Annotated in this window: 39 protein-coding genes and 5 tRNA genes (1 of these 44 running past the window's edge); 7 read left to right on the top strand and 37 right to left on the bottom strand. The window is 29.4% G+C overall.

Going from position 1 to position 57671, the window contains the following annotated elements; translation table 11 throughout:
* Positions 1-98: 98 nt before the first annotated feature.
* Both L1S49_RS15965 and L1S49_RS15970 read right to left on the bottom strand, forming a co-directional pair.
* Entirely contained in the window at positions 99-2999 is a 2901-nt protein-coding gene (locus L1S49_RS15965; RefSeq protein ID WP_238906292.1) for a YhgE/Pip domain-containing protein, read from the bottom strand.
* 235 nt (positions 3000-3234) lie between these two features.
* Positions 3235-3801, bottom strand: coding sequence for a TetR/AcrR family transcriptional regulator (locus L1S49_RS15970; protein ID WP_238906293.1), 567 nt, complete (start codon positions 3799-3801; stop codon positions 3235-3237).
* 304 nt (positions 3802-4105) lie between these two features.
* Here L1S49_RS15970 and L1S49_RS15975 point away from each other — a divergent pair, with 304 nt between their 5' ends.
* Positions 4106-4993, top strand: a complete 888-nt coding sequence (locus L1S49_RS15975; protein ID WP_238906295.1) for a phosphatidylserine decarboxylase — start codon at positions 4106-4108, stop codon at positions 4991-4993.
* 30 nt (positions 4994-5023) lie between these two features.
* On the opposite strand, the gene L1S49_RS15980 is transcribed toward L1S49_RS15975, so the two are convergent.
* Together L1S49_RS15980 and L1S49_RS15985 are read right to left on the bottom strand one after the other, a co-directional pair.
* Positions 5024-5389, bottom strand: a complete 366-nt coding sequence (locus tag L1S49_RS15980; protein ID WP_238906297.1) for a zinc ribbon domain-containing protein — start codon at positions 5387-5389, stop codon at positions 5024-5026.
* A gap of 30 nt (positions 5390-5419) precedes the next feature.
* Positions 5420-6580, bottom strand: coding sequence for a DUF1887 family CARF protein (locus L1S49_RS15985; protein ID WP_238906308.1), 1161 nt, complete (start codon positions 6578-6580; stop codon positions 5420-5422).
* 209 nt (positions 6581-6789) lie between these two features.
* Here L1S49_RS15985 and L1S49_RS15990 point away from each other — a divergent pair, with 209 nt between their 5' ends.
* Positions 6790-7518: a GntR family transcriptional regulator gene (locus tag L1S49_RS15990; protein ID WP_238906310.1), complete on the top strand. Its 729-nt coding sequence runs from the start codon at positions 6790-6792 to the stop codon at positions 7516-7518.
* A 61-nt stretch (positions 7519-7579) separates the two neighbouring features.
* Here L1S49_RS15990 and L1S49_RS15995 read toward each other — a convergent pair whose 3' ends face one another.
* The 8 genes from L1S49_RS15995 to L1S49_RS16030 all read right to left on the bottom strand — a co-directional run bounded on the left by L1S49_RS15995 (position 7580) and on the right by L1S49_RS16030 (position 17837).
* Positions 7580-8638, bottom strand: coding sequence for a glycosyl hydrolase family 8 (locus L1S49_RS15995; RefSeq protein ID WP_238906312.1), 1059 nt, complete (start codon positions 8636-8638; stop codon positions 7580-7582).
* A 30-nt stretch (positions 8639-8668) separates the two neighbouring features.
* Positions 8669-9874 carry a hypothetical protein gene (locus L1S49_RS16000; RefSeq protein ID WP_238906314.1) on the bottom strand — a complete coding sequence of 402 codons (1206 nt, stop codon included), beginning with the start codon at positions 9872-9874 and terminating at the stop codon, positions 8669-8671.
* Between the two features lie 12 nt (positions 9875-9886).
* Positions 9887-11305: an MBOAT family protein gene (locus L1S49_RS16005; RefSeq protein ID WP_238906316.1), complete on the bottom strand. Its 1419-nt coding sequence runs from the start codon at positions 11303-11305 to the stop codon at positions 9887-9889.
* A 27-nt stretch (positions 11306-11332) separates the two neighbouring features.
* A complete protein-coding gene (locus L1S49_RS16010; protein ID WP_238906318.1) occupies positions 11333-12433 on the bottom strand; it encodes a hypothetical protein in 1101 nt (366 codons plus the stop codon).
* Positions 12405-14672 carry a glycosyltransferase gene (locus L1S49_RS16015; RefSeq protein ID WP_238906319.1) on the bottom strand — a complete coding sequence of 756 codons (2268 nt, stop codon included), beginning with the start codon at positions 14670-14672 and terminating at the stop codon, positions 12405-12407. Before L1S49_RS16015 ends, L1S49_RS16010 begins: the two co-directional genes overlap by 29 nt.
* Before the next feature lie 226 nt (positions 14673-14898).
* Complete coding sequence (locus tag L1S49_RS16020) at positions 14899-16677, bottom strand: aminopeptidase P family protein (RefSeq protein WP_238906321.1); 1779 nt, start codon at positions 16675-16677, stop codon at positions 14899-14901.
* 120 nt (positions 16678-16797) lie between these two features.
* Positions 16798-16874: transfer RNA gene (locus L1S49_RS16025), tRNA-Arg, on the bottom strand.
* 63 nt (positions 16875-16937) lie between these two features.
* On the bottom strand, positions 16938-17837 hold the full coding sequence (locus tag L1S49_RS16030; RefSeq protein WP_238906323.1) for a HAMP domain-containing sensor histidine kinase: 900 nt from the start codon (positions 17835-17837) through the stop codon (positions 16938-16940).
* 181 nt (positions 17838-18018) lie between these two features.
* Between L1S49_RS16030 and L1S49_RS16035 the strand changes: the two genes are divergently transcribed.
* Positions 18019-18894, top strand: a complete 876-nt coding sequence (locus L1S49_RS16035) for a DegV family protein (protein ID WP_238906325.1) — start codon at positions 18019-18021, stop codon at positions 18892-18894.
* 99 nt (positions 18895-18993) lie between these two features.
* On the opposite strand, the gene ugpC is transcribed toward L1S49_RS16035, so the two are convergent.
* Positions 18994-20100, bottom strand: coding sequence for a sn-glycerol-3-phosphate ABC transporter ATP-binding protein UgpC (ugpC, locus tag L1S49_RS16040; protein WP_238906326.1), 1107 nt, complete (start codon positions 20098-20100; stop codon positions 18994-18996).
* 323 nt (positions 20101-20423) lie between these two features.
* Here ugpC and L1S49_RS23425 point away from each other — a divergent pair, with 323 nt between their 5' ends.
* Complete coding sequence (locus L1S49_RS23425; protein ID WP_238906328.1) at positions 20424-21359, top strand: helix-turn-helix domain-containing protein; 936 nt, start codon at positions 20424-20426, stop codon at positions 21357-21359.
* Between the two features lie 28 nt (positions 21360-21387).
* Here L1S49_RS23425 and L1S49_RS16050 read toward each other — a convergent pair whose 3' ends face one another.
* From L1S49_RS16050 to L1S49_RS16100, 11 genes are all read right to left on the bottom strand, one after another.
* On the bottom strand, positions 21388-24525 hold the full coding sequence (locus L1S49_RS16050) for an AAA family ATPase (RefSeq protein ID WP_238906330.1): 3138 nt from the start codon (positions 24523-24525) through the stop codon (positions 21388-21390).
* A complete protein-coding gene (locus L1S49_RS16055) occupies positions 24526-25731 on the bottom strand; it encodes an exonuclease SbcCD subunit D (protein ID WP_238906332.1) in 1206 nt (401 codons plus the stop codon).
* Positions 25732-25829: 98 nt separating this feature from the next.
* Positions 25830-28193: a glycogen/starch/alpha-glucan phosphorylase gene (locus L1S49_RS16060; RefSeq protein ID WP_238906334.1), complete on the bottom strand. Its 2364-nt coding sequence runs from the start codon at positions 28191-28193 to the stop codon at positions 25830-25832.
* A gap of 4 nt (positions 28194-28197) precedes the next feature.
* Positions 28198-29676 (bottom strand): 4-alpha-glucanotransferase, encoded by a 1479-nt coding sequence (malQ, locus tag L1S49_RS16065; protein WP_238906336.1) that lies wholly within the window; start codon positions 29674-29676, stop codon positions 28198-28200.
* A gap of 12 nt (positions 29677-29688) precedes the next feature.
* Positions 29689-30513 carry a carbohydrate ABC transporter permease gene (locus L1S49_RS16070; protein ID WP_238906338.1) on the bottom strand — a complete coding sequence of 275 codons (825 nt, stop codon included), beginning with the start codon at positions 30511-30513 and terminating at the stop codon, positions 29689-29691.
* The gene (locus L1S49_RS16075) at positions 30513-31430 is read right to left on the bottom strand and encodes a sugar ABC transporter permease (protein WP_238906340.1); all 918 of its coding nucleotides are present in this window, start codon (positions 31428-31430) and stop codon (positions 30513-30515) included. Before L1S49_RS16075 ends, L1S49_RS16070 begins: the two co-directional genes overlap by 1 nt.
* A gap of 58 nt (positions 31431-31488) precedes the next feature.
* Positions 31489-32805 carry an ABC transporter substrate-binding protein gene (locus tag L1S49_RS16080; protein WP_238906347.1) on the bottom strand — a complete coding sequence of 439 codons (1317 nt, stop codon included), beginning with the start codon at positions 32803-32805 and terminating at the stop codon, positions 31489-31491.
* A gap of 71 nt (positions 32806-32876) precedes the next feature.
* Positions 32877-33896 (bottom strand): LacI family DNA-binding transcriptional regulator, encoded by a 1020-nt coding sequence (locus L1S49_RS16085; RefSeq protein WP_238906349.1) that lies wholly within the window; start codon positions 33894-33896, stop codon positions 32877-32879.
* A 364-nt stretch (positions 33897-34260) separates the two neighbouring features.
* A complete protein-coding gene (gene pepT / locus L1S49_RS16090) occupies positions 34261-35481 on the bottom strand; it encodes a peptidase T (RefSeq protein WP_238906351.1) in 1221 nt (406 codons plus the stop codon).
* A 15-nt stretch (positions 35482-35496) separates the two neighbouring features.
* Positions 35497-36303 carry a DUF1189 domain-containing protein gene (locus tag L1S49_RS16095; RefSeq protein ID WP_238906353.1) on the bottom strand — a complete coding sequence of 269 codons (807 nt, stop codon included), beginning with the start codon at positions 36301-36303 and terminating at the stop codon, positions 35497-35499.
* A 53-nt stretch (positions 36304-36356) separates the two neighbouring features.
* Complete coding sequence (locus L1S49_RS16100) at positions 36357-37130, bottom strand: DUF1189 domain-containing protein (protein WP_238906355.1); 774 nt, start codon at positions 37128-37130, stop codon at positions 36357-36359.
* Positions 37131-37274: 144 nt separating this feature from the next.
* Between L1S49_RS16100 and L1S49_RS16105 the strand changes: the two genes are divergently transcribed.
* From L1S49_RS16105 to L1S49_RS16115, 3 genes are all read left to right on the top strand, one after another.
* A complete protein-coding gene (locus tag L1S49_RS16105; protein WP_238906357.1) occupies positions 37275-38453 on the top strand; it encodes a L,D-transpeptidase in 1179 nt (392 codons plus the stop codon).
* A gap of 350 nt (positions 38454-38803) precedes the next feature.
* On the top strand, positions 38804-40018 hold the full coding sequence (locus tag L1S49_RS16110) for an FAD-dependent oxidoreductase (RefSeq protein WP_238906359.1): 1215 nt from the start codon (positions 38804-38806) through the stop codon (positions 40016-40018).
* Positions 40019-40105: 87 nt separating this feature from the next.
* Complete coding sequence (locus L1S49_RS16115; RefSeq protein ID WP_238906367.1) at positions 40106-41455, top strand: CCA tRNA nucleotidyltransferase; 1350 nt, start codon at positions 40106-40108, stop codon at positions 41453-41455.
* A 29-nt stretch (positions 41456-41484) separates the two neighbouring features.
* On the opposite strand, the gene addA is transcribed toward L1S49_RS16115, so the two are convergent.
* The 13 genes from addA to L1S49_RS16180 all read right to left on the bottom strand — a co-directional run.
* Positions 41485-45222: a helicase-exonuclease AddAB subunit AddA gene (gene addA / locus L1S49_RS16120; RefSeq protein WP_238906375.1), complete on the bottom strand. Its 3738-nt coding sequence runs from the start codon at positions 45220-45222 to the stop codon at positions 41485-41487.
* Positions 45222-48686 carry a helicase-exonuclease AddAB subunit AddB gene (gene addB, locus L1S49_RS16125; protein WP_238906377.1) on the bottom strand — a complete coding sequence of 1155 codons (3465 nt, stop codon included), beginning with the start codon at positions 48684-48686 and terminating at the stop codon, positions 45222-45224. Before addB ends, addA begins: the two co-directional genes overlap by 1 nt.
* Positions 48687-48980: 294 nt before the next feature.
* Positions 48981-49694: a trehalose operon repressor gene (treR, locus tag L1S49_RS16130; RefSeq protein ID WP_238906381.1), complete on the bottom strand. Its 714-nt coding sequence runs from the start codon at positions 49692-49694 to the stop codon at positions 48981-48983.
* 64 nt (positions 49695-49758) lie between these two features.
* Positions 49759-51411, bottom strand: a complete 1653-nt coding sequence (treC, locus tag L1S49_RS16135) for an alpha,alpha-phosphotrehalase (protein ID WP_238906383.1) — start codon at positions 51409-51411, stop codon at positions 49759-49761.
* 75 nt (positions 51412-51486) lie between these two features.
* On the bottom strand, positions 51487-52902 hold the full coding sequence (gene treP, locus L1S49_RS16140; RefSeq protein ID WP_073021814.1) for a PTS system trehalose-specific EIIBC component: 1416 nt from the start codon (positions 52900-52902) through the stop codon (positions 51487-51489).
* Between the two features lie 197 nt (positions 52903-53099).
* Complete coding sequence (locus L1S49_RS16145) at positions 53100-53618, bottom strand: GNAT family protein (protein WP_073021817.1); 519 nt, start codon at positions 53616-53618, stop codon at positions 53100-53102.
* 241 nt (positions 53619-53859) lie between these two features.
* Positions 53860-53950, bottom strand: a tRNA-Ser gene (locus tag L1S49_RS16150).
* A 26-nt stretch (positions 53951-53976) separates the two neighbouring features.
* Positions 53977-54067: transfer RNA gene (locus tag L1S49_RS16155), tRNA-Ser, on the bottom strand.
* A 37-nt stretch (positions 54068-54104) separates the two neighbouring features.
* Positions 54105-55043, bottom strand: coding sequence for an alpha/beta fold hydrolase (locus L1S49_RS16160; protein WP_238906385.1), 939 nt, complete (start codon positions 55041-55043; stop codon positions 54105-54107).
* A 103-nt stretch (positions 55044-55146) separates the two neighbouring features.
* Positions 55147-55237, bottom strand: a tRNA-Ser gene (locus tag L1S49_RS16165).
* 26 nt (positions 55238-55263) lie between these two features.
* Positions 55264-55354, bottom strand: a tRNA-Ser gene (locus L1S49_RS16170).
* Between the two features lie 106 nt (positions 55355-55460).
* The gene (locus tag L1S49_RS16175; protein ID WP_238906388.1) at positions 55461-56552 is read right to left on the bottom strand and encodes an ABC transporter permease; all 1092 of its coding nucleotides are present in this window, start codon (positions 56550-56552) and stop codon (positions 55461-55463) included.
* Between the two features lie 3 nt (positions 56553-56555).
* On the bottom strand, positions 56556-57671 hold the 3' portion of the coding sequence (locus L1S49_RS16180) for an ABC transporter permease (RefSeq protein WP_238906390.1). Its footprint extends 30 nt past the window's final position; the window shows 1116 of its 1146 coding nt (coding positions 31-1146); its start codon lies off the right edge, out of view; the stop codon is at positions 56556-56558.

Raw genomic sequence — 57671 nt, forward strand, 5'->3', positions numbered from 1 at the left:
GTATCTTATATTCCGGTAGATATCCTCTGCATAAATTATCAAATATGTTCAATGACTAACTTAATGACATTGCATTTTAATTGAGTGCTCTTTTTTTATTACATTGCTTGGCTTTTTATTTCTTCCAATCTACTTTGTATGATATTACCTTTTCTTCTCAATATTACTGATAAACCTACAAACACCACTAATATTGCTCCAAAAATAGCTGAACATTGTACAATTACTGAAGTATCAGTTCCTGATATGGCTTCCCTTAATGCTTTTACTGCATAAGTAAATGGCATATATGGATTTAATACTTTAAATAAATTTGGAACTACCTCAAGTGGGAATGTTCCTGCACAAGCTGTTAATTGTAGTATTAGTAAAACTATAGCTATCAGCCTTCCTGCATCTCCTAATGTACTTATAAAGAACTGCATCATAGCTACAAATGTTAATGACATAAGTATATTAAAGAAGAAATACATAGGTAAATTTGAAGGATTTAATCCTAAACCTAAAACAACTAAACTTGCTAAAACAGCCTGGATTACTCCTACAACACCATAAATTACAAACTTTCCTAAAACTACAGATGTTGAACTTACATCTTTGCCTTCTCTCTCTTCCTTAGACTTAGGTGATATTACAAAGAACATCATAAGAGCTCCAACCCATAATGATAATGGGATAAAGTAAGGTGCAAATCCTGTTCCATAATTTTTAACTTCATCTATAATCTTATTATCCATAACTACTGGCTCTGAAATAAATGTTCCCATTTCTTCTGGAGTATTAACTAAGTTATCATCTAGCTTATCAGCGCCATCTTTTAAACTTGTTGAAAGTTCATTAGAACCATCTGAAAGCTTAAGCACTCCATCTTTTAACTCTGGAATATTTCCTTGAAGTTGTCCAAGTCCATTTGTTAACTGTGAAGAACCTTCATATAACTGCTTAACTCCACCTGTTAAGGTTGGAACACTATTTATTAGTTCTTTTGCTTTATTAACATTTCCAGAAGTTAAAGCATTGTTAGCCTTGTTTAATAACTCTTGATTATTTTTTACATCATTTTGAACTGTCTTTATCATAGCTACATATTTAGGACTATCGTTGAGTAGACTAGTCATTTTGTCTGTATTCAAGCCATTTAATAATGGTTTTGCAGTGTTTAAATCATTTTGAATTGACTGCAATTGTGGTATTAAAGCTTGAACATCTTTATTGCTCATAGTTTTTGATAATCCGTTAGCTAAAGTAGTAAGTTCATTTATAGTTTGCTCATTATTATTTAAATCAACTTTTAGTTTATTAACTGTTGCCATAACTCCTTGTAAGTTCTTCATATTCTCTGGAGTTATTAGCTTATCTATAGAATTTAATAATGGTTTTTCATTATTTATTAACGCCATAGTACTATCATAATTTGTAAGTAAACTCTTTAATGCCTCAACACTCTGTGGGTTTGCTTGCATTAAAGCTAGTCTTCCATTTATAACTTTTGAATATTTAGCTACATCTGTATTTAGTTTATCAAAAGTTGGTTTATAACCTTTTAACGCTTCAGTTAACTGATTCATGTTATTGATATATGTTAATACTAAACCAGTTTCTTGAGGAGTTAATTCAACATTTTTTCCACTTTGAGCTGCGGTTTTCATTTTTAAAACTACAGCACCAAAACCTTGTTGGAATTGTTGTTGTTTTGCTTGCGCATCTGGATCAGTTGGAGATAAACTCTCATAAAGTTTGTTTATACCTTGAAGTTTTGTATTTACATCTCCAAGTGTATTAACTATTGAAGATGGGTCATTAAGTATTCCTAGAAGCATTTGAGTATCCTCTTTGCTTATAAGTTTACTAGCTTCACTTAAAGTATTTACTGATGCTATAGCCTGCTTTAAATTCACTATTTGAGCTTGCAAATCTTGATTTAATAGTTCCTTTGGAACTTGGCTTTCTAAAGCTGCTATCTGCGCTTTTAGAACATTCGCATCATCAACTAGAACATTTAACCCTTGCATTTTTTGTTGTAAAGATATTATACCTTGAGGATTGCTTGGATTAAGTTGCTCAGCTAAGTTTTGTATAGAAGGCTCTGACATTATTAAATTTAATCCCTTTGAGCTACCTAAAGATTGTATGTCAGTATAGCTTTTTTCTATAAGAGTAACTGTTTCAGGATTAATTTTATCTAAATCAGATAAATCCATGTTTTGAAACTTATTAGCTACACTTATAGCTCCTTTTAACTTAGCTACAGTATCATCATTTAAATATCTAGATACCTTTACAAGTTCTGCTGGATTTATTGTTGAAACTTTAGAGTTAAGCACCCCTATTCCGTCATTTAACTGTTTAGATCCGTCATAAAGTTTACCAACACCATCCTCTAATGTTGGTATGTTCTCTTTTAATGTACTCATTCCATCAGCTATTTGTTTACTTCCATCAGCCGCTTTATTCATGCCGTCTTTTACTGTATCAAACTGTTCAAAAGTAACTTTGGCATATTCTTTTGATATGGTTTGAGTAATTTGTTCTTTAAGTTTATCTTCTACCTTTCCTCCTATTTGTGATGCCAAGAAGTTTTTCTTGTTATTAGAAGTGTAGATAATATCAGCTTTTACAGGAGTATCAGCTTTTGCACTGGTGACATTCTCTGAAAAGTTTTCAGGAATTACAAACATTGAGTAATATTTGTCTCCATTTACACCATCAACTGCATCCTCATAACCTACAAATCTCCACCCCATATCCTTATTATCTTTTAGCTCATCACAAACATTTTGTCCGTAGTTTACTTCATCTCCGTCCATTGTTGCACCTTTGTCAAGATTAACAATCGCAACAGGAAGCTTATCCATTCTTGAATAAGGGTCCCAAAAGGCAGCTAAGTAAAGTAAGCTATAGAGTAATGGTACGATTACTATTCCCGCTACTGCAAATCTCAAGAATCTGTTTTTATATATTGATGATAGATCCTCTTTAACTATTTTTAAGAAATTCATAACTTCACCTCTTACTGCTTTTTTATACTGACTAGTCAGTTATATTTTGCATCTAAACTTTTTTCTTGTAAAGTATAATTTCTTTTATTTTTAGTTTAAGTAATCGTATATTTTCTGTATTTAATCTATCTTTCTTTAATTTTCTTTGATTATCTTTACTTACTAAAACAAAAAACACATAAAGCTACTGATAACTTTCAGCAAGCTTTATGTGTAAAATTTAATACTCATATTTTTATCTTTTTTCTAATCCTTTAAGATTGTATAATACAAGATTATCTACAATCTCATCTAAATTAATATGATCTATATTTATAACTTCATATACAGCAACAGATAATAGACTCCCAAAAAAAGCATAGGCCATGAAATTGGCATTTCCTTCTCTTATATATCCCATCTTAATTGCATCTTTTATATAGAGTTCTATCCTGTCTACATATTTTCTTAATTGTTGTCTAAGTTCTAGTTGTCTTATTTCCTGTCCCCATAGTTGACTTAATAAAACCTTAAAAAAGTCTTTATTCTCATATAGCGCTGCTAATTGAGCTCTGCAAATATTTTTAAGATTCTCTATAGGATTTTCATTTTTATCAACATAGTTAACCTTATCTGCTAATATTCCTAAACCTTCGTTTATAATAAATCTAAAGATTTCCTCTTTACTTTTAAAATGATAATATAAGGTTCCCTTTGCTACCCCTGCCTCTAAAGCTATTTCATCCATGGTAGCACCATTATATCCGCTTTTAGAAAAAATTTTAATAGCCGCATCAAAGATCGACTTTTTTGTTTTATTCATTCCGCATCCTCTCCATATGTTTTGTCTTATATCTAGCTACGGCACCACAAAATAGTAAGTAAAATTGGTACAACCCTAGATAGTTCAACTTGATAACTAGTCAGTATATTTAAACATATAAGTATATTAATTATATCACTTTAAATTATGAATAACTATTAAATTCTCACAGAGTAAGTCTTTGAAAACTAAATCAAAGATTTAGACCCTATCTTTTATTATACATGATTATTATTGAGTATTAATATTTTATATATATTATGTTAAAATTAAGTCTATAATATTTAAAAAGTGAGGGCAAATTATGATAAAAGTATATAATAGAGAAACTAAAGAATATGAAGAAGAAAAGGTGGCTGGTAGAAAATACATCGAATGGTCTTACTCTTCTCCTGTAGGGAAAAATATAACTGAGCTTTTGATAAAGAAAAAGCTATTTTCTAAAATATATGGCTCTTACTGTGATACAAGAGGAAGTATAAAAAAGATAAACTCGTTTATAAATGATTTTGATATAGATATGACTAAAAGCAGAAAAAAAACATCTGATTTTAATAGTTTTAATGACTTTTTTATCAGAGAATTAACCGAGGAAGCTAGACCTATCGATAAAAACCCTAATATATTGGTATCTCCTGGCGATGGAAGATTAAGTGCTTTTGAAAACATAGATATGCATAAATTAGTTCAAATTAAAGGATTAACATATTCTTTAAAAGAACTTCTTCAAGATGATGAAGTAGCTAAAGAATATGACGGTGGGGTATGTTTAATATTAAGATTATGCCCTACTGATTATCATAGATTTCATTTTGTAGATAATGGTGTATGCGGTGAAAGTAGATTTATTAATGGAGGCTATTACTCAGTAAATCCTATAGCCCTAGAGAGAATACCTAAACTTTTCTGTCAAAACAAAAGAGAATGGAGTATATTTAAATCTGAAAACTTTGATAACATCATACATGTAGAAGTAGGTGCTACCTGTGTTGGAACAATAATTCAAACCTATAAACCTGGTTCTCAAGTAAAAAAAGGAGATGAAAAAGGTTACTTTAAATTTGGAGGTTCTACCACAATTTTATTCTTTAAAAAGGATACCTTAAAAATAGATGGAGATATCCTAGCTCAAACTGCTTTAGGATATGAAACTAAGGTACTAATGGGCGAAACAATAGGTAAAAAAATATAGAAATTAAGCAGTACTCCCACTGAGTACTGCTTAAATCTTTTCTCCACAATATGGACAAAACTCATAATCTTCATTAAGTTCTTTATGACAGTTATTGCAATAAGTTTTTATTACGCCTCTTTTTAGAACTTTCAAATCCCAATAATTGATCTCTTCTATGCCTTTTTCTACATTTTTACCCTTATCTTTATTAAGTTCATATGTAGTTCCACATTTACTACAGAATATAAAATACTCTTCTCCCCACTTAATTAAAGGTAAAAAGAAAAAGTGAAATAAAGAATACTCTTTGTATAACTTTAAAGTTCCATCCTTACACTCTTTGCATGAAACATCTTTAATTTCTTTTATCTCTTTATGCCTTCTATCTATTCCAAAGATCCCTATAAAAAACATGCTAATCCCACCTTCTATATATTAACTCTATTATAAGTGTACTAGCTCTCCTTTTACAACCGCTTCCAAAGACTTTTTAAACTTCTCTCTATTTCCATCAAATATTACTATATTAATATCCATCTCTTTAGCTCTTGAAAACATGGAGGTCTTTAATGGCTCCTTTGTAGCAACAAGAATCTTTTTTATATTATCTCCTCCAACTTTTTCACTATATACATTAAGCTCATTTAGGGCTACATCATCGTATTTAGCACTATCTTTACAGGATATACATATAAGCGTTGAATCTTTAATTGCCATAACATCTATTTCATTTTTAATTCTTGCCCTTTCATCATTCCATAAAAAAACCACACCGCTTTTTACTTCATCTATTTGTTTAATTTCAGATATTACATCTTTCACATATGCCTCTAACCAGCTTCCACTCTTAAATATAAAACTTCTTATATAATCATTTTTAAACTCTACAGTTATATTTTCTGATTTTTCACTATAACTAAGCTGCTCATATTCTCTTAAGAACTTAAGAGTAGAAGTGCATATACTTTTTTCTTCATTAGTCAGAAACTCTAAATTAATTCTCATAATTCTAGAATCTATCTCATCTACCATAAAAATTCTTTTATCGTAAAGCCTATATTTTAAACTTTCCCATTTATCTAAATTATTAGCTATGGTGTGACTTATTTTTCTAATAACTTCACTATTATCAATATCCGTAGACTCTACTAATATGCTTCCTCCAAAGCTTTCTATTATCTCATCTATATCTAAATCCATATCACTGTGTTTATTCATAAATATCTGACCATTTATAACTTCTAGCACCCTACCCTTTTCTATATCAAGGCAAATACCTTCAAGATTATAAACCTCACATATATGCATTAGTATAATATTCAATATTTTGTCTGAAGCGCTTAAATTTACGATACATTTCTTTTTTAAGTATTTCTCTAATTCCCCTATGATCTCTTTTAAATTAATATTTTTAATTATTATGCTATTAAAAATAATCTTCGGAAACTTTTCCTTATAAAACTCTTTTAAAGCCTCTAATCTATTTATACTTTTTTCTTCATTTTCACAAATATATATAACTTCTTTAGGTTTTATTTTTTCAGATAATAAAATACTTTCTTGATTATGGTCATCTAAAGAACTAATAAAAAAATCATAATTCATATTATTTTTACCTTTCTAGTTTTTTATTAGTTTATCCAAATAATGAAGCAAATATTTCATAAACTTGACTAGTCAATCGCCTGACCGATTGACTGCTTAACAGGTTGACCGGTCAACTAGTCATCCGGTCATCCGTTCATTTAATTTTGGTACCAATCTAAAAGCTTAATAATATTTTATAATTAAATAACTTAAAGGAGTTTAAAGAAATGAACTTAGATAGAAATAAAAAGGCATCTCCAATATATTATCAAATAAAAGAATATATAAAAGAAAAAATTGAGAATGGAGAATATAAAGTGGGCGATTTTCTTCCTTCAGAAATAAATTTTAAAAATGAATTTAATGTAAGTAGAGCTACTGTTACAAAAGCATTGGATGAATTACTCAAAGAGGGATATATTTCTAGAGAAAGAGGGAGGGGAACTATGGTTATTAATAGTATTCCTCAAACTACTTTTAGAAATGTTTTAGTTCAATCAGAAAATTTTCTAATTAAAAGCTTAGATGATTATGATAAAGATGTACATCTACTTTCTGTTGATAAGTCTAGTGATTATGCAGAAATATTAAAATTAAATCCAAGTGTTGAGCTAATTTCCATTGAGATTGAAGTATCTTATGATAATGAAAAAATTGGATTCTTTCAATCTTTAATATCTAAAAGTTTGAATTTACCTAAAAATAAATATGAGATTGGCTTAGACTTATGTGATACTTTAGAAAAATATAATGACATTAATATAATAAAGAAAAAAGATTCGATTGAACTTGTTGGATGCCCTAAATATCTATGTGATATGTTCTCTGTTAAAGAAACTTATTATTTCGTAAAGACTAGGAGAATTTATTATGATGATAAAGATAACATAGTTTCATACACTATTTCTTATATTAAACCTCTTCATTATAAATACTTTATAGAGCTATTGCGCTAATCATATCACAAAGCTAATGCTACAATATTTTATAATTTTAAAATATTGTAGCATTTACAACTTAGAATCTTCCTTCTTCAATAAGAAGTATCCAAAGCTTTAAAGAGCTTCCATAATAACTATTGTCGTCATCCTCTTTAAGTTTATTTATAAGCTCTTTACTTAATGAAGATTTAGGTTTTATAAGTGCAGAGGAAGTGTATGAAGCTAAATAAGTAGTATTTATATAGCTTTGTAGCCCTTCTCCTCTTGTGCTGTATCCCGCTACTAGGTTATTTGCACCTATTTTATTTAAAAAGCATTCTTGTTTTAATAATATATTTTTTGCTCTTGAATCCTCGCTTTTCTTGTAAAAGCTTAACAATCTTATAGGAACTCTTACTGAATCGTAACCTACTATATTGTCCTGATCATCTATACTCCCATCCTCTTTAATCCAATCTGGTAGAAAACCAGTATCTTTATCAGCATACTTTTCAAGTAAACTCATGTTTATTTCACTAACTTTTTTCCAATAATTTTTATCCTGACCCTCTATATTCTGAAAATCTAAATAATATAATGGTGCTATATATGAAGGATTAAGTTTTATATTATCTCTCCACTTATCTCCAGGCAGCAATATATATTCAGAAGATATGTCATATTTTTTTATGGAATTTATCATCTCACTGGCTGCTTTAGAATAATCAGCATTTTTCCACTTTTTAGCTGCAAGATGTAGGGCATAAGCTATGTCTTCATCTGCATCTGATGCTGAACCTTCTCCTATTACTTTTCCACTTTCATCTATCTGCCAGTTCATAAGTCCATATTCATCTAAATAATTCTTAGTAAAGTTCCAAAGTTTATCAAACTCCACCGAATCATTTAATGCTACTGCAAATAACATACCATAGCCCATTCCTTCACTCACTGTTATGTTATTTCTTTGTGGATCTATTACCCTACTTTTATTTGAATCTACATCTACTACAAAGTTTTGTTTCCATTTTTCATAATAGTCTTTACTATACATATCTTTATCTTCACTAATATTACTATTTACAAATTTAAATATAAGTAAGGCCGTTAAAATAATTGTAATAAATATTCCTATAAACTTATATGTTATTTTCATAAAAACTTTAACACCTACTCTTTTCCTAGTTTATTTATCATAAAACTTAAAGAAGTCTTCTGTTAAGTCTTGAGGATAAAAAGATACAAACACAAAATCAGTTTTAACACTATCTATATATTTGGGAATACTTCCTGTATAATATCTTGGATCTACCATATAAATATCTGAACACACTGTTGATAAAAAGGCTACTAGGGCTACTGTATAGGAGTCCTTCACAAACAATATCTTAGGTCCATTAGGCACTTTTTTATTTACTACATGAACTATCCCTTGATTACCAAATAGGTATGAAGAATACTTATCTCCTTCTAAAGCATATACTCCCTTACTTGTTCTAAATGGAGATATGGTTATAAGTGCTTCCTCAAATCTTCCCTTTAAATTAGTTTCCTGTTCTCCTGTTTTTGAATAATATGTATACTCAGTATTGAATTTAGGATATATAAGGGTGAAATCATCTACCCCTGAATAAGGTATTCCTGTTTTTCTCCCCATTGAACCTACGTAAGAATCTTTATAAGTTATAAAATTATAGTTATCTTTATTAGTATAAAAATCAATGTCCTGTATGTTAGCTCCATAATTATTTTTTAAAGTATTAGCTAACTGTCCAAACTCCCAAAAAGCAGTTTCTGTTTTCCAATGATGGTCAGTTTTAAAAAATAAGTCCTTAGGTTCAATGCCACTTTCAGCTAAATTTTCTCTTAAATCTATGGTTTCTATATTATTTTGCTTTAATAAATCAAGAAATGAATCTGCAGTTTCATTTGCATAATTATATGGAATTCCATAAGGTAAACTTGTATAACCTTTATAATATTTATCTGGTGGCATTATGTATGCAAATTTTACACTTTCATCTTTTAATCCATTTTTAAGTGCCTCAGTCCTTTTAACTAATTCATATACAGGATTAGCTTTATCACCGAAAAAGGTGTAATGAAGAGTCCCATTATCATCTTTAACAACCTCAAAATTTGATTCTTCATTTTTATCCATTAGTTTTTGTAGATATCCATAAAAATCAATAAAAGCATACTTCCCATAGGTATTATCTTTAATTGATGCGTCTATGTTTTTTATACTATTACTTATGGAAATATCCTTTTGAGCTTCTACTGTATCAATTATAGGCTTATAATTATTTATTAGATTTGTTATCGATAATCCAAAGATTATTAAAACAATCAAAATAGAAGTTATAAGCTTTTTGAAAAAAAATCTCTCCATACTATCCCCCCTTTAAAATTTAAAGTATATGAAAGGATTGTAGCTGCCCTTTACAATATAAGACATACATATTAAGAAGATACCAACTATAGCAAGTGGATATAATCCCTCTAAAATATTATGTCCCAAAGACTTATCTACAATAAATTTATTAACTTTTCTTGCTATTGGAGTAGAGAAAATTATTGCCGCTATTAGAAATACTAAATTTTCTTTTATAAACATGTATGTGTATGGACTCCAGAATCCCCCTTGTGTAAAGCCAAACATTGAAGATATGTATTTTCCTGCTTCTAAAAGATCAGACGATCTAAATATTACCCACCCCAGATTTATTATAAATAATGCATATATTCTCTTATATTTTGCAGCTATATCAATTTGATTAAAGGATATTAACCTTTCAAAGGCTATGAATACAAAATTTAAAAACCCCCATACTACAAAAGTCCACTCTGCTCCATGCCATATTCCTGTTGAAACCCATACTATTAATAGGTTTCTTATAAGTTTATCTTTGTTTTTAACTCTAGATCCACCTAGAGGAAAATATAGATAATCCTTAAACCAAAGGCTTAAAGATATATGCCACCTTCTCCAAAATTCAGTAATAGATTTCGATATGTAGGGATAATTAAAATTCTCTTCAAACTTAAATCCAAACATTAGCCCTATTCCTATAGCCATGTCAGAGTATCCAGAGAAGTCAAAATATATTTGAAAAGTATATGCTATAGAACCAAGCCAAGCTAAAGTTACTGCAATGTCAGAATTTAAGTTCATTTGAAAAACTCTATCTACAATCACTGCCATACTATTAGATATTAAAATCTTTTTTCCCATACCAATTACAAATCTACAAGTTCCTACTGAAAACTTCTGCCAAGTAAACTTTCTATTTTTGATTTGCTCTACTATATGTCCATAGCGTGAAATAGGCCCAGCTAAAAGTTGTGGAAATAATGCTATATATAATCCTACATATAGGGGATTCTTTTCAGCCGTAGTTTTTTCTCTATACAAGTCTACTAGATAAGACACTGCTTTAAAGGTGAAAAATGAAATTCCTATAGGTAAGGCTATTTTAGGCATAGGAATTTGATATCCTTGTAGCTGATTTATGTTTTTTATAAAAAAATTTAAGTATTTAAAAATAAATAGTGACCCTAAATTACCTACACAACCTAATATTAAAAAATATTTACTATACGATTTATTTTTAAAGCCTACTATCAGATGCCCAACTACATAGTTAAAAAATATTGAAGCTATCATCAGAATTACATAATAGGGCTCTCCCCAAGCATAAAACCCTAGGCTTAAGAATAGTAGTATATAATTCTGTAAGCCTTTAGAAAAAAAAGCTCCATAATATAATATTAAAGCTACTGGTAAAAAATATAATATAAATATAACACTTGAAAACAGCATTTTATTACCTCTCAATCAAACAACACTTTATCTAATATTCTTTTTTCTACTCCAAAAAATATATAATCCAGAGAATATTAAAACAAAGACTATACATATTCCTCTAATGAAATCTATAAATCTTTGGGACATAATTAAGGGATAAATTCCTCCCATAAGATTTTTAACTTCTTCAAGTCCTGGAATACTCTTGCTAGTTCCATCTATCTCTTTTGCACCTAGAGTCCATGATTTATATAATTGAATTTCTTTTTTAACCATTAAGTATTCATATTTTGCCTCTATTTTTATCTTTTCTACATTTACTGAAGTATTTAAAGTTAATTTTCCAGACTTATCTATAGAAACTCCCTCATAATCCTCAGCTAAACTATAGATCACATTAGCTTCATTTAGTGAGGTTTTATATATGGATATAGCTTCCCCTTGAACAGGTATTTGTACTCTATCGTCGCCTTCTATTTTAAAATTCAAATCCCCATATTTAATAAATGGATCATCTTTAGGTATAAGTGCAAAGTTACTTAGGTGTATATCTTTTTCTTTATTTTCCTCTGTTGTTATGCTTATTCCCCACGAACTTATATTGGAAAATAAGTGTTGATTATTATCACCTGCTTTACTATTTAAACTCGTAAAAGGTACATAAACTACTCCCTTAAATCCAGAGGGTATATTTATAGTCCCATAAGCAGGTGACAATTTCTCAAAACCCTGATTGTTCTCCTTTTTTATCAAAATAGATTTATCTTCATTAACTGAGAGGAAGGTTCCATCAGTTTTTACAACAGAAAAGTTAAACTTTAATTCTTCTTGAGAATTATTTTGAACATTAAATGATATCATACCAAAGTTACTCCAATTATACTTTCCTTTGCTATATAAGTTTGAAGTATAATATCCTTCCTCTAAACCTATAGAATTAACTTTTATATCTAAGCTATTATTAGCTTTATCAAAATCATAATTTAATTTAGCTTTATCCCCTTCTAAATAAATATTTTCTGGAGATATTTTCTGATAATTATTTGCTTCCTCAGCTAAAGCTACGCTATTATTACCTATTACTAAAAATACAAGAGAAAAAAGTATAAATATTTTATAAAAATTGCATTTCATTAAATTCATCAAAGGATTCCTCTCTTCTAACTACAGAGCTTTCTGATAAACTTTCATTGTATTCTCTGATCCAGTCATTTAATATATTTCTTATCTCTTTATCGTCAGCTATTTCTTTGTAATTTTTAATTTTATAAAGGTAGATGTTTTTATCTTGAACTTTCTCTAAAAAACCTATTATTTCCCTATTTTCTTTTATTCTTAAAGTAATTTGATCTTTTAGTATTGATTCACTAATGCCTTCTAAAGCCATATACTCATAATTAAAGGATTTAAGTTTAACATCTCCACACTCTTTTGAAGCTATTATTTTATCTAAATCCACTCTTGGTAATTTTCTCTTAAACAGAAATAATTTTTTATTTCTTGTAAGAATATTTACTCTTATATCATCAAATATACTGCTGTTTTCATCTAAATTATTAGGGAGAGTTGGAACTCTATCATAGGTTATGTATAGTAATTGTTTGAAATTATCTTTATCTATATCTGTTATTTCAAATGCATACTTCCACTCTTTTTCACCCTTTGCTATATGTACAACTTTCCCACTAAATTCAGATAAATATCTATCTGTAAATAACTTAATTTTTATTACTTCGTCATAGGGTATGTACTCTGGAAACTCAAATCTAACTGCTAATCCACCTTCTGATACATCTATGGTTTTACAGTTTAATTCTTTATTGTTATAGGTTATTTTACATGGAACCTCAGCTAAAACTCTCTCAGTTTTTCTAAAGGATTTTCTTCCTACCATAAAAAATATAGCCATTAAAATGTTATAAAAATTAACTATAAGCCAAAATAAAACTACACTATAAGTAGCAGATCCTGCCTCAAAAATCATTCTTATACAATTAAAGATTCCTATTATAGAAAGTACTGCAAATGCTATATGTGGTATAGCTTTTTTTAATCTATATACTCTGTCATCTACTTTAGCGTTGTCTTTCCTTGTAACTAAAAAACTGTTTTGTGATATTCCAAAGGTTTCTAATATAACTGGTACTACAAGAGATGGAAATAAAATAGTTTCATATATGTTAGTCCATTTGGTAGTTCTAATATTTCTAGATAAACTCCTTAGCTCTTTATTACTTAAATAATACATAGGAAGCCAAAATATCAACACTTCTGTCAGGTTACAATCAACAACTATTATCCCGAATACAGCAAATAATATTGGAGCCATTATATATGCAACTCTTTTAAGACCTGAATACCAATAAGAAATAGAGGATATATAACTAACCTTTTGACTAAAATTAAGTCCCTTTCTAAATAATATATTTAGTCTTCTTCCTGTCTGGATACATCCTCTTGCCCATCTTTGACGTTGTTTAACAAGACTCATTAAATCAGAGGGCGCTAAACCAGACGCGTGAACTTCTCCTACTGCAAAACACTGATATCCTTTGCTTTGTATTATCAAACCTGTAGCAAAATCTTCAGTTATTGCCTTAGTATAATATCCTCCAGCATCTTCAAGCGCTTTTCTAGATATTACTGTATTTGTTCCTCCATATATTATAGAGTTATTTTTATTTTTAGAAATCTGTACATCTCTATAGAAATAATCTTGTTCATTAGGAATTCTTCCTTCTGAAAAAAGATAATACTGAAATAAATCCGTATTATAAAAGCTTTGAGGAGTCTGTACAAATCCAACTTTTTCATTACCTAGGAAATATGGAACTGTTGCCATTAAGAAATCATGCATAGGAATCATATCTGCATCAAAGTTTGCTATTAATGGTGAGTTTGACTTCTCAAGAGCGTTGTTAAGATTCCCTGCCTTTGCTCCTTTTCTTTCTGTTCGAGTTAAGTATCCTATTCCCATTTCATAAGCTAACTTTTTCATTGATTCACGATTTCCATCATCACATAAATATATATGTATCTTCTTCTTATCTGGATAATCCATATTCTTGCATCCATTTATAGTTTTAAAAAGTAATTCTTCTGGTTCATTATATGTTGTTATAAAAACATCTACATGAGGAAAAAGACTTTCATCATCTATCTGTGGTTTTTCTGGATGTTTTATATCGTACATATTGTAATAGTGTACTGCTGCTTCTAACATTCCCACTATCTCAACTATTAATAGAATAATAGCTGAAACTAAAGATATTATTCCAGCCTTAGTAGGTATAGTAAAAAAAATTCTCCATATTAAATAAATTATATTCATTACTACAGTCGCTATTATTAATGAATAATTCCTTACTCTTTTATAATTCATACTCACCATACCTTTCTAATATTTAAAATTAATTAATAATTATTATATATTATATTTAATACAATTAAAACCAAATTCCGACAATATTTCTCAAAATTTTTACTATTTATAAATATGCCTTGTATTTATATTATTGTTTTATATTTATTTTTTATTAAATAATTATATATAAACAAAAAAGGTCAGATTTCTTATTATTGAAATCTGACCTTAATATATAGTGCTCTTATATTTCTCTAGTTTCTTTTTTTAACCAAGATTTATGTCCTTCATCTAAATAAGGAGATAATCTTTTATATACCATTTTATGATAGTCATTTAACCATTGCTTTTCCTTATCTGTGAGCATATCTTTATCTATTCCATCTAAGTCTATAGGGCAGTAAGTAATAGCTTCAAAGCTCATAAATTGCCCAAATTCTGTTTTTTCTTCTTCTACTACGAGCATTATATTTTCAGTTCTAACACCGTGTTTTCCTTCTTTGTATATGCCAGGCTCATTAGTAATAACCATTCCTTTTTCTAACTTAACGCTGTTAGGTTCTTTTCTGAAACCTTGTGGTCCTTCATGGACATTTAAGAAAAATCCTACTCCATGACCAGTTCCACATTTATAATCTAATCCATATTCCCAAATAGGTTGTCTTGCAAGTACATCTAAACTAGATCCTGTTGCTCCCTCCAAAAACTTAACTGAACTTAAGGCAATATGTCCTTTTAATACTAAGGTGAAATCTCTTTTTTCTTCTTCAGTAAGCTTTCCTAATACTATAGTTCTTGTAGTATCTGTTGTTCCGTTAAAATATTGTCCACCTGAATCTACTAAGAAAAATCCTTCATCTTTAAGAGTATATTGAGTTTCTTTAGTTGCCTTATAATGCATCATAGCAGCATGATCTTTATATCCTGCTATTGTATCAAAACTAGGTTCAACAAATAAATCTTGTTGTCTTCTAAAAGCTTCTAACATTTCTTGTGCTGAAATTTCAGTAATCTTTTCACTAGAAACAGATTCTTTAAGCCATTTTATAAACTTCACCATAGCTAATCCATCACTTACTTGGCAGTTTCTTAAATTTTCTATTTCAACTTCATTTTTAATAGCTTTTAAAGCTGTAGTTATATTAGGTTCTTCAAGTTTAGCTGCATCGGAATTAATAGAATTATACATACTAATACTTGTTTTATTTGCATCAAAAATAACTGAATCATCAATAGTTAACTGATTTAAAATTTGATGTATCTCATTATATCCTTTAATTTCTATTACATCATTCTCTAACTCTAACCTTATATCATGAGTAACTTTTGAAGCATCAACAAACAAATAGCACTTATCCTCACCCACTAATACATTGGAAATTACAACAGGATTATTTGGAACATCATTTCCTCTAATATTAAGTAGCCATGCAATATCATCTAAAGAGGTTAATAAATAATAATTTGCCCCCTTAGTATTAATGTTAGCTCTTACTTTATTTAATTTTTCTACTCTAGATTTTCCAGCATATTTAATTCCATGTAAAAAAACTAATTCCTTAGGTATTTCTGGTCTGTCTTCCCATATTTCATCAATTAAATCTTTTTCTATTTTTATATTTATGTTTTTAGATTTAAATGCTTTCTCCATTCCTTTAAATAAATCTACTGAAAAAACACTTCCATCAAATCCAACTGTACTACCTTCTTTAAGAGTGTTTTTTAGCCACTCTGTATATGAAGGAACCCCTAGATCTGCCATCTTAAAGAGTCTTATACCGGAACCTTCAAGTTGCTTTTCTGCTTGAATATAATATCTTCCATCTGTCCATACTCCAGCATCATCTAAAGTAATAACAACAGTACCAGCAGAGCCTGTAAACCCTGATATCCATTGTCTACCTTTCCAGTGATCTGCTACATATTCGCTTTGATGTGCATCAAAACTAGGAATTATATATGCATCTATTTTATTTTCTTTCATTAAACTTCTTAATTTTTCTATTCTTTTTTTAACATCCATATTTCTTACCTTCTCTTTCCTAAATCTCCTATTGTTTTAATGATATTATACATCAATTGATTCAAGAATTTTACTTTAAAAATATAAAAAATAAAAGCCTTGCTATTGCAAGGCTTTTATTGGTGCGGCGGAGAAGATTCGAACTCCCGGCCCTTTGGTCCGTAGCCAAATGCTCTATCCAGCTGAGCTACCACCGCAGATATAAAACACGTCAAGACTTATATTAACATAATCATTTTTAAAAAGTCAATAGTTACCTGTTAGTAAATATCAGAAAACTCTATTTCTAAAACTTCCACCTTATTGTTTGATGATATTTTCTTTCTGGTTTGACATTCTTGACAATATTCTCTTGGAAATTTTACTACAAATTCACAGCCATCTTTATGATTTATTATATCTATAGATCCTTTATGTGTTTTAACTAGATTATTAACTAAGTTAAGACCTATTCCACTACCTTCATATTCAGAAGTTAATAGCTTATTAACCTTATGGAACCTATTAAATACTAATTGTTTTTCTTGTTCAGGAATTCCTGGCCCTTGATCTCTTACCGATATACAAACACTATTTTTATCTATATCTAATGTTATAAGTATCTCAGAGGATTTAGGCGAAAACTTTATTGCATTTGATAATAAATTCATAACTATTCTATCTATTACCTCTGGATCTACCCCTATAATACACTCTTCCTCATTAGTATCAAATATTAATGATATATTTTTATCTTTTGCATACTTGTCCACTGAAGTTACTATGTTTTCAAGAAAACTGACTATATCTAGGTTTTCTTTATTGCATATGAAGTAATTATTTTCTAATTTTGTTACGTCAATTAAATTGTTTATAAGTTTTAACATCTTATAACAACTTTTTTTAATTGAGTTAGAATACTCATTCCACTTATTTTCATTATTATTTGTATAATATTCTTTATTTTTTAATAATTGCATTATACTTAATACCACATTTAGATGAGTTCTCAAATCATGAGAAATATTAAGTATAAATTCTTCTTTTAAATAATCTTTTTGTCTTAAGTCACTAATTTTAGCCTCATAATCATTTAAAATACTTTCAAATGCATTAAAATCGCTATATTTTAATTTCTCCTCCATTTTCAAAACCTCATCTTCACAAATCTTATATACCATATATATTATAATTTTAATTTACTTTTCCTCGCGTGTCTACTATATTATACCATTCATGCTTTTATTTGTAAATTTTTAACAAATAAAATTAATAACTTATTTTATTATAGTTATTAATTGAATATTTTCACCCATTATATTAAAATCAATATAATAATAATTTCTTAAGGAGATAAAATTTATGAAAGATTATGTTATCTTAACTGATTCTGGTTGTGATTTACCTAAAGATTTAGTTAAAGATTTAGACGTAAATTATATTGGTCTAGTATGCTTATTTAAAGGTTCAGAATATATCGAAGATTGTGGTCAATCTCTTTCCTATAAAGACTTCTATAAAGGTATTAGAGAGGGAGAACAACCGACTACTGGTCAAGTAAACTCTTATAGATTTGCTCAAGAGTTTGAAAAACATGTAGAGGCTAACAAGGCAGTAATTTATATAGCTTTTTCCTCAGCTTTAAGTGGCACTTATAATAGTTCTCTAATAGCTAGAAATGAAGTCTTAGAGAAATATCCTAATGCAGATATAACAATAATTGATAGTAAATTAGCCTCTGGAGGCCATGGACTATTAGTATATCTTGCAGCTAGGAAAAGGCAAGAAGGTTCTACAAAAGAAGATCTAGTTAAGTGGATAGATGAAACCTATTTAAGAGTTAATAGCTATTTCTTTGTTGAAGATTTAAATCATCTGAAAAGGGGCGGTAGAATATCTGCTACTTCAGCTTTAGTTGGAGGTATGTTAAATATAAAACCTATCCTTCACGTAAATGATGAAGGAAAACTTATAAATATTGCCAAGGCTAAAGGAAGAAAAAAAGCAATAAGTACTCTTTTTGATTATGCAGAAAGAAAAATGCTTAATCCAGAAGATCAAACAATAGTTATAACTCATGCAGATTGCTTAGAAGATGCAGAAACTTTTGCAGAAAATTTAAAAAAACATCTTAAAGTTAAAGAAGTCATAATAAATTATATAGGTTTAGCAATAGGTAGTCATACTGGAGCCGGTGCCATGACAGTATTCTTTATAGGAGAAAATAGAAATCCATAACTTTCTAAAGAATAAAAAATAATCTGTGTATTTTTCTAATGAATCTTTAAAGGGGGATTCTTCTCGATTTATACACAGATTATTAGTTTAACTCATTAATTAGAATATAGTGTCTTGAGTCTCTTCATTAAATATATGAGCTTTATTTAAATCAATTGCAAACTTTATAGTATCTCCTACAACTTCGCCTTGATGTTTAGCTGTTTTTATTGTAAATGCTCTATCATTTGCTTTTACATGAAGTAATACTTCTGAACCTAAGTTTTCTACAACTTCTATTCTTCCATCTATAACATAAGTCTTATCATTTTCTTGTCCATTAGTAATTTTTATATCTTCTGGTCTTATTCCTAATATAGCTTGCTTTCCTACATAATTAGCCGCTTTAATTTTATCAGCCTTTTCTTTATCTAAAGCTACTTTTTGTCCAAATACTTCTACTACTATATTTCCGCCTTCTTCTTTTACATCTCCATATAAGAAGTTCATTTGAGGACTTCCTATGAATCCAGCTACGAACATATTAGCAGGATGATTATATATTTCGGTTGGAGTATCTACTTGCTGGATTATTCCATCCATCATAACTACTATTTTAGTTCCTAAAGTCATAGCTTCAGTTTGATCATGTGTTACATATATAAATGTTGTTTGAAGACTTTGATGTAATTTTGCTATCTCTATTCTCATTTGATTTCTTAACTTAGCATCTAAGTTTGATAGTGGCTCATCTAGTAAGAATACTTTAGCATCTCTAACTATAGCTCTTCCCATAGCAACTCTCTGTCTTTGTCCACCTGAAAGTGCCTTAGGCTTTCTGTCTAATAAGTGTTCTATATCTAATATTTTTGCAGCATCTCTAACTTTTTTATCTATTTCATCTTTTGGCATTTTTCTTAATTTCAAACCAAAACCTATGTTATCATAAACTGTCATGTGTGGATATAATGCATAGTTTTGGAATACCATAGCTATATCTCTATCCTTTGGAGCTAAATCATTAACTAGTTTATTATCTATGTATAATTCTCCATCTGATATTTCTTCAAGGCCTGCAATCATTCTTAAAGTAGTAGATTTTCCGCATCCAGAAGGACCTACAAATACTATAAATTCTTTATCTTCTATTTCTAAGTTAAAATCCTTTACTGCTGTTACATCTTTTGAGTATCTCTTATAAATGTGTTTTAGTGATAAACTTGACATGTTTTACTCCTCCTAAAATATGTTTTTTATTTCATTTAATATCTTGATTAGACTATATCACTATAAATTCATATCATCAAAAAACTTAATTTTTAAAGAAATATTCTTTGTTAAAGCCTAAATCAGCTTTCTACAATGCTTTCAAGTTTATCTTAAGTTTTTCTTATGTAAACCTTGTGACTTTATACAAAAATCTTCTTAGATATTCTGTACAATCCTACAAATATTTTTTAATATACTTATTTCTTAATAGATGTCTCCACTTGAAAGATTCTTGAAAATAATTACAATAATAATATAAACACTTAAAGGAGGACTATTTGGTGAACCATTTAAAAAGTTTATTAAAAGATCTGATGGACAAATTCCCTTTCATTATTGAAGTTACTGACTCTAAAGGTGAGACCTTAATTAAGTCTAAAAATATAGTTCCTAAATCCTCTGAATATTTTTCTATAGAATATAATGAAGAGCTCTTATACATTGAAATAGATAAGGAATATTATAATAGTATTCCTTTAATAAGATATTTACTGGAAGATAAACTTAATCAACTATCTCTCACTGTTGATAATATATTAGTCAGCATACTAGAGAATAACCCCCATCCACTTTATACTTACAAAGACATCATAAAAAAGATGAACTCTCCTTCAATTATGATAATAAAAACTTCCCTTTCACTAGATAAGGTTATAGATATACTAAAAGCTTCCTATGGTAGCAAAGACTATCATTATTGTAAGTGGAATAACTACCCTATGATTTTAGGTGATTTTGTTGATGTTCACTCTCATTGTGAAAGCATACTAGAGACTCTTTCTGAATTAACTATAAAAAAATCTATAATTTGTTACGAAGAGCTTACCTTAAATTCTGATATACCTAAAATAGTAAATAACCTTATAGATCTTATGAGACTTTGTGAGAAACTTAATCTTAGAAAAAATATCTTAACTTATAATAGTATAATCTTTGAAAATATTATGGATAATATAAGTCCCGAAATTAAGTATAAACTTCTTGATAAGTATAAAGATTTTTTTGATTCTTTAGATGGTGCTACTATTCAAACTATTGATACATTTTTAGATATGGACTTAAATATAAGCAATACTTCTAAAGCCTTATATGTTCATAGAAATACCTTAATTTATAGATTAGATAAAATAAAAAATGATATTAATTTAGATTTAAGAAATTTTAAAGACGCCCTTACCTTCTCCAGCTTATATTTTATATGGAAAAGCTTAAGGTAGCTATACTTTTGGGTATAGCTACCTTTTACTATATGTTAAATCTTATATGACTTCCTTCTTTAGCTGGAGTTACTTCTAATCTCGCATCTATCCTCTCTTTTAGTTCTGATACATGAGATATTATACCAACTAATCTTCCTCCTTTTTGGAGATCAATTAAGCAGTTTATAGCATTATCTAAAGATTCTTGATCTAAACTTCCAAAACCTTCATCTATAAACATAGTATCTACTCTTATTCCTCCAGTATAACTTTGAATTACATCTGCTAATCCTAAAGCAAGTGCCAATGAGGCCTTAAAGCTTTCTCCTCCTGATAATGTCTTTACATGTCTTGCCTTACCTGTATAATTATCAAAAACCTCTAACTCTAATCCAGACTGTTTATTTCCCTTTACTCTTTCCTCTTTTCTTTTTAGAAGAAATCTTCTTCCAGTCATTTTCATAAGCCTTATGTTAGCAGCTTGTATTATTTCATTAAAATAGGCTGCTAACACATATCTTTCAAAGCTTAATTTTTCACTGTTATCACCCTTTGCAAGCTTTGATAACTCAGCAACAACCTTATACTCTTCCTCCCCCTTAGCTATACTTAAAGTTAGCTTATTTATCTTTTTTAATTGTTTTTGGTTATTATCTATTCTTGCAAATAATTTATTATCTTCTTTATTTACTTCCTCTTCTTTTTCCTTCCAAGATTTTATTTCTTCTAGAATTTTTTCTTCATTTACCTTATCCATATTTAAAGTTTCTTTTTCAACTTCTTCTATTCTGTCCTTTAAGGATTTTACCTTATCTTTATATTCATTTATGGAATTTTCCATAGCTTCTATATATTCTTTAGTTCTTTTTAAAGAAGCATATTCATAATAATCTTTAAAACCATAGGAAGTAATTAGTTCTTTAAACTTCTCTTCATAATCTTTAACTTCTTTAATGCTTTCTTTTAGATTTTCCTCTTTTACCTTTAAGTTTCCTTCACTTAAAGCTTTTATAGAGCTTATTTCCCTAAATCTTTCTTCAGCAATCTTATAGGCTTCTTCCATAGCCCTTAAATCACTTTCACATTTTTTTATTTCACTATTTAATAAATTTAGACTTCTTTTATTATCTGGTATTTCTTTTTCTACGCTTAAAAGCAGTTCCTGCTCTGATTTTGTTCTTCCATATAGTTCTGTAAACTCTTTTTCTAGCAATTCTTTCTGCATCTCATTATTTTTAAGTTCTAAATTTAACTTTTCTTTTCTTGCCTTAGATTCTTCTTTCTTTTCTATTACCTTCTCTATTTCTTCAATTTCTTTTTCTATATTCTTTTGTATATTTCTTAATTCTCCACCTTTTTCTTTTATCAAAATCAGTTTTTCTTGAACTTTCAAATTTCCTAAAGAATTACTTAAAATATGTGAAATCTTATTATAGGTATCTTCATATATATTTTTTAGTTCCTCTATAGATGCTTTTATTGAAGCAATATTATTTGCTTTTTCAGTACAGGCTTTTTCAGCATTATAAGCTTCCAGCTTTTTTTGCTCTACCTCTTCAGCTGTAGGTGTTTCTTTCAATTTCACAGCTTTTTTAGGATGTTCAAGGGAACCGCATACTGGACAGGGATTATTATCTTCAAGTTCTTCTGCTAATAATCCAGCCTGCCCTTTTATGAATCTCTCATAAGTCTCAATATATTCTGTATTAAGTATCTTAAACTTGTTATTCAAGATATTAAATTCTAGTACTTCCTTTTCATGCTCTTTATATTTAATAAAGTGTTTATTACATTTATCATAAAGCTCTAAAAGACTATTTATGTTATCGGTTACCTTGTTTAAATCCTGTTCTCTTTTAACCTTTAATAGTTCTTTTTTTTGAATATCATTTAAGAATACTTCTAAATATTCTAGCTCATTTTTTATTTTAAAAATCTTCTCTCGATTTTTATTTCTTTCTTCTTCTAAATTTTTACCTTTAACTAAGAGTTTTTCTAGATTTACTTTTTTATTTTCATATTCAATTACCTTAGGCTGGAATCCTTTGAGTATCGATATATCTTCTGTAAACTTTTTTCTCATGTATTCAGCATTAATTTCTTTATCTAGAACTACTTTAGCCTCTTCTAGCTTTTTAGAATTTATTTCAAAATTTTTCTTCTCCTGAAGAAATTCTCTCTCTTTCTTTATTCTATTCTCTTCTTTAATTCTTAAATTTTCTTCTGTAGGAATTATCTCTAACGCCTTTTTAGTTAGTTGTACTTCTTCAATTTTTTTCTTAATATATTCTTCTTTTAATAGCTCCTTATTTAAAGCTTCCTTAAGTTCTTCTTTATATTTTAATCTTCTATTTATATCTACAGCCTTTGTTAATTGCTTTTGTAAGTCTTCCTGCTGTTCTCTTATACAGTCTAATTTTGTCTTTAAATTCTTCCTTATATCTTCATCCTTATATAATTTTACTTTTGTTAAATCTATTATTTCATCTATTTTCTTATCCTTGGCTTCCTTTAAAGAAAATAAGAGTTCCTCTTCCCCAGCATCTATATTTTTTATGTAGACGTCTCTCTCTTCAGATATCTTAGATATATTTTTATATAATTCTCTCTCTTTTTCTTCCAAGTTTTTTTGAACATACAAAAATGCCTCAGTACCAAAAATCTTTCTAAATATTTTTTCTCTTTCTAAGCTTTCAGCTTCTAAAAGCCTTCTAAATTCTCCCTGTGGAAGCATTACTATTTGTTTAAATTGCTGGCTTGTTATACCTAAAATTTCAGATACTTTTTCATCTACAGATTTAACTCCAGTTAATAGCTTTCCTCCTGGAAGCATTAGTTCAGCTTCTGCACTTTTTTGGATATATCCTTCTCCTCTAGCTTTCTTTTTAAGCTGCTGAGGATATCTTTTTATTTTATACTCTTTCCCATTTAATGAAAATGAAAGCTCCACATAAGTAGATATCACATCCTCTGCAAAATCACTTCTTAAACTATCTTTATCCCTGCTGCTGCCAGAAGCTTCTCCATATAACGCTACACTTAAAGCATCAAATATAGTAGTTTTTCCTGCTCCAGTGGGTCCAGTTATTAGAAATAAATTCTTCTCCTTAAGATTAGTGAAATCTAGTACCTCTTCCTTTGCATAAGGTCCAAATGCACTCATAACTAATTTAAGTGGTCTCATTTATATTATCTCCCTTTGAACTTCTTCTATTACCCTTCTTAAAACTTCCATCCTGCTCTCATCAAGTTCCTTTCCCGTAAGAATCTTATAAAACTCACTAAAGAGCTCTTCTTTAGATTTATTCTTATATCCTTCTTCCGCAGATGTTTTATTATATTCAGAATTTATAAAAGACTCTCTGCTTAAACCCATTATATTAGGGTATACCGCTCTTAACTTGGATATTGGATCTAAAAGCTCTCCCTCATCCGCTAATATTGCAAATACATAATCATCTGTATTGGTTTCTTTATATACGTCCTTACATATCAGTTCATTTAAAGGCCCTTTTATTATTCTTAAATCCCTAAGGGTTCTTAACTCTTTTAGTTCAATATTTAACTCACCAGATTTATCTATATTTACTATGGTAATAGATTTCTTTTGCTTTGCTTCAGAGGTAGAATACTTTAAAAGAGAACCTGAATATCTTATTTTATCTGATCCAACTTTTTGAGGTCTATGTAGATGCCCTAAAGCAACATAATCAAATTCACTGAAAATCTCTGCTGATATTAAATCAGTTCCTCCTATAGAAAGCGGTCTTTCAGATGCTGAAGTAATTAAACCAGCTCTCTCTTCCTGCCCATCTTCATTTACGCTAGTTTTATTATCTTTTATGTAACTCACATAACCGTGAGTTATTAATACGTTTCTTTCACTTCTATCAAAGTTCTTATAAATATCTTCTATAACCTTCTTATATGCTTCTTCATGAGTTTTTATATTTTCATCTCCATAAAGTTCTCTCACATAAGCTGGTTCTGTATAAGGCACCAAGTAAAAATTTACTGTTATTTCATCTTTATCTTTTAACGAAACCTTAGTTATATTTTTATTTAAAACTCCCTCTATATGAAGCCCGCTATTTTTCAAAAGAGAACTTCCAAAAGATAATCTCTCCGGACTATCATGATTTCCTGCTACAGCTAAAACAGGTATTTTTAAATCTAAAACTATTTTGCTTAATACTTTATCTAGAAGATCTACCCCATCAGCTGGAGGAACTGATCTATCATATAAATCTCCTGCTATTATTACAGCATCAGGCCTTTCTTCTTCTACTAAATTTACAAATTCACTTAGTATAAAAGCCTGATCTTCTAACATGCTAAACTCATTTACTATTTTACCTATATGCCAATCAGCAGTATGAATAAATTTCATAAAAATTCCTCCTCTAGATATTCATGTTTCTATTTTATCATAAAAAATCATAAAAATAGAATCCTAATCTACTGACTAGAATTCTATTTGCTCTTATATTATTTATTAGTCTTTTTATTAACTTTCCATATTTCATCTGCGTATTGAAGAATAGTTCTGTCTGAGCTAAATACTCCTGAATTACAAATATTTAGCCAGCATTTTTTAGCCCATTCTAATTTATTTTTATATGATTTATCTACTTTCATTTGCGCTTCTCTATAGTTCTCAAAATCTGCAAACAATAAATAATAATCTTCTTCTAGTAAAGAATCGTATATATCTTTAAAATATCCCTTTCTACCATCACTAAATGTTCCATCAATTAACGTATCAACAACTCTCTTAAGCCCCGGAACCGTTTCATAATATTCTTCTGGACTATAATCCTCTCTTAGCTCTTCTATATCTTCTACTCTTAATCCAAATATAAAGTTATTTTCTTCACCCGCTTCTCTTACTATTTCTACATTGGCTCCATCATAGGTTCCTAAAGTTGGACTTCCGTTTACCATGAACTTCATGTTTCCTGTTCCTGAAGCTTCTTTTCCTGCTGTAGAAATCTGTTGTGATAAATCTGCTGCTGGAAATAGCTTTTCAGCATATGAAACTCTGTAATTAGTAACAAAAATAACCTTCATTTTATTATTTACATCTTTGTCGTTATTAACTAATTTAGCTATCTCATTTATGAATTTAACTATTCCTTTAGCTCTTATATATCCTGGGAAAGCTTTTGCTCCAAATATAAATGTTCTTGGTACAAAATCTACATCTAAGTTTTCTTTAAGTGTAAAATAATGATCTAATATATAGAATGCATTAAGCAATTGTCTCTTGTATTCATGCAGTCTTTTAATTTGAATATCGAATAAAGAATCTGGATTAATATCTATTCCCTCAACTTTTTTAATATATTCTGCTAAATCCTTCTTTTTATTTTTCTTAATTTCAATGAATCTATTTAAAACCTTCTCATCATCTCTAAATTTTTCTAATTCCTTAAGTTTACTTAAATCTAAAACCCATTCTTCACTTCCTAATAATTCAGTTATCAATGAAGATAGCTCTTCATTGGCATATCTTATCCATCTTCTTGGTGTTATACCATTAGTTTTATTATTGAACTTCTCTGGATATAATTTATACCAATCTTTCAGTTCTTGATTCTTTAATATTTCTGTATGAAGCTCTGCAACTCCATTTATAGAATAACCACAATATATAGCTAAATTGGCCATCCTAGTAACTTCTTTACTTATTATAGCTAATTCTTCAATCTCTTCTTTATCATATAACTTCTTTTTAAGCTCTTTTCTAAACTCTTTATCTATAAGCTTAATTATTTCTAATACCCTTGGTATTAAATCCTCTAAATACTCGTTATTCCACTTTTCTAAAGCTTCTGCAAGTATGGTGTGGTTTGTGTAGGCAAAAGTTTTCTGAGCAATTTTTAATGCTTCTCTAAAATTAATTCCCTCTTCATCCACTAAAATTCTTATTAATTCTGGTATTGCTAAAACAGGATGAGTATCATTTAGCTGTATGGAATTTACTATATGAAATTTAGAAAAATTATATCCATACCTTACTTTATATTTTCTTATTATATCCTTTAAAGATGATGAACACATAAAATACTGTTGTTTTATTCTTAGCATTTTTCCGGAATCTGTAGAATCATTAGGATAAAGTACTCTTGAAATATCTTCTGCAGTATTCTTTTCTTCCAATGCCTCTACATATTTTTGATCGTTAAAAAGGTTAAAATCAAAATCATTTATAGGTTCAGCTGCCCATAATCTCAATGTATTTATATTTTTAGATCCATAAGCTATTATAGGAGTATCGTAAGGTATAGCTCTTACTTTCATATCTTTAAATTCAACTATTACCTGCTCATCTTCTTTTCTTACAGACCAAGGATCCCCATACTTAAGCCAATTATCTGCTTCTTCTTCTTGAAAACCATCCATAAATTTTTGTTTAAATAGCCCATGAGAATATCTTATTCCATAGCCGACTAAAGGTATATTCATGGTGGCTGCTGAATCTATAAAGCAGGCTGCAAGTCTTCCAAGGCCTCCATTTCCTAAGCCTGCATCCTCTTCAATTTCCTCTATTCTGTTTAAATCTATATTAAATTCCCTTAATACTTCTTTAACTTCTTTTCTGATTCCTAAACTTATCAGATTATTTCCTAATGCTCTTCCCATTAAATACTCTGCTGATAAATAATAAGCTTTTCTTCCTTCATCATATAACTTAGTAGTTTTATCCCAGTCATCTATTATTTCTTCCATCAAAGCCTTAGAAACTGAATTAAATATCTGATATTCCTTAGCGTCTTCTATAGTTTTTCCATAGCTCATTTTTAAATTTCTAAGTACTGCATCTTTAAAATGTTCCTTATGAAATATCATTTTCTTACCTCCCATATAAGCTTGTAATTTCATTTATTTTATCTGCCAGTTCTCCTGTAAGCTGTTCTGCTTTTGCTCTCCATTTCCAATTCGCTCCTAAGGTAGATGGTGTATTTATTCTAGCTTCACTTCCTAAACCTAAAAAGTCTTGAATAGGTGCTATGGCTAGAGCCCCTACTGAACTCCAAGCTCCTCTAATAAATCCCCAGTTATAGCCTTCATCTTTATTTAACTTTAAGTATTTAACTGCATGAGAAACATCTTCCTTATTCCCGCTGTTTTCAAACCATCCCATAAAGGTATCATTATCATGAGTACCTGTATAAACAACGCAGTTTTTATTGTAGTTATGAGGAAGATAATCACTTTCTTCTCTGGTATCAAAAGCAAATTGTAAAACTTTCATTCCAGGAAATCCTGTTTCTTCTCTAAAGTCTATTACTTCTTGGGTTAAATACCCCAAATCCTCTGCTATTATGTTTATATTTCCTAATGCATCCTTAATTGCCTTAAATAACTTATTTCCTGGTCCCTTTACCCACTTGCCATTTATAGCAGTATCCTCTTCATAAGGAATTGACCAGTAGGACTCAAAACCTCTAAAATGATCTATTCTTATAACATCGTATAACTTTAAGTTTTCTCTTATCCTATTTACCCACCAGCTATAATTAGTTTCATCTAGGTAATCCCAATCATATAGTGGATTTCCCCACAATTGTCCTGTCCTAGAAAAAGAATCTGGAGGACATCCAGCTACCCTTATAGGTATCTTCTTATCATCAAGCATAAATATTTCACTAAAAGCCCATGCATCTGCACTATCTTCTGATACATATATAGGTATATCTCCAATAATATTTATCCCTAAACCATTGGCATATCCTTTCAATGCATTCCACTGCTTATAAAAATGATATTGAAGAAATACCCAGTAGTTAACTTCATCTTCTAATTCTTTAGAGTATTTGTTCATAGCCTCTTTTTCTCTTAACTTAATATCCTCTGGCCACTTTTGCCAAGACTTTAAGTCAAACTTATTTTTAAGAGCCATAAATAAACTATAATCTTCTAACCATACTTTATTTTCTGACTTGAATTCCTCTATAAATTTCCTATCTCTATTCTTATTGTTACTGTAGGCCTTTTTTAAGACCTCCATTTTATTCTTAAATATTTTATAGTAATTTACCTCATCTTCATTTTCACCCAAATCAATATCTTTAAAATCTCCTTTCTCTAGTATTCCATCTTTAACTAGTATATCTAAGTCTATAAAGTATGGATTACCTGCAAAAGCTGAAAATGATTGATAGGGAGAATCTCCAAAACTCGTAGGCCCTAAAGGAAGTAGCTGCCAATACTTTTGACCAGCTCTCTTAAGAAAATCTACAAAATCAAAAGCTTCTTTTCCGAAAGTTCCTATTCCATATTTATTAGGAAGAGATGTAATATGCATTATTATCCCGCTGCTTCTTTTCACCTGACTCACTCCTTATTTTATTGATCCATGCATTACTCCTTTTATAATATGTTTTTGCATTATAAAGTAGAATATTACTATTGGTATCATTGCGATAATTAATCCTGCTAAAGCTAAATCCCATCTCTTAGAGAATTGTCCAAAGAAGTAGAACATCTTAAGAGGAATAGTCTGCCACTCTGGCCTATTAATTACTAATTGAGGTAATAGGAAATCATTCCATATCCACATAGAATTCAATATAGCTACTGTTACTGTTATTGGTTTTAATAGTGGAAATACTATAAGCCAAAAGCTTTGAAATTTATTACATCCATCTATAAGTGCAGATTCTTCAATTTCTTTTGGTATGCTTTTAATAAATCCATGATATAGGACAATTGAAAGTGGCGCTCCAAATCCTAGATACATAAATACTAATCCTGGCCTATTTAATAGATGAAGTTTTCCTCCTATATTTACAAGAGGTAACATTACTGACTGGAATGGTATAAGCATTGCAGCTGAAAAGGTAAGAAATATAATTGTACTTATTTTACTCTTAGTTCTAACTAATATCCAAGCAGCCATTGATGTAAATATAATTATTACCACAACTGAAGCCACTGTAATAATCAAAGAATTTTTAAAAGAATTAAAAAAATCTAATTTTGTAAAGGCACCAGAATAATTCTCTAAAGTAAAATTTTCTTCAGGTAAACCCATAACATTACTGAATATACCCTTCTGAGTTTTAAAAGAATTAACTATCACAATATAAAATGGAGATATAAAGATTATTCCTAATACTATACTTATTAATCCCACAATAAAATTGGTTCTTCTTTTACTTTTCATTACATCTCTACCTCCTTCTTCTTACTAAAATACATTTGAGTTAAAGATATTGCTGCAACTGTTATTAAAAATATTATTGCTTTTGCTTGAGCTAATCCAAACTCATTAAACTTAAAAGCTGTATTGTATATATTCATAGCTAACATTTCTGTTGATTTGAAAGGTCCTCCTCCTGTAAGAGATAGGTTTTGATCATATAGTTTAAACGAATTTGATAGGGTTAGAAATACACCTACTGTAAATCCTGGCATTACTAATGGTAATATTATGTTCTTTAATCTTTGGAATGCACTTGCGCCATCTATTAATGAAGCTTCTATTACATCATCTGGAATATTTTGAAGAGCTGATATATAAATAACCATCATATATCCTGACATTTGCCATGACATAAGAATAGCTAATCCTAAAAAGCCTGTAGATTGATTAGATAACCACCCCTCAAAAAAGTTTATACCGGTTAAGTTTCCTATGGCATCAAAGCCTTTAGTAAATATGAATTGCCATACAAAGCCTAGTATAAGACCTCCTATTAAATTAGGTAAAAAGAATATACTTCTTAATACATTAGATACTTTAAGCCCCCTTGTAACTAACATAGCCAAAGTAAACCCAATTACATTTATAGAAATTATTGATACTATAGCAAACTTAGCTGTAAACCAAAAGGATTGAAAGAAATCCGGATTATTCTTAAACAAATCTATATAATTTGCTAGTCCAACCCAACTTGGATCTCCTATACCATTCCAAGACGTGAAAGATATGTATATACCAAAAATCATAGGTATTAATACAACGATAGAAAATGCTAATATTGCTGGTCCGATAAACAGCCAAAACCATAGTTTATCCTTTAGCCCTTTTGAGAGTGACTTTTTAGTTTGTACATTTTTACTATTCTTATACATTATCATTATATTTCTCCCCCCAAGTATATTTTTACGGGGGAGAAGTTTCCCCCGTTTTCATATCTTATTTTCTACTTTCTTGCCACTTTGCTTGTGAATCCTTAATTGCATCTTCCCAAGTTGATTGTCCATCTAAATACTTTTGAATATTTGTTCCTACAGTATCCATTCCCCAAGCTGTTGGATATCCCATAAATACCCAAGGTGTTGTTTTTCCTTCTTCTGAATACTTAGCAACTGCTTTTCCTAATGAATCTTGTGGTTTAACATTTTCAAATCCTTTATATGCAGGTATAAAGAAGAATTTATTTACCACATAGTCTTTACCTTTATCAGATGTATATAACCATTCTAAGAAGTCTTTAGCTGCTTCTTTTACCTTATCATCTGCTCCACTGTTTACAGCCCAATACATAGGTACTCCTACTGGAATAGTATCTTCTTTTCCGCCTTCTATTGACATAGGCAATATGTCTAAGTTCTCAGCAACTTTTGGATCTACACCATTAACGGCATTATATATCCAGTTACCTTGTTGAACTATTGCAACTCTTTCTACAGCTAAGCCCTCTTCAACTTGATTACTGTATTTTACTGCGTTTAATTTTCCTTTTGATGTTCCATTACTTGAGTAAGTAGCTTGTAAGTCTATTAATTTCTTAAAACCTTCACCATATTTAAATTCAACAGTTTTTGATTCAAAAGCAGCTAAATCACTTGTAAATTCTTGTGATAATGCAGCATTTGATGTGTGTAATCCAGTTACCCAGGTTTCTGATGCTGGCAATTCAAATACAGCTTCAAGATTAGGGAATTGAGATTTTAAAGCACCTGATTTTATTTTTTCATCTAAAATTTTAACTGCTTCCTCTAAAGTTTTATAAGAATTTATCTTAGATGAATCGATTCCAGCAGCCTTAAAAATTTCCTTATTGTATATAAGTCCATATCCTTCAACACTCATAGGCGCTGCATATACTTTTCCATCTACAGTTACACCATTAAGTGTTCCTGAAACAGCATTTTTAACCCAATCCTCTCCACTTAAATCTTCAAGTTTACCTATCCAATCCTTTATGTCCTGAGGGCCTCCCACATTATATATAGCTGGCTCTTGACCTGATTGAAATTTAGCTTTTAATGCTGCACCATAGTCATCGCCTCCGCCTACTGTACTAAGATTAATTTTTACGTCTGGATGATCTTTCATATAATCGTTTACTGCATTTTGAAGCTCATCGTGTATTTCAACCTTAAATTGAAAAATGTCAACTTGAACTTGTTTTGCAGAATTAGAATTTCCTTTTGAACAACCAGTTAATGCAACACTTAAGCTAAGCACAACTGTGGAGATAATAGTAAAAATTTTTTTTCTTCTCATATTTCTTTCCCCCTGAAATTTTATTTATTAAAATCTATCTACAAAAATGTAGACAGATTTTTAATCATTAATTACTTTATGTTCTTACAAGACTCCCTTTCAATAAGAGTTGTATCTAAACTAATATGTTTATGTTCAGACTTATTATTAAGTAAATTAAATAATAGGTCCACGCTTTTTTCTCCCATTTCATATCCAGGCTGTAAAATGGTTGTCAATGCTGGTTCATAATATTTGCCATAATCTATTCCATCCATTCCCATTACAGATAGATCTTCTGGAACTCTATATCCTCTAGATCTAGCTGCTTTTATAGCTCCTATTGCCATAATATCCGATATAGCAAATACTGCAGTCATATCCTTATTATTATCTAATAATTCATTCATAGCATCATAGCCTGATTGGAAATCATAGTGACCTTTTTTAGATATTAATGTATCTTCAAAATTTAAGCTATTATTTTTTATAGCCTTTCTATATCCTTTAATTCTTAATGGTCCTACAATTGTATCAGTTTTATCCGTTGATATAATTCCTATTTTTTTATGTCCTAATTTACATAAATAATCTACAGCCTTATAAGCAGCCTTACTATTTTCGATACCTATTGAAGAAAACTTATCCTTAAATTTTACATCTTCGATATATACTGAAGTTAAAACCATAGGTATTCTTAAGTTATCTAGTATTTCTTCATTAAAATCGTTAAAATTTCCTCCTAAACATATAATACCTACAAGTTTCTTTTCTTTGGCTAGTTCTACAGCTAATTCTAAATCATTTATGTAAGGATCATTATTATAATGGAGGATTACACTGTACCCCTTTTCATCAATCTTATCACTGATAATTTTCACTATTTCTGAGAAAAAGGGATTAAATATACCTTTCACCAAAAGACCTACACTATTTGTATTATTTCTCTTTAAATTTCTAGCGCTGTTATTAGGTATATAATTGCACTCTTTAATAACCTTCAATACTTTTTCTCTTGTTTCACTTCTTACCTCTGGATTATCATTTAAAACTCTAGAAACTGTTCCAACTCCTACTCCAGCTAATTTTGCTATATCCTTTATAGTAACCATATAATCATCCCCAACGTATTTTTATAAAAATTCAAAAACCTTCATGAAACGATTCCAGAACTATTCGGAACCGTTTCCGAAACTATAATAAAATTATAGCATCTATGTAAAGGTTTATCAATATAATTTTGAGAAATTTTTAATTATTTTCTTTTGAAAAAAGAGCTATTTTTTATAGCTCTTAATCATAAAATATACTTATATGAATTTCAAAAATCATTTTTTCTTCATTATACTTGATAAAGACCTCCCCTTGATGCAGGCCTATTATACTCTTTACTATAGCCAAACCTAATCCAGAACCTTCAACTTTTAAACTTTATAAAAAATAAGAGCATTGCTTTTAAACAACACTCTTATACTCTTATTCACAATATATTTGAGCTAAATTTATAATAACCTCTACGGCCTTTTCCATAGATTCTATAGGCACATATTCATACTTACCGTGGAAGTTCTCTCCACCAGCAAATATATTTGGTGTAGGTATTCCCATAAATGAAAGTCTAGCACCATCTGTGCCACCTCTTATAGGTCTTATATCTACTTCTACTCTAGCTCTTTCCATAGCCTTTTTAGCATGATCTACTACGTACATAACAGGATCTATTTTTTCTTTCATATTTCTATAGCTCTCTGTTATTTCTACTTTCACTAAATCCATTCCATATTTACTATTTATAACAGCTTGCTTCTCTTTCATTATCTCAAGCCTTGACTTATATACTTCAAGTGAGAAGTCTCTTATTATATAGGATAAAGTTGATTCTTCAACACTACCATCTATTCCAACTAAATGATAGAATCCATCATAACCTTCTGTTTTTTCTGGAACTTGATGTTTAGGAAGAAGGTCCGCATATTCCATTGCTACAGTCATAGAATTTATCATTTTATTAAAAGCATATCCTGGATGAACATTTCTTCCTTTAACTATAACCTTTGCACTTGCAGCATTAAAGTTTTCATACTCAAGCTCACCTATTCTTCCGCCATCCATTGTGTAAGCATACTTAGCTCCAAATTTTTCAACATCAAAGAATTTAGTTCCTTCTCCTATTTCTTCATCAGGAGTAAATGCTATTCTTATTTCCCCGTGCTTAATTTCTGGGTGTTCAATTAAGTATTCTACAGCTGTCATGATTTCTGCAATTCCCGCCTTGTCATCAGCACCTAAAAGAGTAGTTCCATCTGTAGTTATAAGTGTTTTTCCTTCATAAAGTTTTAACTCTGGAAATTCTTTTGGAGATAGTATCACATTATTTTCCTCATTTAATACTATATCTCCGCCTTCATACTCTACTATTTGAGGATTTACATTTTTGCCTGTCATATCTGGAGATGTATCCATATGAGCTATGAAACCTATAACTGGAACTTTTTTATTTATATTTCCCTCTAAAGTTGCATAAACATATCCATGCTCACACATCTCCACATTCTTAAGCCCTAAATCATTTAATTCTTGAACTAAAATCTTAGCTAAATCAAATTCACCTTCAAAACTTGGAGTTGTGCCTGTACTTTCATCAGCTGTTGTATTAATTTTTACATATTCTAAAAATCTATCTTGAACCTTTTTCATAATTTATACTCCTTTTTAACCTATTATAAACAATTCCTCTTCTGTAACTTCTTTCTTTATAAGCTTTAACGCTAGGTATATATAAACCATAGAAACCGCTAAAAATATAAGGCTAAACATAGGTACTCTTACATTTGCAGATACAAATATAGTATCTATTATTACTGGCAATGTAATAGAATATAAGGATATTCTATATAGTCCTTTAAACTTAATTTTCACCTTAACAATATAACTAACTACAGTTCCAACTAATGCTATAATTAATGCCCATAGTAGGTTTCCTATAAACCCACCTATTGTATAAATAAGCAATACAAAAATCCATACTATACTAGCAGCATTTAATATATTGATTATATCTCTAGGATATATATTAGTTGTTATATCTGAAAAATTCTGAACAGTTTGTTGCCCATTATTGTTGATTATAACTCTATCTTTAAAAATCAAAACTGAATTTATATATTTTTCTAGATTAAGATCAGATAGATTTTTTTGTCCAAAAGAATCATATGTATAGCTAGTATCAACCAATACCAATACACCTTCTTCTTTTATAAGTATAGGATTTTCCCCAACGGTTAATTCCCCATTTTCTAATTTAAAAGTGTCTTCATTTTCAGTTAGGTAATTTTTAGTTTCATTTATTGCCTTTTGAATATTTCTAGATACATTAAATCCTTTAATGCCACCAAGTATTATAGACAATAACAAAATATATATTATAGCCTTACTTGTTCTTTCTTTCAAAAAGACCAAATAACTTTTTATATCTATAATACTTTTTATAAACTTCTCTGCTACATTCATTTTCTTCATAAAAAGTTTCCCCCTTAAATTTCCATATCATTTCTATTATACTATACTTTAAATCAATCTTCTATATTAATTACCACTCCTTTAAATGCTATAAAAACATATATAATTCCAATGATCAAATAAATATAATTTGTAAATAATAAAGATATATTTAAAAACCTCAAAATAGCTCCTAAAATTATACCTGTTGTAATAGAGTATAAACTCATTTTATAAATATTTCTATATTTTAGCGGCCATCTTAATAAAGCATTAATAATTACTCCAGCCAAAGATATTATAAATGCTGAAAATAAATTTAAAACTATCATCAAAACTGGGGTTACAAATTCAATTAAATAAGCTCCCATTTTTAACTTAGGTAAAAGTTCTTGTGTTTTTTCTTTATCTAAATTAATCCACTTAAAAAAATCATAAGTTGCTTGATCTATATTAATATTACTTTTTTTATAAAAAAGCTTATCTTTCAAAATTAAAATACATTTATCATATTCATCCAGTTTACTTTCTGTTGTTTCTCCTGAAGTATCTATTATTATAGTAGGTTTTTTAGCCTTTTTTATTATTATTGGTTCCTTTTCTTTTACATCTAAAATACCATTGTATAATGTAAACTCAGGAAAACCATTTCCAACCTCATCTTCTATAAGATTAATAAAATCTAAATAGTCTCTAGCTGGTGTCGTAAAGCTAATAAGTCCAGTGATAACAGTTATAGATATCATGTATATAAAAGCTCTTACGAGACTTTCCTTTATTAAATTATAATATTCTCCTGGCTTAAAAATACTTATAAAAAACGCTTTAACAAAATTTATTTTTTTCATATTTTCACCTAATCTTAATTCTTTTTTTATATTATTACCATTTTGCCCAATATTAAAATTAATAACTATATTTGCTATAAAATGATTATTAATAGAATTTTTGGTAATACTTTTTAAAGAATTCTTTATTAGGAGGTTCTGCTTATGCGTAAAAAATCATCACTTAAGACTTTAATAAAGGATAATAAAGGTTTTATATTTATATATCTAACCTTAGTTACCTTGGCTACCTCCCTTATAGTAGCTTCAGTTATTTCATATAACTACTTAATTAGTGCCTTTAGATCTCAATTTAATAATGGTCAATATAGTTCTGCTAATAATATAATCATTAATCAGCAAAAATATAATCCAGTTAAAGCTCTATTAATAAATAGGGATTTACAGAAATTTTTAAGGCAGTTTTTTGATGATGTAGTATCATCCTATGACAATAAGGAACTCGGTGAAAATGAAGCTTTATTTTTAGTTAAAGAGGTAGAAAGTTACGGTTTTTTTAATGAAGATATACAATCATTCAAAACCTCTTTACCAACTATTAAAGAGTCCGAAGATAATTTAAAAAATGGAATCGCTAGCTTAAATAATGAGAAATACAAGGAAGCTATTGATAGTTTCTCTAAAGTATCTCTTTTTGATTCCAACTATAAATCAGCATTAGAATATAAAAAAGAAGCTTTTAATAATTATAAAGTATCAATAATAGATAAAAGTAAAGAATTAGCTGAAGATAAATATTATACTAAGGCCATTGATTTAATTAATAACAACTTAGGTGAATACATATCTCAGGATAAAGAAATAGAGGATTTACTAGCATCTTATGAAAGCGATAAAAAGAATTATCTTGCCTCAACAGGTAAAAATTCTTCTACTGTGGCTGCATCAGCATCTTTACCTGTAATAAGTTCAAGTAATATCAATACCTTAAATCTAAGTAGTTCAACATCAATGCTTATATATGTTAATAAAAATACTCAAAAAACTTATGTTTATAAGGGATCTAAAAATTCTTGGAAGTTAGACAAAACCTTTTCTTCCTCTACAGGTATATCTGGAAAGGATACTCCTTCTGGTATATTTGAAGTTTTAGAAAAGGGTGAATGGTTTTTCTCTGAAAAATATCAGCAGGGTGGTAAGTATTGGGTACAGTTTAAGGGAGACTATTTATTTCACTCACTGCCATTCGCTGAAGATAAAAAAACTATAGTAGATACAACCTTAGGTAAAGCAGCCTCCCATGGCTGTATAAGGCTTGATGTTGCTAATGCTAAATGGCTATATGAAAATGCTAAAAAGGGAACTAAGGTAATAATTAACTAAAAAGGTGGCTCAATATATTGAGCCCTTTTTTAGTTTCTTTTTATATTTGCGTTTTAAAATATGCTTTTTTAAATATCTTTAGGAATTTCTATACAATTGTACAACTGTACACTTACTTTTTCTGTACAATCGTACAATCGTACAATTGTAAAATCTTACACCTGTACATCTGTACAATTGTACATTCATAATATAAATTATCTTAGGTAAATGCTTAACTAATACTTGTTTAAAAACAATTAAATAGACTTCTACATTTTTTTGAATAACTTACTTAGATACTTTAGCATAAACCCTCTATCTTATGGTAACTAATATATAGATAAGTTTTAATGATAGGAGTTGATTATATGAAAACCATAGGTGATAATCCAATTTGGACCAGTGTAAATCCAATAAGTTATCATTATCCAAGTTTAAATGAAAATATTGATTGTGATGTTGTTATTGTTGGTGGAGGAATATCTGGAGCTTTATGTTGTTATTACTTTGCTAAGGCAGGTATAAAAACTGTTCTACTTGAATCAAATATTCTTGGTTACAGCAGTAGTTCTTGTTCTACCTCTATTCTTCAATATGAAATTGATTCAAACATTTCAGGTTTAAGTAGTCAGTTAGGAAAAGAAAAAGCTTTTGAGGCTTTTGCTGAAACCCTTCAAGCTTTTAATGATCTAAAAGATATAATAAATGAATTAAATATTGATTGTGACTTTAAAGCTGTTCCCTCTTTACTTTATACTAATAAACCTGCACATTCACAGGCATTAAGAAATGAATATAATCTTAGAAAATCTGCTGGATTTGATGTTCAATATATAGACTTCAATAATTCTAGAGATTATTTTCCTTTCCCAATTTATTCAGGAATACTTTCTCACGAAGGTTCTGGAATAGTTGATCCTTACAAATTAATAAATGCTTTAATAAGAAATGCTTTTGATAATGGGGCTAGAGTTTTTGAACATACTCCTGTAGATAATATAAAAGCTCTTTATACAGGTGTTTTAGTAAATACCCCTAAAGCCAAAATAAATGCAAAAAAAGTTATTATTGCTACTGGTTACGAGGCTATAGAAGATTATCATATACCTAATCAAAAATTAACTAGAAGTTTTACTATTAGTACAACAAAATTTCTAAATGAAAACGAAGAGGTTTGGTATAAAAACTCTATAGTTAGAGATATGAGTGATCCTTATACATACCTTAGACCAACTGTAGATGGTAGGATATTAATAGGCGGAGAGGACATAGATAATTTAGAATATAATGATGAATTAAATTCTAAAAAATATCTAATACTAGAAAAGAGATTAAGAGATTTGCTCTGTTCTCCTAAAGATTTTAAGATTGAATTCCAATTTAATGGTGTATTTGATGATACAAATGATAGTCTTCCTATAATAGGAGAAAATCAAGACTTTCCAAATCACTATTTTTGCTTAGGCTACGGTTCTAATGGAATTTTATATTCAACCTTTGGAGCAAAGATGCTATTAGATCTCTATCTTAATCAGAATGCCTCCCACTTGGACTTATTTGAATTTAGTAGAAATACCATCTAGAGCTATCGCACTAAGAAATTAGTGCAATAGCTCCTTTTTTTATTTAATGTTTTTATTTTTGTAGTAAAATTAATTGAGGTGATTTATATGGTTATTTTTTATCCTAAAGATGTTCAATATGTTATAGATACATTAACTAAAAATAATTATGAAGCTTTTTTAGTTGGAGGATGTGTTAGAGATATTCTTTTAGATACAAAACCTAAGGACTATGATATAACAACTAATGCTCTACCTGAGCAGGTAATGTCATCATTTTCAAAAACAATACCTACTGGTTTAAAACACGGAACAGTAACTGTTTTAATTAATGATACTCCATACGAAGTTACAACCTATAGAATTGATGGTGATTATAAAGATAATCGAAGACCTGAAGATGTTCAGTTTGTTTCTTCACTTAAAGATGATCTATCTAGAAGAGACTTTACGATAAATGCTTTAGCTTATAACAATAAAGATGGTCTACAGGACTTTTTTAATGGCACAGAGGACTTATCCTCAAAACTTATTAAAGCTGTAGGTGATGCTGATAAGCGCTTTAATGAAGATGCTTTAAGAATGCTTAGAGCTATACGTTTTTCCTGTCAGCTTAACTTTAATATAGAATTAAAAACACTAAAAGCTATAGAAAAAAATAGTTCTCTTATTTTAAATATAAGCTCTGAAAGAATACGAGATGAACTTTGTAAAATCCTAACTTCACCTAATCCTGCTAAGGGATTTAGACTTTTAAACTCTACAGGTATACTTAAATATATACTTCCTGAGCTTCAAAAGGCTGTTGGTTTTGACCAAAAAACGCCTTATCATGATAAAGATATATTTGAGCACACTCTTTCTGTTGTAGAAAAAGTTCCTAATAATTTAACCTTAAGATTAGCTGCCCTTTTTCATGATATAGCTAAACCACAATGCTTTTTTATAGGAGAAGATGGTATAGGACATTTTTATGAACATCAAAAGGTAGGAAAAGATTTATCTAAAAATATACTAAAAGGCCTATCCTTTGATAATGATACTATAGTCAAGGTTTCTACCCTTGTTAGAGAACATATGAGTATACTTTTTAAACCCAAATCCGCGGCTATTAAAAGGTTAATTAATCGAGTAGGAAAAGATCTTATATTTGATTTATATGAATTACAAAAAGCAGACATCTTATCTTCTGCACCTCCATTTATAGCTTTAGAAGCTTTGGAGTCTACTAAAGAAAAAACAAAAGAAATTTTAGAAGCAGATGAACCTTTGGATAAATCTTCTTTAAATATAAATGGAAACATATTAATGAAATCCTTAAATATAAAGCCTGGAAAAATAGTTGGAGAAATAATTGATTATCTTATGAACAAAGTTATAGATGAACCTAACTTAAACAATGAAACTGATTTATTAGTTTTAGCTAGAGATTATATAAATGATAAAACAAACCCTTAGGAGTAATTTTACTCCTAAGGGTTTACCTTTTATATCTTAACTTCTTTATCTTTGTTAAATAAATATAGATATCTTTCTTTAACTTTTTTACCTGTTATTTTTTCTAAAGCTTCTTCATAGTAGTCTAACTGTAATCTATACCTATCTATTATTTCCTCTACACCTTTTTCTCCAACATAATCTGTTTTATAGTCTAGAAGAATTATTCCATCCTCTTCTTCAAAATAGGCATCTATTACTCCCTGAAGTCTAACCCTCTCAGTTTCATATTCTCTAGGAAGAGTTTTATCAAAATTTAAGGCACTTATTTCTGTATAGAAAGCTAACTCCCTATTTACTTCTCTACCTTCTTCAAAAGCTCTCTTCATTCTCTGCCCTAAATTACTATTCATAAAGTTTAGGATTTTCTTTATGTTTATTACTTTACTTTCATCTTCTCTTAGTAAGTCTCTTGCTATTAATTCTTCTATTTGTTCTTTTATATCACTGTATGAATTACTTTTTCCTAACTCTAACTTCTGCATAAAGAAGTGAACTATTGTACCTCTTTCAGCTGGTGATAACCCTCTCTCTTCTTGCAAAAATACTGGTTTTATTACTTTCTCAACCTTAAATACATCATAAGTAGCTTCTTCTTGTAAATCCTCATAAGCTCTTTTCTTTAAATCAGATACTGATATATTTGAAGGAAGTAAAGACGACTCTCTATACTTATACTTAAAGCCTAGTCTTCTTTCTATCTCTTTATTTATTGATTTATATTCCTTATTTATAAACAATTCTTTTTCTTCATTTTTATCCACAGCAATAAAATTTTCTTCCACAGGCATTTGAGATTTTCTCCACAGGTTTATATTCCAGTGAGAATTATCAAGGCTTAAGTTTTCCACAAAGCTATTTTCGCCTCTCAATATACCACCATCCTTATGTCTACATAAAGCTAAGGCTATCCAATCTAAAAAGCTTCTTTTCTTAAGTACTTCTGATGGAGATATTTTATTATCCCCTAAGGCTGTTGACCTTCTCCACTTATCTACACTTCTATCAAAATTAGTTGTAGCTCCTGTTATTATAAGCTTTTCCTTAGCTCTAGTTAAGGCTACATAAAGTATTCTCATTTCCTCTGATAAGGCTTCTACTAAGAACTTTTTCTTTATAGCATTTTTAGCTATAGATGGATAGGATACTCTTCTTTCTACATCTATAACCTGAGGGCCAAATCCTAAATCCTCATGGAAAAGAACCTCTTTATTTAAATCCATAAGATTAAATTGTTTTCCACAACCACTTAAAAATACTACAGGAAACTCAAGACCCTTACTTTTATGAATACTCATTATTCTTACTACATCTTCATTTTCACCAAGAATTTTAGCACTTCCCATATCACCAGATGAGCTTCTAAGTCTATGAATGAAGTTTATAAAATTAAATAATCCTTTAAAGCTGGTTCTTTCAAATTGCCTAGCCCTTTGGAATAATATTCTTAAGTTAGCTTGCCTTTGTATTCCATTACTCATAGCTCCTACATATCCATAGTAAGAGGTATCCATGTATAAATACCATATAAACTCATCTATAGGAGTATATATCGCCTTTTCTCTCCAACGTCTTATGTTATTTATAAAATAGATACATTTTTCCTTTAGGCTTTGATTTACTTCTTTTTCCCCTAAAGCTATTTTTTCTATGGTTTCAAAGTAATAATCTTCTTCTCCTATGATTCTTAAATCTGCAAGTTCTTCCGCTGTAAAAGAAAATATAGGACTTCTTAATGTCGATATTATAGGAACATCTTGTAGTGGATTGTCTATAACTTGAAGTACAGAAAGTATAGTTCTTATTTCTATGGTTTCAAAATATCCACTTCCAGTATCAGCATAGATTGGTATACCCATAGCTCCAAGTTCCTCTAAGAAAGTGTCAGCCCAGTTTTTAGTTGCTCTTAAAAGAATTACTATATCCTTAAATCTTATTTTTCTATATTCTCCAGTGCCCTTATCTAAAACCTTATATATACTTCCGTCCTTAGGATTCATAAGATTATTAATTCTGCTTCCCACGATTCTTGCTTCTATTTGAACTGCTGTTAAATCCTCTTCTTCCTCAGAATCAATCTCTATTTCTTCTGTAACTTCATATTCTTCTTTTTCTTCTTCTCCACTTTTATCTATTATATGAAGTTCAATATCTCCAGCTACCTGTACCCCTTCTTCTTCAGGATATGAATAGCTAGCTCCTAAATTTAAAGCTTCTTTCTCATCATATTCAAGCTCTCCCACAGTAGTTGACATAAGCTGAGTGAATATAAAATTAACTCCATTTATAACTTCTTCTCTACTTCTAAAATTTTTATAGAGCATTATTTTTCTATTTTTATCTGTATCCTCAGTTCCATAGCTATTATATTTCTCTAAGAAAAGCTCTGGTTTTGCTTGCCTAAACCTATATATACTCTGTTTTACATCTCCAACCATAAACACATTAGGATTTTCTAATTCCTTTCTAGAAACAAGATTTATTATGGTTTCTTGTACATTGTTAGAATCTTGATATTCATCTACAAGAACTTCATTAAACTTCTCTCTTAAAGAACTTGCGACTGAAGAAGGTTTTGTTTCTCCCTCTTCCTCATCTATAAGAATTTTTAAACATAAATGTTCTAGGTCATTAAAGTCTAAAACTCCTCTTTCTCTTTTTTTAGCTTCATATCTATTCTTAAAGTCTATTACTAAGTTAGAAAGAGACTTCATAAGAGGATATAGAAGTTTTAACCCTTCGAGTATTTCTTCTGGAGCTACATTAAAGGCCCCATCTCCCATTTTTGATATGGATTTTTTCACTTCATCTCTTATCTTTTTTACTCTTTCTTGAGTGTCTGGATCTTCAACATTTTTAGCCAGAACTCTTTTAAGAGTTGAAAATTTTACTAAGCTTATTCTTAGGTGTATATCTTTTAAGGAACCTTCCTCTAAACTCACTTTTATATTATTAAGAATATTAATATCATCATTAAGATTTTCACCATAAGGTTCTAACCCTCCGCTGTTTTCAGCTAGGTCTAACGCTATATAGAGATTTTTTATAAGACTGTTTAGTTCAAGAAGTACTGATTCCTTTAATACCTTTATCCAAGGAGTGTTTTCTAACTCCTCTTCACTATATATATTAAAATCTTCTGATTTCTCTTTTAGCCAGTTTTCTGGCCAAGGACCACTCATTGAAAACTCATAGAGATTTAAAACTAATTCTTGTAGTTTTTTATCATCTTTACCACTTCCATAGGCATCTAGAAGAATTATAAATTCTTTATTCTCCTGGTCATACTTTTCTTCAAAAAGCTCTGTTAAAGTTTCAAGCTTCATTAAAGTTCCTTCAGTATCATCGCTTATTCTAAAGGCTGGGTCTAAATCTATATGATGAAAGTTGTTTTTTATTGTATCTAAACAAAAAGAGTGCATGGTAGTTATGTTTGCTTTACTTAATAATGTTAGTTGCCTTTGAAGGTTTTTAGAGTTAGGTTCCTTCTCTAACTCTTTAGATATGGCATCAGCTATTCTTTCTCTCATTTCTCCAGCTGCTGCTGAGGTAAAAGTAACAACTAATAGTTTATCAATATCAACTGGATTTTCTTTATCCGTTATTATTTTTATTATTCTCTCAACCAAAACAGCTGTTTTACCTGAACCAGCAGCTGCTGCTACTAAAAGGTTACAGTCTCTAGTATTAATAGCCTGAAGCTGTTCTTCTGTCCATTTAGTTGCCATCACTTTTCCCCTCCTTCTTCATTCTTTTTTATATCTTCCTGCATTTCTTGCCATACTTCTTCTTTTTTCTTTAACTTAATTAGCTTATATTTATTATCCTTTAAACTAGTATCAAACTGGCATACTGATGAGTAATCACAAAAATCACAATAAGCAAAATTACTCTCTTTAGCAGGATTTATCTTTATGTTACCTTTAAGCATATCTGAACATATTTCTTTTATCTTATAGTTGACATACTTCCTTAAGGTTTCAAATTGCTCTTCAGTAGCAACTGAGCTTGTGGAAGAAACATCTCCATCCTTTTTTATTCCTGCTGGTATAACTACAGAATAAAGTCCTGGATCATTATCCATAGCTTTTATTATCTTAGGATCTTTAAGCACTAATCCATCCATTTTAAAGGAGGATAGGACCTTCTTTTGTATCTCTTCCTCAGTTATTCTCTTTTCAGCTGCTATAAGTGGATCATCTATCCTAAAGTACAATATAGCTCCTGGAAGCGTACTTTTATTTAAGAAATACTTAGAATTCTTTATTAAAGCGTCTAAATATACTAATAATTGAATCTGAAGTCCATGATAAAGCTTTGTTAAGTCAAATTTCTTACTACCTGACTTATAATCAATAACCCTAATATAGCTTTCTCCATCTATATCCGCTACATCAACTCTATCAACTCTTCCTACTAAAGATACTTCTTCCCCATCATCAAGTTTGATTTTTATAGGTTCTGCATCCTTAAAACTTGAGAACTCAAACTCATTTTTATAGATTTCAAACGTACTTCTTTTCATATGCTCAGATACTGCTGATACAGATTTAGATAATATCCTTTTAAATCTATCTGTAAAATACTTATATCTTTTTGAACTATTTAATATGAACCCTTGATTTTCATCTAGTTTTTTATCTACAAGCATAGAAATTATATTGCTACACTTATCCTTATCTAGTTCACTCCAGTTTATCTTCTTATCTCTTACGTAAGTAGTAAACCCATCTAATATCTCGTGCATAAAGGAACCCAAATCTGGCGCTGAAAACTCATATATCTTTCTATCTTTTGCTTTTAATCCATATTGAACATAATAAGAAAATGGGCACTGAGCATATTTTTCAAGCCTAGAAACTGAAAATAGAAGTTTTCCATTTTGGGAGGAGTATATCTTTCTAGCTTTATCTTTAGGTAAATCTTCATCTTGATTTGTATAATTTAAAGCTCTTTCAAGATTTTTAGCTTTTTGCTTCCACTTATCCTCTTTCTTGTACCAGCTATAAACCTCTCCCCAATATTCTTCTACAACCTCTTCATCATAGTCTTTTCTTACTGCTCCTATAAGTTCATTAAAAGTAGGAATAGGCGCAACTATTTTATCAAAAGCTTGAACCTTTTTGCTTATATCACTATCCTCAATTAATTTAGGGAATAATTTTTTTATTCTAGGTATTATTATTGAAGGCCTTAAGGACTTTCCTTCAAAATCTGCCATGGGATAGGTTATTATTAATCTTTCACTTGATATTGTTAGAGCTGTATAAACTAATAGTTGCTCTTCAAATGCTTTTGCTTTTGAATCAGATGCTAAAGTTACCCCTTTATTTTTTAATAACTCTCTATCTCTATCAGACAATATTCCTTCATCTTTAGTAGTAGCTGGAATAACCCCATCGTTAACTCCTATTAAAAATAAAATCCTTACCTCTTTACTTCTGACCCTTGTTATGTCACCTACTGTTACCTCATCTAAAGATAGTGGGATAAGTCCTAATTCATATTTCTCAAAACCTCCAGTTAATACTTTCGAGAATTTCTTTATATCCATTTTCTCATTTCCCATTACATCTACAGCTTGATCTAAAACTTCCATTACTATAGAAAGAATTTGAGAATATTCTTTTTCCTTATCTTGAATTCCTTCTTCATTAAACTTGTCTATCCAACTTGATACCCTGCTTACTGCGTTTATCTCAGTTAAGAAGTCATAAATAGCTTCACATATTTCTCTTACTTTCTTTTCTCCCTTAGTTTTATTATAAAAGCTTATAAGAGGCCTTTTCACCTCATCTTTAATCTCATTTATAAGTATTTTCATATTCTCATCTTGCTCATTCTCATTGGTGAAGCCTAAGGGATAATAATTCCAGTCCTCTTCTGATAACCAATGTTTTTTATTTACACCATAAGCAAGGACATAATTTTCTATTATATCTATATACTTAGTTTCAAGACCTGTAAGACCTGTTTTTAGATACTTAAATAAGCTCTCATAATTCCAGTTTTTATTATAAACTTCAAACAGAGATGTAACTAAAACCACAAAAGGATTATTTAATATATCTCTTTTTTTATCAATGTAATAAGGAATTTCGTATTCGTTAAATATAACTGAGGTTATTTTTTCATAGTCATCAATATTTCTACAAACTATGGATATATCTTTATACCTATATCCTTTATCTCTAACATATTCTTTAATATTTTTAGCGATAGTTTGAATCTCCTCATAACTATTAGAAGCCTTATATATACTTAAGCCTTCTATTTTGTTTTTAAACTCGTTAAAGGGATATGAGTAAAAGTATTTTTCAAGATGGGCTAGTTCCTTAGAACCCCTTAACTTGTATGGAGTTCCATCATTAACATTTATAACTCCATCAAAAGGAATCCTATTCTCCTCCATAATCTTAAGAATTCTCTTTTCTGTACTTTTAGTTACATTAAATAAATCTGTAGATTCAACCTCTTCTTTAGGGTTCCATTCATCGCCTACTAAGGTTATATTTACTCTCTTAGCTTTTTTAGAAATAGTTTTTATTATGTCTAACTGCTGAGGCGTAAATGTTGTAAATTCATCTATCCAAATTTCTGTTTTATCATATAGCTTACAATCCTCTAACTTAGTAGATAACATAGTAAGTTCATCATCTGTATCAATATAATTTTCATGTAAAACTTCGTTAAAACGTAAATATATCTTTTCTAAATCTATAAGCTTATATTTTAACTCTAAATTTTCATCGCTTAAGTCCTTTGATATTTCCTCCAATATTTCCGGGGTAATATTATACTTTTTAAATTCAGTTATGGTCTTATCTATAATATCTATAAATCCATTTTGCTTAGATGCTTTATTAAATATCTTAAGTTCTTTTTCTATTTCTTGAAGAACCTTATATATTATCATAGCTTTTCCTGAATCCTGCATCTTCCTAATAGTTAATCCACCACATTCTGAAAAAACTCTTTGAGCCATCCTTTTAAAGCTTAATACTTCTGTTTTAAGTAAGGCTCTCTCTCCAACTTGATTTAGTAATGCATTTTCAGCTCTAAATGTAAATTGTTCAGGAACTATTAGTATAAACTTTCCTTCTTTATTTTCATCTATTCTCTTTTTTATAGCTTGAAGACAAAAATGAGTCTTTCCAGCTCCAGATCTACCATATACAAACCTAATACCCATAGAAAATTTCTCCTTAAATTTGTCATTATATATTATTATAAAGTAAAAAAGTCGTCAAGGCGATTATGAGCCGTCGACTTTTTTTGCTCATCTGCCTTTCCAAACGCATGTGAGGAAAAAATGGCAGGAGCTCAATTTTCTTATTTTTTATTCTTTAGGGTTAGTTCATATCTAATAAATGAATTTCATGAAGCTGAAAAAGCTTCTACAGCAATAATGTGTATAATTTCCTAAAGAATAAAAAAAGACTCCTAACAAAGATTATTACCTTTTTAGGAATCTTTTAGAACAATATTAATAAGCTCTTCTAGCAAAGTCTACAAATTTAAATTTATCAGGTCTATGTCTTGATTCTGTGTATTGAAATAGAGTTCCATCTTGTAAATAAACCATGGTATCTACTACTACTATCATATCATATCCTTCTAAGTCTAAATGTTCTATGTCTTCTTCTGAGCTCGATCTAACTGTTATCTCTTTTTTTGCAAATCCTATCTTTAGCCCCAGCTCTTTTTCTATGTAGTCATATATAGAGTTACTACATATCTCTTCAGTTAATTCTGGAATATATGTACTATTAAAGTGGTCTTTATCTAATATAATTTTTTTACCACCAATTTCTCTTACTCTGACAACCTTCCAGAGCTTTTCATCATCTTCTAAAACTAGCTTATTTCTTAAAAATTTATCACCTTTAGTTAGTTCTAAATTTTTAACTAAGGTTTTAGACTCCCCCTCCATACTTTCAGCCATTTCCTTAAAGCTTATTAAGCCAGATACCGGAAATTTATGCCTATTAATATCTAGGACAAAGGAGCCTTTACCTTTTACCTTATTTATATATCCATTGTGTTCAAGCATATTCAGTGCTTTTCTCACTGTATCTCTAGAGAATTTATATTTTTCCATCAACTCATTTTCCGATGGAAGTTTTGAACTAGGAGGATAACTTCCTTGTTCTATTTTTTCTATAATTTTATTATAGAGAGTTATATATTTACTATTCATATATTATCACCATAAATATTTTAACATGACTATATTTACTTCTCAACAATATACTCTTTTATATTTATTTTTCAATAATATATGCAATGGATTCATAGGGTCTAAGTTTAATATTTTTTAAATCTTTAGTAGAATCTTTATAATTAGATATTAATATATCTAACTTCTTATACTCATCTACAAATTCTTTTACATCTACATCTATAGTTTCTCCATAAAAGTTATTTAAAACTATAAGTTCCTTATTTTCATAACTTCTTATATACCCAAAAATCTTTAAGTTTTCTTCTAATATAGGTCTATAGTTTCCATAAGCTATAATATCATGCTCTTTTCTTAGAGATATTAGCTTCTTATAATGATAATAAACTGAGTCCTCATCTCTTAAAGAACTTTCAACCGTTATGTCTGTACTTTTACTTAGTGGTATCCATGGAGTCCCTTCTGTAAATCCAGAATTTTTTTCACTACTCCATTGCATTGGTGTACGTGAATTATCCCTAGATTTAGCTTGTAGTATTTTTATTATCTCTTTTTCACTTTTTCCCTCTGACTTTAAAATATTATAATAATTAATTGATTCTATATCCCTATATTCCTCTATATTATCAAAATATGCATTTGTCATGCCTATTTCTTCTCCTTGATAAATATAGGGAGTGCCTCTCAACAAATGAAGGGTTGTAGCTAACATTTTTGCTGATTCCTTAGGATAGTTTTTATCATCTCCAAAACGCGATACTATTCTAGGCTGATCATGATTACACCAAAATAAGGCATTCCATCCTTTTTCCATTCCTATTTGCCATTCATTTAATAGATTCTTTAATTTCATGAAGTCAAAATCCATCAAGGTCCACTTTTCACCATTTTTATAATCTACTTTTAAATGATGAAAGTTAAACACCATATCTAATTCCTGTTCTTGCGGATTTGAATATCTAACGCAGTTTTCTATACTTGTTGAAGACATCTCACCTACTGTGATTAAATCTTTATTTTTCCCAAAACTATTACTATTAAGTTCCTTTAGATATTCATGTATCTTAGGACCGTCTGTATAGAACCTACGGCCATCACCTTCATAATCATTTATAAACTCTTCTGGTTTAGAGATTAGATTTATAACATCTAATCTGAAACCTTTCACGCCTTTTTTTACCCAGTAGTTAACAACATCATATATTTCTTCTCTAACAGCTTCATTCTCCCAGTTTAAATCAGCTTGAGTCTTATCAAATAGGTGTAAATAATACTCATCAAACTTTTCTACATACTTCCAGGTATTTCCCCCAAATTTTGATATCCAGTTAGTAGGTTCTTTTCCATCTACAGGGGCTTTAAATATATAGTAATCTTTATACTTTTCATCTCCATTTAATGCATTTTTAAACCATTGATGTTCTGTTGAAGTATGATTAAAAACCATATCTAACATTATATCTATATCAAGTTTTTTAGATTCAGCTACTAATTCTTGAAAGTCTTCCATAGTTCCAAATCTTTTATCTATACTCTTATAATCCTCAACATCATATCCATTATCCTTCTGAGGAGATATATAAAAAGGTGTCAGCCATATATAATCAACGCCCAAGTCTTTTAAATATCCTAAACTAGTAGTAACTCCTTTTATATCCCCAAACCCATCTCCATTTGAGTCTTTAAAAGATTTAGGATATATTTGATAAAACACACTTTTTTTAAAGTCCTTCATATTTATTTACTCCTTATGCTTCAATTTATAGTACTAAAGGAAGGAACTAATTAGGTTCCTTCCTGTGAATGCAAATTATTTTTTAGCTAGTATTTTATTTTTATTAAATATTACAGTCAGTATAAATGGTACTACTATGGCTATAAGCATACTTATTGCAAATATCCCCATATATTTAGGCTGTATTGATAATATCCCTGGAAGTCCTCCAACACCTATTGAGTTAGCCATAACGCCAGCTCCTACTGAAACTACTGCCGCTGTAGCTGAACCTATCATTGCTGCGAAGAAAGGATATACATATTTTAAATTAATACCAAACATAGCAGGCTCAGTTACACCTAAATAACATGAAATAGCCGCTGGAATAGATACTTGCTTTTCATCTTCATCATGTCTATTTAAGAATATCATAGCTAGTACAGCCGAACCTTGAGCAATATTGGATAATGCTATCATAGGCCACAGGTTAGTTCCTCCAAATTCAGCAACTAACTGCATATCTATAGCATTTGTCATATGATGTAATCCTGTTATAACAAGTGGTGCATATGCAAAGCCAAATAGTGCTGCAAATAACCAATTTAATCCTGATGTTAATCCTGCATAAACTACAGTTGATATAGCTGAACCTATTTTCCAACCTATTGGACCTAATACAGTATGAGCTATTAAAACTGTTGGTACTAATGCTAAAAATGGAACTACTATCATAGATATATATTCAGGAACTACTTTACGTATATTCTTTTCCAAGAAGACTAAAACAAATCCTGCAAGCATAGCTGGAATTACTTGTGCTTGGTATCCTATCATCTGAACTTTTGCAAAACCAAAATCCCAGAAAGGAATTTCTGTAGCTCCAGCCACTCCATAAGCATTTAAAAGCTGAGGTGAAACTAAAGTAATACCTAATACAATTCCTAATATTTGAGTTGTGCCCATCTTTTTAGATATTGACCAAGTGATTCCTACTGGTAAGAAGTGAAATATAGCTTCTCCAATAAGCCATAAGAATGCATGAGTTCCTGCCCAGAACTGAGATACTTCAACTAAACTTTTAGTACCTCCCTCTAGAAGTTTTATATCACCTATTACATTACGGAAACCTAATATCAAACCTCCAACTACAAGAGCTGGTATAAGTGGTGCAAATATTTCTGCTAAATCAGCTAATAATCTTTGGAAAACATTCATATTTCCCTTAGCAACTGATTTTACTTGATCTTTACTTACGCCGTCTATTCCTGCTATTGCTGCAAAGTCGTTGTAAAAAGTTGAAACTTCATTACCTATGATAACTTGAAACTGTCCTGCTTGAGTGAATGTGCCTTTCACACTCTTTAAAGCTTCAATAGATTTTACATCTGCCTTTTTAGGATCTACTAGAACAAAACGCATTCTTGTAGCACAATGAGTTACTGCTGATATGTTCTCTTTTCCACCAACAAGTGCTAATAACTCTTGAGCATCATTTTGAAATTTACCCATTAAAAAAACCCCCTAAAATATTTATAATTCCAGAAACAGAAAACTTTTTGCAATCTAAACATATACGTACAAGTTCTCTATGTTTTAATTATAGCTTGTACGTATATGTTAGTCAATACGTTTTCATTATTTATTTCAAAAAATAAAAAAACCTAAGATATATAGATTTAATTATAATCTTAGGTTTTCTCTCTATATTATTTTAAATATTCATCTCTCAAAATACTCATCATAACTGTATCGCTATATTTTCCTTGAAAGAAATATCTTTTTCTTTTGCGTCCCTCTTCTATAAAACCACAAGAAAGATAACATCTTATTGCTCTTAGGTTATAATCCACAACCTCTAATTCTACTCTATGAGCATTATTATTCACAAATAAATAATCCACTAACGTTTTTATAGAGTCTTTTCCATATCCTCGTCCCCAGAACTTACTTCCTATAGTTATCCCTATAGAATACACATCTAAAGTATCTTTTATTTCCTTATAAGTTATATACCCTACTAAAACATCTTTTTCATTTATTATAGAAAGTCTTTTTCTTTCAATATTAAACATATCATCAAAATGCTTAAGCATATACTGTAAAGGTGGTAATGTAGACTGCCCACCATCATACTCTCTAACCTCTGGCTCAGAACATATATTATAAATTCTACTTACATCTTTTTTCTCTACTAACCTTAAATAAACTTTATCACCCTTTAGCAATATCCCACCTTCTTACTAGCAAATTTTAACTGACCATTAATATTATATTCTTCTTATATATTTATCTCAATGTACTTCTGTGACTATATTAATTAATGTTTTTAAATCTATTTAAAATATCTATCATTATATTATTGTTCTCTTACTTTTTTATTTTCTTTATGAGAGAGTTCTTAAGTACAAAATAACTTAAATCACACTTTTTTTATAAATAAAAAAAGAACAATTTAAAATTGTTCTTTGGCGGAGAAACCGGGATTTGAACCCGGGCGCCGGTTGCCCGACCTACGCCCTTAGCAGGGGCGCCTCTTCAGCCACTTGAGTATTTCTCCAAGCTGAAAATATCTTTAAGTTATAATGGCGGAGAAAGTGGGATTCGAACCCACGGTACGCTCACACGTACGCCGGTTTTCAAGACCGGTGCCTTAAACCAACTCGACCATCTCTCCATTTTTCACAAAATTTATTATATCAACCAACATAGTATTAGTCAATAGTTAAATGTTTTCTGATCCAGCTTAGTATATCCTCATATACCTCTTTTTTTCCTATTTCATTTAATATCTCATGCCTCATTTTCTCATATAACTTTATATCTAAGTCCTCTATTCCTGCTTCTTTATATTTTTCATAACATTCAATAACCATCTTACCTTCATTTCCTACTACATCTTTTTTACCTGATAATAATAATATAGGAAGATCTTTTGGTGTCTTTCTTATATTTTTAATGTTTGTTATATAATAAAGCCCTCTAAACATTTCTTTAAAGGCATTACTAGTGAATATATATCCGCAATAAACATCTTTTTCATATTCATCTACTACTTTTTCATCTATACAAATCCAATCATATTTTGTTCTATGGCTGCTTACTTTTCTATTAAAAGCTCCATAAGTTAAATAATTTATGAACTTACTTCTGTATCTGTTTCCATGTATTTTTATATATATATCAGAAAGTGTTATCGCAAACTTTAAAAGTAATCTATTATTATGAGCTGTACCACTTAACACGACTCCCTTTATAGTGTTTCCATATAAAGTAGCGTAATGCCTCGCTATAAAAGAACCCATGCTATGACCAATCATAAATATAGGTAAGTTAGGGTAATCATTAGTTATTAGTTTATTTATTTCTAAAACATCTTCAACTAAAACTTTCCATCCATTTTTATCCGCAATAAAACCTAACTCCTCTTCACTTTCTGCTGTCAATCCATGTCCTCTATGATCATTAGAATAAACTACATATCCATTTTGAACTAAAAAACTACTAAAATCTCTGTATCTCCCTGAATGTTCACAGGATCCATGAACTATTTGAACTATTCCTTTTATATTCTCTTTATTTTCTGGTTCCCATTTATATAATGACAATTCTTTAAAGTCTCTTGATTTATGCTTTATAATATTTTCTCTCATCTCTTTACTCCTAATATATCTTATAAATATTTTAAAATTAACAGGAATGTAATTATAAATATTATAACAAAAAAATACACTGATATAAATATCAGTGTATTTTTGGCGGAGAAACCGGGATTTGAACCCGGGCGCCGGTTGCCCAACCTACGCCCTTAGCAGGGGCGCCTCTTCAGCCACTTGAGTATTTCTCCAAGCTGAAAATATCTTTAAATTATAATGGCGGAGAAAGTGGGATTCGAACCCACGGTACGCTCACACGTACGCCGGTTTTCAAGACCGGTGCCTTAAACCAACTCGACCATCTCTCCGTATGTTACAACAATTAGTATTATATCAACGAGCTTATGTAATGTCAACATTTTTTTAATAGAAATTTAAGGATGACTAATTTAAAAATATTAGTCACCCTCTTAATTAATTAATTTTTTTAGCAAAATTTGAATATTTAATACTTCCTGCACTAAAGAATATTAATGCAAACAATAATAAAATAAACACATTTGGAAACAATACAGATTTTTCTATACTTCTTAATGACCAATAAAATGGTGTGAACTTAGCTAATGTCGCCATAATTCCTTCTGACTTTCCACCTGACTCTATAGTATTAATATATACAAAGAACATTAGTAGTGATGTCAAATAAACTACCAAGCTTGCCACACCTTCATTTTTAAACAATCTACTAATCATTATACCTAAACTTATAGATACCAAACTCATCAATGAAATATTTAAAAGCAGTATCCCAAAATTCTCAAAATTATATTTAAATATAGTATTAAGAACTACAAATGAAGCTGTATAGAAAATTATCTGCACTAACCACATAGAAATATAAATACTTCCCATTATTTCATATCCTCTATTATTTGTAGTTAAAAATCTTTCTAATATTCTCTGTTTTCTAAGTCTTAATAAGTCAACAGTTATATTTGCAGAAAATGTTACTAAAAAGAATATTATTAAAACTATAGGCATAAATGACTCAGTTGATAACAACCCTTTGTGCATATTATATTCTACATTTACTATATTCTTATCTAATTCACTTTCCTCATTTATTACATTATTATCTTTAAACAATTTTATCTTCATTAGATTATTTATATCTTTCTCAAGCTTAGATTCAAATATTAAAGTACTATTTCCCTCTTCGATCTTATAAGAATTAACTATAGGCTTAATTCCTTTATTTATATTTTCAGTGAAATTCTCTGGAATTTCATACACAGCTATAGATTCATATTTTTTTAAATCTTCTAGAGCCTTATCCTTATCAGAATATATGCTATTTACATCTAAATCTTCTATTAGCTTATTCCCTAAATCACCTTTATCTAAATTTACTATAGCTGCCTTTATATCTAATCCACTACTACCTTTGCCAGCTAACACATTTACCATTCCTACACAGACTATGGGAACTACAAACATCATTACTATATTGGCATAATCCCTGATGTATTTTTTACAATTTACTAATACCATTCTAATAAATTTCATCCACTATTCCTCCCATCTAAGTCTTACTTTAGTTATACTTATTAAATATGCAGCTATTGATATTGCTAACATCAATATTAATTCAGTAGAGATATCCTTAATAGAATTAAACAGCATACATTTTCTATATGCATCTGTAATTATATCCCCAGGTGAGAACTTAGCTATAGTTAAAAATACTTTATTAGATATTTCCTTTAGCGGTATAAATCCTCCACCAAATATAATTTGAAAATACATAAACAGAATTATTACTATCTGTGAGACCTTTTTGCTTAAAAATGCAATTATCAATCCTGACAGTGCAGTTATAAGTATGCTTTGTACTGATAATAAAACTATTATATTAATCAAAGATACTCCTTTAAATGCAAACCCTGCAATTCTAGAAACTATAACATATATACTTCCATATACAAAGCTAGACATAAAAAATATTAATAAATCAAGTTTAAAAAATGTTTGTTTAGTTATTGCTGTAGACATCAATCGTTTAAAACTTCCATTTTCTTTATCTAGATGATATCCTGCAACACAGCCCATAATTATAGTAAAAAGCATAAAAGTCATCATAGATGCAGATTGGTTCTCAAAGGATGTAAGAACTCTTTCAGCTTCTATTTTATTGCTTTTTATAGAAGTTGTTTCATTTATTGATTTTAATGTTGCTGTTATTTTATTTATTATTTCTTCATTATCTCTTAAATCCATATTATTATTTACTATTAAAGATTCCGTTAAGCTTTTTCCATATTGCTCTATTAATGACTTTATTATTACTTCATTTTGTCTTGATACTCTATTTTTTTCATCTATAGTAATTGTAGTATCTTTAAGCTGGAGTAAATCTTTTTCATAATTTTTAGGAATATTAATTATATAATCTCCATTGTCAGATATATTAAACAGATTTTTCAATTCATCAGAACTTAGTAAACTTATAAAATTTTTAGATACATCGCTTTTATCTTCATCTACTATAGAAATATTTATCGCATCTATTTTTGTCTCAGGCTTGTATAAGTCTCTTTGAAAATACCCCATTACCCCTATTAACAGTAATGGAAATGCTGCATACATTAGTAATACTTGCTTCCATTGTGCCAGTAACGCTTTAAC

It is taken from the genome of Clostridium sp. YIM B02506 (genome assembly GCF_022324845.1).
In the GTDB taxonomy this organism is placed as follows: domain Bacteria; phylum Bacillota; class Clostridia; order Clostridiales; family Clostridiaceae; genus Clostridium_T; species Clostridium_T intestinale.

What these genes read in the sequence shown, in the direction of transcription:
- L1S49_RS16050 (WP_238906330.1), bottom strand. Translation starts at nt 24,525, where the DNA reads ATGAGACCACTTAAATTAGTTATGAGTGCATTTGGACCTTATGCAAAG.
- L1S49_RS16020 (WP_238906321.1), bottom strand. Translation starts at nt 16,677, where the DNA reads ATGGATGTTAAAAAAAGAATAGAAAAATTAAGAAGTTTAATGAAAGAA.
- L1S49_RS15970 (WP_238906293.1), bottom strand. Translation starts at nt 3,801, where the DNA reads ATGAATAAAACAAAAAAGTCGATCTTTGATGCGGCTATTAAAATTTTT.
- treR (WP_238906381.1), bottom strand. Translation starts at nt 49,694, where the DNA reads ATGAATAGTAAATATATAACTCTCTATAATAAAATTATAGAAAAAATA.
- L1S49_RS15985 (WP_238906308.1), bottom strand. Translation starts at nt 6,580, where the DNA reads ATGAATTATGATTTTTTTATTAGTTCTTTAGATGACCATAATCAAGAA.
- L1S49_RS16070 (WP_238906338.1), bottom strand. Translation starts at nt 30,513, where the DNA reads ATGAAAAGTAAAAGAAGAACCAATTTTATTGTGGGATTAATAAGTATA.
- L1S49_RS16000 (WP_238906314.1), bottom strand. Translation starts at nt 9,874, where the DNA reads ATGGAGAGATTTTTTTTCAAAAAGCTTATAACTTCTATTTTGATTGTT.
- treC (WP_238906383.1), bottom strand. Translation starts at nt 51,411, where the DNA reads ATGAAGGACTTTAAAAAAAGTGTGTTTTATCAAATATATCCTAAATCT.
- L1S49_RS16075 (WP_238906340.1), bottom strand. Translation starts at nt 31,430, where the DNA reads ATGATAATGTATAAGAATAGTAAAAATGTACAAACTAAAAAGTCACTC.
- L1S49_RS16005 (WP_238906316.1), bottom strand. Translation starts at nt 11,305, where the DNA reads ATGCTGTTTTCAAGTGTTATATTTATATTATATTTTTTACCAGTAGCT.
- L1S49_RS16160 (WP_238906385.1), bottom strand. Translation starts at nt 55,043, where the DNA reads ATGAGAGAAAATATTATAAAGCATAAATCAAGAGACTTTAAAGAATTG.
- L1S49_RS16015 (WP_238906319.1), bottom strand. Translation starts at nt 14,672, where the DNA reads ATGAATTATAAAAGAGTAAGGAATTATTCATTAATAATAGCGACTGTA.
- pepT (WP_238906351.1), bottom strand. Translation starts at nt 35,481, where the DNA reads ATGAAAAAGGTTCAAGATAGATTTTTAGAATATGTAAAAATTAATACA.
- L1S49_RS15995 (WP_238906312.1), bottom strand. Translation starts at nt 8,638, where the DNA reads ATGAAAATAACATATAAGTTTATAGGAATATTTATTACAATTATTTTA.
- L1S49_RS16110 (WP_238906359.1), top strand. Translation starts at nt 38,804, where the DNA reads ATGAAAACCATAGGTGATAATCCAATTTGGACCAGTGTAAATCCAATA.
- L1S49_RS15975 (WP_238906295.1), top strand. Translation starts at nt 4,106, where the DNA reads ATGATAAAAGTATATAATAGAGAAACTAAAGAATATGAAGAAGAAAAG.
- L1S49_RS16175 (WP_238906388.1), bottom strand. Translation starts at nt 56,552, where the DNA reads ATGAAATTTATTAGAATGGTATTAGTAAATTGTAAAAAATACATCAGG.
- L1S49_RS16035 (WP_238906325.1), top strand. Translation starts at nt 18,019, where the DNA reads ATGAAAGATTATGTTATCTTAACTGATTCTGGTTGTGATTTACCTAAA.
- L1S49_RS16085 (WP_238906349.1), bottom strand. Translation starts at nt 33,896, where the DNA reads ATGGTTACTATAAAGGATATAGCAAAATTAGCTGGAGTAGGAGTTGGA.
- L1S49_RS15965 (WP_238906292.1), bottom strand. Translation starts at nt 2,999, where the DNA reads ATGAATTTCTTAAAAATAGTTAAAGAGGATCTATCATCAATATATAAA.
- L1S49_RS16115 (WP_238906367.1), top strand. Translation starts at nt 40,106, where the DNA reads ATGGTTATTTTTTATCCTAAAGATGTTCAATATGTTATAGATACATTA.
- L1S49_RS15980 (WP_238906297.1), bottom strand. Translation starts at nt 5,389, where the DNA reads ATGTTTTTTATAGGGATCTTTGGAATAGATAGAAGGCATAAAGAGATA.
- L1S49_RS15990 (WP_238906310.1), top strand. Translation starts at nt 6,790, where the DNA reads ATGAACTTAGATAGAAATAAAAAGGCATCTCCAATATATTATCAAATA.
- L1S49_RS16010 (WP_238906318.1), bottom strand. Translation starts at nt 12,433, where the DNA reads ATGAATTTAATGAAATGCAATTTTTATAAAATATTTATACTTTTTTCT.
- addA (WP_238906375.1), bottom strand. Translation starts at nt 45,222, where the DNA reads ATGGCAACTAAATGGACAGAAGAACAGCTTCAGGCTATTAATACTAGA.
- addB (WP_238906377.1), bottom strand. Translation starts at nt 48,686, where the DNA reads ATGGGTATTAGGTTTGTATATGGTAGATCTGGAGCTGGAAAGACTCAT.
- L1S49_RS16105 (WP_238906357.1), top strand. Translation starts at nt 37,275, where the DNA reads ATGCGTAAAAAATCATCACTTAAGACTTTAATAAAGGATAATAAAGGT.
- L1S49_RS16060 (WP_238906334.1), bottom strand. Translation starts at nt 28,193, where the DNA reads ATGATATTTCATAAGGAACATTTTAAAGATGCAGTACTTAGAAATTTA.
- ugpC (WP_238906326.1), bottom strand. Translation starts at nt 20,100, where the DNA reads ATGTCAAGTTTATCACTAAAACACATTTATAAGAGATACTCAAAAGAT.
- treP (WP_073021814.1), bottom strand. Translation starts at nt 52,902, where the DNA reads ATGGGTAAATTTCAAAATGATGCTCAAGAGTTATTAGCACTTGTTGGT.
- L1S49_RS16030 (WP_238906323.1), bottom strand. Translation starts at nt 17,837, where the DNA reads ATGGTATATAAGATTTGTGAAGATGAGGTTTTGAAAATGGAGGAGAAA.
- L1S49_RS16055 (WP_238906332.1), bottom strand. Translation starts at nt 25,731, where the DNA reads ATGAAATTTATTCATACTGCTGATTGGCATATAGGTAAAATAGTAAAT.
- L1S49_RS16100 (WP_238906355.1), bottom strand. Translation starts at nt 37,130, where the DNA reads ATGAAAAAAATAAATTTTGTTAAAGCGTTTTTTATAAGTATTTTTAAG.
- L1S49_RS16080 (WP_238906347.1), bottom strand. Translation starts at nt 32,805, where the DNA reads ATGAGAAGAAAAAAAATTTTTACTATTATCTCCACAGTTGTGCTTAGC.
- L1S49_RS16095 (WP_238906353.1), bottom strand. Translation starts at nt 36,303, where the DNA reads ATGAAGAAAATGAATGTAGCAGAGAAGTTTATAAAAAGTATTATAGAT.